This window comes from Paraliomyxa miuraensis (assembly GCF_026337845.1).
GTDB classification, from domain to species: Bacteria; Myxococcota_A; Polyangia; order Nannocystales; family Nannocystaceae; genus Paraliomyxa; species Paraliomyxa miuraensis.
In genome coordinates, this window is sequence record NZ_JAOVZF010000151.1 from 57,672 (window position 1) to 115,342 (window position 57,671).

Sequence of the window (57,671 nt, forward strand, 5' to 3'; positions counted from 1 at the left end):
GGACGCATGGGCCGATTCACGGTGCTCCACGAGATCGCCAGGGGCGGGATGGGCGTGGTGTTCGAGGCCCTCGACGAGCGGCTCGATCGCAAGGTCGCCATCAAGCTGCTGCACGGTCGCGCCGGCGAGACCGAGCACGCCCACGAGCGGATGATCCGCGAGGCCCGTGCGATGGCCAAGCTGTCGCATCCCAACGTGGTGCAGGTGCACGAGGTCGGGGACTACGCGGGCCGGATCTTCGTGGCCATGGAGTACGTGCAGGGCCGAACCCTGCGCCAGTGGCTCGAGGATGCTCCGCGCTCGTGGAAGGACGTGCTGGAGATCTTTCGCCTCGCCGGGCAGGGGCTGGCGGCCGCGCACCGGGCGGGAATCGTGCACCGCGACTTCAAGCCCGAGAACGTGATCGTCAGCAGCGACGGGCGGGTCAAGGTGCTCGACTTCGGCCTGGCGTGCTGGCAAGGCCAGGTCGCATCCGAGGACGCCGCCGTGTCTGCGGAGCGACCCGTGGTCCCCAGGTCTCCCGAGCGCAGCGGGCGTGGATCACAGGCCAGCCTGACCAAGACCGGGTCGATCATGGGGACGCCGGCCTACATGTCCCCGGAGCAGCACAAGGGGCACCCGGCCGATGCTCGCAGCGATCAGTTCAGCTTCTGCGTGGCGCTCTACGAGGCGCTCTACGGGACCCGGCCATTCGAGGGCGACAGCCACGGCGCGGTGGCCAAGGCGATCCTCGAGGGCGAGCCTCGATCGCCGCCCACCGACATCCAGGTCCCTCGCTGGCTGCACCGGATCCTCATGCGCGGCCTGTCGCGCGAGGCCTCCGAGCGCTTCCCCTCCATGGAGGCGCTGCTGGGCGGATTCCAGGACTTCGAGGCGCGCGTGGACACCCGCAACGTGGCGATGCTGCGACTCGAGACCGGGCTGGGCACTCCGCTCATGCTGGCATTCTGGCTGCTCGACTGGTTGTTCCTGCCCGAGTACGTGTTCGTGGCGCTGGTGCTGCGGCTGGTGATCTGCAGCTATGCGGTGACGATCTTCATGCTGTGCCGACGACGGCCGCGGTGGGTCGAGCGCCACGTCACCGCGCTGGCGTTCTCGGTCAACCTGGTCGCGGGGTGGGGACTGTCGGCGATCGTGTGGCTCGAGGGAGGGCTCGAGTCCGCCTACTACGCGGGGCTCAACCTCCTGGTGCTGTGCATCGGCATCATGTTCCTGTGGACGATTCGCCGGGCCCTGGTGCTCAACGGGCTGATCTATGCGTTCTACATGAGTCCGCTCTTGTTGGGCTTGCTCGACGCCCGCGACTCCGCGGTCATCCTCTCCAACCAGTTCTTCTTGCTGAGCACGATCATCATCACCGTGGCGGCTCAGCACCAGCGCTACTCGCTCGAGCGTCGCGAGTTCCAGGCCGAGCAGGAGCGCGTGCTGCTGCGCGAGGAGATCGACGCGATGATGCGCGGCGGGCAGCGTCCGGAGCTGTACAACCGCGCGCAGTTCCTGCTCTTGGCCGAGGACGAGCTCGCCCGGTGTCGCCGCTACCAGCGACCCCTGTCCTGCCTGGTGCTGGGCATCGACGGCGTGGTGGACATCGGTGCGCGCCACGGCGACTCGGTGGTCGACGAGATCCTGGTCCAGCTCGGGCAGCGCCTGGTCAAGGACGTGCGCCAGTTCGATCTGGTGGGCCGGTATCACGGGGACGAATTCGTCCTGCTGCTCCCGGAGACCGAGCCGGGTCGCGCCCGGGAGGTGGCGGACCGGCTGATCGGGACCTTGGCCCGCACCCCGGCGTTCACCCGGGCCGGGACCATCGAGCTGAAGCTGAGCGCCGGGATGGCCAGCCTCTCGTCCGAGACGCAGGAGCTGTCGGTCCTGCTGGCGAAGGCGATCGAGGCGCTCGAGCAGGCCAAGCACGAGGGGGGCATGCGCACCATCCGTCACGAAGAGCTGCTCTCCACCAAGCTGCACACGTCGGCCATCACGAGCTCCAGCTCGAGCCGGAGGAGCGACGCCGAGGAGTCGTGAGCCGCCCGCGGGGTCGGCTCGGTCATCCAGGGGCTCGTTACGGCGCGGGCCGGGCCACGTGCAGGAACATGCAGCGCTCGGTCCGGTCGAGCACGAGCCCGACGTCGGTGGGCTCGGGGTCGAGCCCTTCGGCGAGGGCGAGCATCTGCGGGGGTTCGCGGTAGATCAGGTGCCACGCGGTCGCGTGCTCCATCATCCAGCTGCTGGCCGGGTCTTCGCGCAGGTTGCCGAGGAACAGCTCGCCGCCGTCGCGCAGCCGTCCGTAGAGGCGCTGAACGAGGCGGCGGGCGACCGGGTGGGGGAGGTAGTCGAACAGCCCCGACGAGTAGATGAGATCCATGTCGCGCAGCATGTCGCGTGCCACCGCGACCTCGGCCTCGTCGCGGGGCCGCAGCAGCTGCATCACCGAGAAGTGCAGGGCGCTGAGCCTCACCTTGGCCAGCGCCTCCCTGCGGTCGGCGAGCACGTGGCGCACGGCCCGATGCGCGTGGGCCAGCGCGTCCTCGTCCTGGTCGAGCAGGTACAGATCGATCGGCTGTCGGATCTTGGTGACCTCGGCCAGCACGTGCTGGATCTCGAGGGCTGGCCCGCAGGCCAGCGAGAGGATGCGAAGGGGGCGCTCTTGCCGAATGCGCTCGCGCAGGATCTCCCGCAGCGTTCGCTCGCGGGAGACCACCGTGTGCGCGGTTGGATAGCGCTGCGCCGAGTAGTGCAGGAACCGGGCAAAGAGGGTGTCGCCCTCCATGACGGGGGTGAAGAACAGGCGCATCAGCTCGAAGTCGCCGGCATAGCCCTGGGGCTTGTCGTAGGCGCGGCGGTGGGCCGGGCCGATGTACACCAGCGGCAGCAGCAGGTGCGCCGCGTAGTCCAGCCCGGCGGTGCGAACCTCGGCCGGCAGCTCGATGGTCAGGGCGTGGAGCTCGCGAAGCATGGAGTGATACTCGGCACCCCAGGTCGGGAACAGCTCTTCGAACAGGTTGCGCTCGTAGTTGGTGGCCTGCGTTCCCGGGATCGCCGCTTCGATCTGGTCGAAGAAGTCAGCGGTGCGCTTGAGCAGCTGCGCCAGGTCGGCCACCGCCGCGCGCCACTGCGGAGGGAGCAGCTCGCGCTCGGTTCGCTGGGTCTCGAGCACGGTCTCGAGTGCGCTGGTCGAGGCCATGTCGCGCAGCTGCAACATGCGTAGGTCGAGCAATCCGGAGATCAGGCGCAGCCCCAGTCGTCGAGGAGGACCCTCGAGCAGGTTGACGACGATCGCACGCTCGCTGGCGACGGTCGCATCGTCCTGGATCAGACGGACCTCGTCGATGAGCGTGCCCGGGGTCAGCGCGGTGGCATCGTCGAGCTCGATCCCCAGCCCGGTGGGCGAGATGTCGAGGACGGTCATCGGCTCGGTCGTGTGGGCTGCGTGGACGAGCACGCAGGTCAGGGGCGAACCCAGGTCCTTGGCCTCGAGGCGCGAGGGACGATAGAGGAAGGTCTTCGATGCCCCTCGTAGGCCAACGTGCTCCGCGCCGCGATGCCCAACCCGGTGGGCGACCGTCTTGTCTTGCTTCACCACGATGATTGTCGCCTTCTTGCGCTCGAAGGATCGCCACCAGAGTGCACTCGTTTCATCCCAATGCGGGTCGGTATCCTAGGGCTTTCCACCAAGATGACGTCATCGTGGGGCGCTTCTGAACACTCGTTGCGCATCCTCGTCCCCTTCCACCTGGAGCCGGTCGCGAGAGGGTCGTGCGCAAGTGCCCGTGTCCTGCGCATCATCCGCTGGCGCTCGGATGAGAACCTCGCAGACGCTCATGCCTCGTCATCGACGATGCCTCCTGCTCCGGGGGTCGCGATCCGCGACGCGCGAGGCTGCGCTCGCGCAGCTCGATGCCTGGGGCGAAGCCACGGTGCTGTGGATCGGCGAGCCATCCGAGCAGGATCGCTTCGAGGTGGTCCGGCCTCGCCGGGTGTCGACGGTGCTCGGTCGCTCGTTCGATGCGGTCGTGCTCGATGCCCACGACGGCATCGATGCCGACGTGCTCGGCCAGAGCCAGGGCCTGGTCTGGGGCGGGGGAGGGCTGCTGCTTCGCATGGCGGAGCCAGGGGCCGGTCCCTCGCGTGCGGCTCGGGAGCGACTGGCCGCGATCCCCTACCGCCCAGGCGACGTGGGCACGCGATTCGACGCGCACGTGGAGCGAGCGCTGGCGCGAGCCGAGCGAGCGTCCGGGCTGAGCGCGGGACCTCCAGCCCATGTCGTGACCGGGCACGCCGAGCAGGCTCGGGTGATCGAGCGGTTGTTGCGGGCCTGGTCGGGCCCGGGCCCCACGCGGGTGGCGGTGTTGGCCGATCGCGGGCGCGGCAAGTCGAGCGCGCTGGGCTTGGCGCTCGGGAGGCTCCTGGCCCGTCGCGAGCCTCGTGTGGCCGTCAGCGCGGCGCATGCGGCAGCGGTGGCCGAGGTGCTTCGCTTCGCGGCGGGTGAGCGCAGCCCGACGTTCGTTCCGCTGCCCGAGCTCGTCTTCGGCGAGGCGGGATGCTGGGACGTGATCGTGATCGACGAGGCGGCGCAGCTGCCGGTGCCCATGCTGCGGCGGCTGGTGGAACGCCACCCCGAGGCGCACCTGGCGTTTGCCACCACCGCCCATGGCTACGAGGGCACGGGGCGTGGGTTCTCGCTGCGGTTCCTCGCGTGGCTCGAGCGTGGCCCGGTGCCGGTGCAGCGCCTGGGCCTTCGGCAGCCGATCCGCTGGGACGAGGGTGATCCGCTCGAGCGGATGGTCTTCGATGCACTGCTGCTCGATGCCGAGCCCGCACGGGTCGTTCCCGAGCCACCCGCTTGGCGCCGGGTGGAGACCGAGGAGCCGCTCGAAGCGGTACGCCTGGATCGCGACGCGCTGCTGGCCGACGAGATCCTGCTGCGCGAGCTGTTCGGCCTGCTCGTTCACGCCCACTATCGCACCACGCCCGGAGATCTGCATCGCTTGCTCGACGCGCCCAACCTCGAGCTGCACGCGCTGCGCCTGCATGGCCACGTGGTGGCCGCCACCGTCGTCGCCCACGAAGGCGCGCTGCCCGATGCGCTGGTCGACGACGTGCAGCACGGCCGCACCCGGCTGCGGGCGCACGCGCTGCCCGACGCCCTGGTCGCGCACCTGGGCAAGCGTGGGGCCGGTGCGCTGCGCATGGTTCGAAGCGTTCGCATCGCCACCCACCCCGAGCTGCGTCGTCGCGGGCTGGCCACGCGGCTGTGCGAGCACGTGCACCGCGAGCATGCGCCCGATCTGTTCGGCACCCTGTTCGGCGCGACGCCCGAGCTGCTCGCGTTTCGCCGCCGCATGGGCTACGAGGTCGTGCGCCTGAGCGCCTCGCGAGGGGCGAGGACGGGAGAGCCCGCGGTGATGATGCTGCGGGCCGAGTCGGAGGTGGCGCGGGCGTTGGTGACCGAGCTGCGGGCCGAGCTGGCCCGGGATCTACCGCGTCAGCTCGAGCTGTGGCGCGCCGACGAGGAGCTGCTGCTCGATCCCGAGCTGGTCGAGGCGCTCGTGCACGGGCTCCCGCCGCCGGCCGGGCTCACGGCCGCGCAGCGTGACCAGCTCTCGCGCTCGTATGCGTTCGGCCCCCGCACGGTCGAGTCGGTGGCCCTCGCCCTCATGCGGTTCGTGGACGCGCAACGCGAGCGGCTCGAGGTGCTCGCGCCATCGGAGCGCGCGCTGGTGGAGGGCCGCGTGCTCGAGGGGCACGGCTGGCGGCGCGTGGCGAAGGACGCGGGCCTGCCCGGCGTACCCGCGGCGATGCGCGGGCTACGACGCGCGGTGCGACGACTGATGGACGACCACCTGGGGCTGCCGTCCGGCGAGTCGGGCCCGAGGGTGGAGTGATACGCTGTCGCCCCCACGCCGCAAGGATCCACGCATGACCGCTCGACGCCGCGAGGCCCTCGTCTCGGCCCCTCTTGGTCTGTTGCTCTGCACCGCGCTCGCCGGCTGCTTCGCGCCTCCCGACGTTCCGCTCGAGACCGAGACGTTCTCCACGTTCTCTCCGCCGACGACCGAGGATGGCACGACCGCCGTCGACGGTACGATCTCCGTCGATGGTACGACCGTCGTCGGCGAGACCTCCGCCGACTCGACCAGCGGAAGCGAGCTGTGCGGCAACGGCGAGGTGGACGAGGGCGAGGAGTGCGATCTGGCCGCCAACAACTCCGACAACGCGGGCTGCACCAGCGACTGTCGCCTGGCCACCTGCGGCGACGGGCTGCTCTACGTGGGCCGCGAGGAGTGCGACGACGGCAACACCGACGACACCGACGAGTGCCCGTCCACCTGCGTCGAGGCCACCTGCGGCGACGGCTTCGTGTGGGCCGGCACCGAGCAGTGCGACGGGGACATCGCCAACGGAGCCTGCAACGCGTGCACGATCGCGTGCGACGAGGGCTTCGACGACTGTGATGGCGATGGCGCGAGCTGCGAGGTCGAGCTCTGCGGGGGCACGTGCGACCAGCCCGGCCCGCTCCCGGGACCGATCGAGTTCATGGTCTCGGGGGTGGTCGACACCTTCGTGGTGCCGCCGTGCGTCACCCTGGTGACCATCGAGGCCTGGGGCGCGCAGGGCGGAGACAACATCTCGCTCGTGGATCTCGGAGGACGCGGCGCTCGGATGCGAGGCGACTTCATGGTCGCGCCCGGCGACGAGCTGTCGATCGTCGTGGGGCAGCGGGGCACCAACGCGACCTCGGGCAATGCCGCCAACGGAGCCGGAGGCGGCGGCGGCGGCAGCTTCGTGTGGCGCACCGCGGGGCAGGAGCTGCTCATCGCCGCCGGCGGTGGCGGGGGCTCTTCGCTCACCAACAACGGCATGCCGCACTACCTGGGCAAGGACGGCGTGGTCGAGCAGAACGGCACGGGCAGCCGCAGCCACGACCAGTACGGCGACGCGCCCGGCGGGATGAACGGCGGCAACGGCAAGACCGTGTGCGGTGCCGGAGGCAACGGCTGGGCGAGCGTGCTGGCCAACCCCGCGGGGCAGACCGCGTGCAACTACGGCGGCAATGGAGGCTTCGGCGGAGGCGGCGGCAGCGGCTGCGCACCGAACATCTGCAACGACCTGCATACCGCCGGCGGTGGCGGCGGCTACTCGGGCGGGGGCGCCGGAGGGTCTTGCTACTACTACGGCGGTGGCGGTGGCGGCTCGTTCAACATGGGCGCCAACCCGGACAACAGCCCGGGGGTCCGCATGGGGGACGGGCTGGTCACGATCGCGTGGTGACGCCCGGTTGCCGCCCTTTCCCAGCCATACGACCGATCGGTAGACAAACTCCTCCCACCCGGTAGAATGCCGGCCATGGACCTCTCCTTCTCCGCCGAGGACCAGGCGTTCGCCCAGGAGGTGCGCGCCTTCCTCGCCGAGGCGTTGCCCTCCGACATTCGGGCCAAGGCCGAGATCGACGCTCCCTTCGATCCCGAGGAGACGATGCGCTGGCATCGGATCCTGTTCGACAAGGGCTGGGTCGCCCCGGGCTGGCCCGAGCGCTTCGGTGGCCCCGGTCTGTCGGCCACGCAGCGCTTCATCCTCACCGAGGAGCTCGAGCTGGCCGGCACGCCGCCGCTGTCGCCGTTCGGGCTCAAGATGGTGGGCCCGGCGATCATGCAGTTCGGCACTCCCGAGCAGCAGCAGCGCTTCCTGCCCAAGATCCTCAGCGGCGAGGAGGTGTGGTGCCAGGGCTACTCCGAGCCCGAGGCGGGCAGCGACCTCGCGTCGCTGCGCTGCCGGGCCGACGACGACGGCGACCACCTGGTGATCAACGGGCAGAAGACCTGGACCACCTATGCGCAGTACGCCGACTGGATCTTCTGCCTGGTGCGGACCAACGCCAACGTCAAGCAGCAGGCGGGCATCACCTTCCTGCTCATCGACATGAAGTCACCAGGGGTGGAGGCGCGGCCCATGCTCACCATCGGAGAGCAGCCCGCGTTCTGCGACACCTTCTTCGAGGACGTGCGGGTGCCCAAGGCCAACGTGGTGGGCCCGATCGACGGCGGCTGGACCGTGGCCAAGGCCTTGCTCGGTCACGAGCGCACGCTGCTGGCCATGGTGGGCTCCTCGCAGCGGCTCTTGCGACGGGTCAAGCGCATCGCGGCCGAGACGTTCGAGTCGGGCCGATCGTTGCTCGAGCATCCCGGCTGGCGCACCGAGATCGCGCGCATGGAGATCGAGCTCGAGGCGCTCCAGATGGCCAACTACCGCGCGCTGGCGGGCGCCCAGCTGGGCAAGGCCCCGGGGGCCGAGTCGTCGATCCTCAAGCTGCGCGGCACCGAGATCAACCAGCAGCTCTACGAGCTGGCCATGAAGGTCATGGGGCTCGATGCGCTCAGCTGGTACAACGAGGCCGGGGTCGTGCCCGACATGGAGCAGGGCGTTGCACCGCAGTTCTGCTACGCGCGAGCCACCTCGATCTTCGGCGGATCGAACGAGATCCAGCGGAACATCATTGCCAAGTGGATCCTGGGGCTGCCCAGCGGGAAGTGAGTGCACCATGGACTTTTCGTTGAGCCCCGAGCAGAAGATGCTGGCCGAGACGGTCAAGACGTTCGTCAAGCAGCGATCTCCCGTCGAGCGCTTCCGCAAGCTCCGCGCCGAGCAAAGGCCCTGGGACCCCGAGATGTGGGCCCACATGGGCGAGCTGGGCTGGCTCTCGGTCCCGTTCTCCGAGGACGCCGGAGGCTTCGGAGGCGGCATGATCGAGGTGGCGATCATCCTCGAAGGACTCGGCAAGGCGCTGGCCCCCGAGCCCTATCTGGCCTCGGTGGTGCTGGCCGGCTCGGCCGTGGCCTGGGCCGGCAACGCGGCCCAGCACGAGCGCTGGCTGGCTCCGATGATGGAGGGCACCCACGCGCTCGCGCTCGCGCAGGCCGAGCGAGCATCGAGATACGACGCGGCAAGGCCCTCGACCACCGCCGTACGCGACGGCAGCGGCTGGAGACTCTCGGGTGAGAAGATCTTCGTGCTCGGCGGGGCCCAGGCGCATGCCTTCGTGGTCTCGGCGAGCACCCCCGACGGCTTGGGGCTGTTCGTGGTCGATCCCGACGGGCCCGGCGTCAGCCGGCAGGTGCTGCGCACCATCGATGGCCACGGCGCGGCGCGGCTGCGGCTCGATGGCGCGAGCGTCGACGACGATCGCAGGCTGGGCGAGCCCGGCGAGCCGGCGGCCGCCGTGCTCGACCGCGTGCTCGATCGCGGGGCCGCGGGTGCGTGTGCCGAGGGCCTCGGGGTCGCGCAGGCGATGCTCGACATGACGGTCCAGCACCTCAAGGATCGCAAGCAATTCGGGGTCCCGATCGGCTCGTTCCAGGTGCTGCAGCACCGCGCGGTCGACATGTTCGTGGAGGTGCAGCTGCTGCGCTCGATGTCGGTGCTGGCCTCGATCCGCGCCGACGAGCCCGAGGTGGAGCTGCGCCAGCGCTCGGTGAGCGCCGCCAAGGCCAAGCTGGGCACGGCCGGGCGCTTAGTGTCGCAGCAGGCGATCCAGCTCCACGGCGGCATCGGAATCACCGACGAGCACGACATCGGGCTCTACTTCAAGCGCATGGTCGGCCTCGACACCGCGCTCGGCGACGAGACGTGGCACGTGCAGCGGCTGTCGAACCTGCCGGGCTTCGCGGGCGCCTGAGCACCGCGCCGCGCCGTGCCGTGCCGCGGGGCGATGGACGACCGCCCGCGGATCGTCGATCATCGGGGTCATGCTAGGCAACGCCTTCGCCCTGTTCGTGGCCGTCTCGCACCTCCTGTTCATGATCGTCGAGACGTTCCTGTGGACCACCCCGGGGGTTCGCAAGCGCTTCGGGCAGACGGCAGAGCAAGCCGAGGCCACCAAGGTGCTCGCGGCCAACCAGGGGATCTACAACGGCGCGCTGGCAGCCGCGCTCGCCTGGTCGGTGCTCGCGGGCGAGGCGTTCGCCACCACGGTGCTCCTGGCCTTCGTGGTGGTGGTGGGTGTCTACGGGGCCTACAGCGCCAAGCGCAGCATCCTGTTCGTGCAGGCCCTGCCCGCCGCGGTGGCGCTGACGCTGGTGAAGCTCGGGATGTAGCGCCTGGGCGGATCGGCGTGGTGGAATGGTGACCGGTGAAGGAAGCGCCCCTGATTCGAGCACGAGCACGAGCGTTCGGGCTCGCGCGCGCCGGATCACGGGGCTCGCCCTCCTGCTCGTGGTGCTGGCGCTGGCCTGGGCATCGCCCGGTCTGGTGAGCAGCAACGACGGCTCCCACCTCGCCCTGGCGCGGGCGCTGGTGCTGCGCGGCGAGACCACGCTGGGCGACGAGGTCGCGCTCACCTTGTGGGTCGATCGATCGCGCCGCGACGGTCACGACCATTCCGATCGCCCACCCGGTACCGCGCTGCTGGCCGCGCCCGCGGTGCGACTGGGCGCTTGGCTCGACCCCGCGCTGCTGCAGACGAGCCTGGACACCAAGGAGATCGTGGTGCAGCCCGCGGCCCCACGCTACGCCGAGACCTACGTCGCGCGGGTCCAGAGGCTGGGGCGGCGGGCCCCTCCCTTGCTTGCGCTCCAGGGCACCGCGCTGGCCCTCGCGCTGCACTGCGCCTCGGTGGCCGCACTGGGGCTCCTGGGGGTGCTCGTGCTGCTGCGACGCCGCGGTGCGAGCCCGGCGGCCCAGGCGTTCGCCGGCCTCGCGCTCGGCATCGGTTGCCTGTGGGGCCCGTACTCGACCGTGCTGTTCTCCCACGTCACCGCGGGGACCTGCGTGGTGTGGGCGGTGCTGGGGCTCGAGCTGGGGCTGGGACTTGGCCCGAGCGAACCGCACGCCGATCCGGTGCCGCGCCGACTCCCGCTGGTCCTCGCCGGCCTGGCCGCGGGTTGGGCAGCCTCCGCCGATTACCTGGTCGGGTTGCTCGTCTTCGGCGTGGGCCTGTCCGCGGTGCCCGTGCGGCGCTGGCTCGCAGCTCTGCCGTGGGTGCTCCTGGGCGCGCTGCCCATCGTGGGCGCGACCCTGGCCTACCACGACGCCGCCTTTGGCTCGCCGTGGAGCCTGGGCTACGACCACCACGCCAACTTCGAGTTCGCTCGCGAGCGCGCGAGCACCTTCGGCGGCAACCCGCTGCACGGCCTGTGGGTGCAGTGGGGCGCCGGAGCGGGCGCGGGGGTGTTGGTGCTCTCGCCCGTGATGCTGGTGGGGGCGGTGGGCCTGGCCGTCAGCCGCGAGCGTCGGTGGCTGCTCGGAGCCTTGCCGTGGATCCTCTTGCTCGCGGCCCACCGTACGCCCGCGGGCGGAGCGGCCGAGGATCACCGCTACCTCCTGCCGCTGATGCCGCTCCTGGCCGTCGGGCTGGGCCGGGCCTGGTCGCGCTGGGCCGAGGGCACGGGGCGGGCCCGGTTGGTGGCCGCGGGCCTCGTGCTCCTGGCCGCGAGCTCGGGCGCGTTCGCGTGGTCCCACGTGCTCGCGGTGTGGGGATAGGCCGCCGCCGAGGTGCTCGGCGAGTTTCTTGGTCTCGCCCCACCATCCGGCATGATGCCCCGGTGATGCCCCCGGCCTCGCCCCCGTCCGAGCCCCCCGCGCCCGACTCCGGTCGCGGCATCAAGGGCCCGTGGGGCTGGGTCACCACCACCTACTTCGCCGAAGGCTTCCCGTACACCATCGTCAACTCGGCCGCCGACGCCCTGTTCACGGTGATGGGCATGAAGCTGTCCACGCTGGGGCTCACCACCGTGCTGCACCTGCCATGGAACCTCAAGTTCCTGTGGGGACCGTTCGTCGACCAGTTCGAGACCAAGCGTCGCTGGCTCTTGGCCACCGAGCTCGTGCTGTGCGGGCTCCTGCTGGTGCTCACCCTCGTGGGCGGGGTCGAAGCGCCGCTATGGCTGCTGGCCGCGATCTTCATGCTGGTCGCGATCCTCTCGGCCACCCACGACATCGCCGTGGACGGCTTCTATCTCGAGGGGCTCGATGCCAAGGGGCAGTCGCGCTACGTGGGCTACCGGGCCGCCGCCTATCGCCTGGCCATGCTCGCCGTCAACGGCCCGCTCTTGGTGCTCGCCGATCTCCAGGGCTGGCGCGTCACGTGGGTGGTGTCGCTGGCGGTGATGATGGGGCTCACCGCCTATCACGCCTGGGTGCTGCCGCGTCCCGAGACCCGCCAGCGACCCGGAGGCGAGCTGCTGCGCATGGCCCTGCGCCCGCGGGTGATCGTGGGTGCCATCGCCATCGGGGCGCTCTGGCAGTGGGGACGCACGCACGGGTGGGGCGACGCGGTGGCCGAGGCGTTCGCCGCCATCCCCGGCCTCGGCACGATGTCGCTGCCCGGCTGGATCGGCCTGGGCCTGTTGCTCGCGGTGCTGCTGGTGCTCGCCCTTCTGCCCCAGGTGCGAGCATGGCTTTCCCGCCACGACTCCGACTACGCCCGCGCCTTCGTGGTCTTCCTCGAGCAGCCGCGCGTGGGGGGGCTGCTCGCCTTCGTGCTGCTGTTTCGCACCGGCGAGTCGTTCCTCCAGAAGATGCGCTTTCCGTTCCTGCACCGCGAGCTGGACCTGAGCCTCACCGCCTATGGCTTCGCCAACGGCACCGTGGGCCTGGCCGCGACCTTCGTGGGCACCTTGCTGGGCGGCTACCTCATCGCCCGGCACGGCTTGCGCCGCTGGCTGTGGCCGTTCTTGCTCGCCCAGAACGTGCTCAACCTGCTCTACGCCGGGCTTGCCCTGTGGCCCGAGCCCTCCGAGATCGGCCTGACCACCATCACCACGGTGGTCGCCGTCGAGCACTTCGGCGCCGGCCTGGGGACGGCGGTGTTCATGGTCTATCTCATGCGCTGCTGCGACCCTGCGCACAAGGCGGCGCACATGGCCCTGCTCACCGCGCTCGCCAGCGTGGGGTTCACGCTCGCGGGGGTGGCCAGCGGGGCCCTCACCGAGGCACTCGGCTACGGTCCCTACTTCGTGCTCACGTTCGTGGCCACCCTGCCCAGCATGGCGCTGGCGCTCGTCGTGCCCCACCTCGATCGCTGACCGGACGGGATTCGCGCCATGTGCGCCGGCCCGAAGGAGACGGTCGGGATCGTGCACCAGGGGCGTAAGGTCCCAGCTTGCCGGCCGTTGGGCGCTCACTCGGGACCAGTGGTCGCACGGCCATGGCCTCGGCTGGTGTACGCTCGACCCATTCCCAATCCGCTCGGCGGTTGATCGTGACTCCTCTCTTCGCTTCATTCCTGTTCGTGGCGGCGGCGCAGGCCGAGGCTCCCGAAGCCACGACCGAGCCCGAGTCGACGCCGGAGTCCACGCCCGAGACCACCGAGATGGTGGCCGCTCCGCTCGACGCGGCGCCCGACGGCGGCGACCAGCGCAACGAGGACATCGCCGCCAAGCCCGACGATGCCGACGAAGAGTACGGCCCGTTCTTCGAACCCGACGCTCCCTCGGACACCTCGTTTCCCACCACCGCTCGCAAGGGCAAGGCCCCGCTGCTGTCGGTCGCCAACGGGGCGCTCTGCTTCGTGGACGGATCGCACTGCAAGGTTTCGCTGCTCGCCGACGCCTCGGTGGCCGCGGGCCTGCGCGCGCCCGCCAGCAACAAGGGCCCCGACGTTCCCTACGCCCACTACGCGTTTCGTGGCGGGCTGGTGATGCGACCGCTGATGCTCGGAAAGAAGGACTGGCATCCGTGGGGGCTGGGCGTGGTCGGCAGCTGGTCGATGGGCACCGGGGTCGTGGTGGTCGAGTCCATGGACGGCGCCACCGACCAGGGCGAGACCGACAGCACTCCCGCGGTGCGGGTGGGCGTGGTCAACCAGCTATGGCTGTCGCAGCGACCCCACGCCATGCACATCGACTTCACCCTCGGCGCGGTCCGTAGCCCCGTGCTCGACTCGGGCATCCCGCTCGTCGGGACCCACGCCGAGGTGGCCTTTGGCTGGGGCGGCTGGGGAGCGGTCTACGCCTCGGGCGACTTCCTCGATCAGGACACCCGCATCGGCTTTGGCGTGCGAGCGCACGGCATCGCGGCGGCACCGCTCATCGCGCTGGCCGTCTTGGGCGCGGGCCTGGGAGGTGCGCTGTGATCGCCACGATCTCCAGTCTGGCCGTGGCACTGGCGCTGGCGCCCGAGCCCCCGATCCAGCGGCCCACCGCGCCCGTGAGTGCGCCCGATGCGAGCGCCCCCGCGACCGAGTCCGTGGCCGTCGAGGCCGAGGCGACGCCTCCCGAGGAGCCTCCCACGACCGACGTCGCCAGCGAGCCGACCGCGGAGGCCGACCCCGTAACAACGGAGGTCGAGGCGACCAGCGAGCCCGCGACCGAGGCCGCGCCGGCCCAGGGCGGCGAGCAGCTGCACGTGGCCACCGAGCGGCCCGGGCCGCCGTACTACACCGAGGAGGACCTCGCCGAGCTCCGGGCGCGCCACGAGGTCATCGTCGAGTCCCCGCCTCCCCGCGCGCCGGCGCGCTGGCGCTGCCTCATCGCCGATCCCACCTGTCGCCACACGTTCGAGCTGCAGGCCATGGGTGCCTACGCGCTACGGGTCCGCCAGGGCGACACGACCGGCGACTCCGTCGATCGCTGGAGCAGCGCCCGAGCCCAGTACGACTTCTGGATGAGCTTGCCCGCGCTGGCCGAGACCGAGGGCAAGAGCCGCTACACCCGGATCTCGCTCGGCCCCAAGGGCGGTGTGATCTTCAGCGACACCGGTGATCTGTGGGGCAACCTCGGCATCGCCATGCGCTACTGGCTGGGCCGCGGTCGCTGGGCACCCAGCATCGAGGTCACCTCGGCGCTGTCGTTCAAGCTCGGCACCAAGACTCCCCGGGGTGATGCCGATCTCGATCCCAAGTTCCGCATGGACCGCGGCCCCGTGGGCTTCACCGCCGACGTGGGCGTGGGCATCGGGGGCTTTGGCGCCATCGTGCTGGGCGGTCAATACGACAGTCCGCTCGCGCGCGAGGACATCCCCGAGGAGTATCGCGTGTACACCAGCGGGATGTTCTACGTGGGCTTCCGCGGCAACATCCTGTGGGGCGGGCCCGCGGCGGCGGCCGTGGCCGCACACGCCTCCACGCGCGGCGTGCAGCGGCCGTAGCCGGCCCGGCTCGGCTCGGCTCAAGGAATCATCGGGCAGTCGTTGGGCGTCGGGGGGTTCGCGACCTCCCAGCCCGGCCCGGCAATGGCGGTACGCCGGATCGATCGCTTGTCTCCCGAACCACTCACGTGGGGATCCTTCGGGATGCTGCCGTCGGCATCGAGCAAGTCGTTGTCGTTGTCGTTGCCGTAGATCACCGCATCCACGGGGATGGTGTCGGCCATGATGCTCGCCGCCGGGCCGAAGAACAGCGCGACCCCATTGCCTGGATCGGACGACTTGATCATGTTGGGATTGAAGTCCAATTCGAGGTCGAAGTTCGCGTTCTGGTTGTCTCCGTTGGAGATCGGCCCACCCACCACGAAGCAACCCCCGGCGCTGATCGTGTTGGGACCCATGACGCCGAGGTCCATCGTTCCGTGCGTGTAGTCGGCTCCCCCCCAGCCCAGACTGTAGTCACCGAGGTCGATGTCTCCCGCGCACGGGTTGTAGAGACGGACCCACTGCTCCATGTCCTCCCCGCTCTGGGGATCGTACTGCACCTCCGCCAGGACCGGCGTGCAATCCGGGATCCCACCCGTGGTCGTCTCCATGTCGCTCGTGGTCGTCTCGCTCGAGTCTCCCGACGAGGTCGAGGTCGTCGTTCCGCTGTCGTCCAGCGGTACCGTGGTCGCCGTGTCGTTCGTGGTGGTCGCGGTGCCGTCCGCCGAGGCCACCGTCGCGGATCCATCAGTGGCGGGCCCGGTGGTGGGCCCGGTGGTGGAGCTGGCCGTCCCCGTCTCCGTCTCGTCGGGATTCCCTCCGGTGGGGCTCACGACGCTCGGCGGTTCGGTACAGCCAACGACGAGCAGGAGCATCGTGCTCGGCCAGGCACGACGGTCGAAATCAGCGAGACGCACCCCGCGAATATCTCACAAACGTGGCTCGATGGTCATCGGAGCGGAGCTCGCGCTCGCATCCCGACCGGTCCTTTCGTTGGGTCGTCGCCCTGCGTGACGTTTCCTCCACGCCGCACGGCCCGAGCGGTGCGACCGCTCGTAGACGTCCAACGGGCCCTGCGGTATCTCCGAAGCGTGGATGGGACTCCTGCCGACAAGCCTGCCGTGCCTGCCCCATATCGTCCGCAGCACCACGTTCGCCTGGTGACGGCCGCCTCGCTGTTCGACGGTCACGACGCCGCCATCAACGTGATGCGACGAATCCTCCAGAGCTCGGGGGCCGAGGTCATCCATCTCGGCCACAACCGGTCCGTCAGCGAGATCGTCCGCTGCGCCATCGCCGAGGACGTCCAGGGGGTGGCCATCACCTCCTATCAGGGCGGGCACGTCGAGTTCTTCGAGTACATGCACGACCTGCTCGAGGAGGCCGGCGCCCAGACCAAGATCTTCGGCGGCGGCGGCGGGACCATCCTGCCCAGCGAGATCGAGCAGCTCCACGCCTACGGCATCGCCCGCATCTACTCCCCCGACGACGGCCGGGCCATGGGCCTGCAGGGCATGATCGACGACCTGCTGCGCCAGTGCGACTTCGCCACCACCGCGCCCACCCCCGAGCAGGTCGCCGGCCTGCGCTCGCGTGACCCGCAGGTCATCGGGCGCCTCATCTCCACCGCCGAGAAAGACCCCGAGCGCTACGCCGACCTGGCCAAGCACCTGCCCGCGGTGCAGGGCACGATTCCCGTGCTCGGCATCACCGGCACCGGCGGCTCGGGCAAGTCCTCGCTGGTCGACGAGCTCGTGCGCCGCTACCTCCACGACGACCATGGGGCCGGAGCCGATCGCACCGTGGCCATCATCTCGGTCGACCCCTCCAAGCGAAGGACCGGCGGCGCCCTGCTCGGCGATCGCATCCGCATGAACGCCATCGACGACCCGCGGGTCTACATGCGCTCGCTGGCCACCCGCCAGAGCAACCTGGCGCTGTCGCGCTACGTCCAGGAGTCGATCGCGGTGTGCAAGGCGGCCGGCTTCGATCTGATCATCGTCGAGACCTCGGGCATCGGTCAGAGCGACACCGAGATCACCGAGCACAGCGACGTGGCGCTCTACGTGATGACGGCCGAGTACGGCGCGGCCACCCAGCTCGAGAAGATCGACATGCTCGACTTCGCCGACGTCATCGCGATCAACAAGTTCGACAAGCGCGGCTCGCTCGACGCGCTGCGCGACGTTCGCAAGCAGGTCAAGCGCAACCGCCAGCGCTGGGACGTGGCCGACGCCGACATGCCGGTGTTCGGCACCATCGCCTCCCAGTTCGGCGACCCCGGCACCGACGCCCTCTACCGCTGCCTGATGCGCACCATCGCCGACCAGACCGGGGCCAGCCAGCTCGCGAGCGGGCGCGGGAGCGCGGCGAGCCAGGTCGGCGAGGTCGCCAAGCGCGCCATCATACCGCCCGAGCGCGTCCGCTACCTCGCCGAGATCGTCGAGAGCAGCGAGGCCTACGATGCCTTCGTCGACCGCCAGTGTGCGCTCGCCCGCACCCTCGATCAGCTCCGCGGCACCATCGAGCTGCTGCGCGCCAACATCGGCCGCGAGCGCATCGACCTCGTCGACACCGGCGACGACTCGGTGGTCCAGGCCGTCCGGCACGTCGAGGGCGAGCCCGAGTACCTCGCCGATCTCGTCCGCCGCTACCAGGAGCTCGAGGCCCAGCTCGACCACGGCTGCAAGCAGGCCCTCGAGGACTGGCCCGCCAAGCGCAAGCGCTACAAGGCCGACAAGTACCGCTTCGACGTGCGCGGCCGGGTGATCGAGCAAGACCTCTACACCGAGTCGCTCTCGCACACCAAGGTGCCCAAGGTCTGCCTGCCCAGGTACGAGGGCTGGGGCGACGTGCTGCGCTGGATCCTCACCGAGAACGTCCCCGGCGAGTTCCCGTTTGCCGCCGGCGTGTTCCCGCTCAAGCGCCAGGGCGAGGACCCCACCCGCATGTTCGCGGGCGAGGGCGGCCCCGAGCGCACCAATCTTCGCTTTCATTATGTGTCGAAGGGCCTTCCCGCCAAGCGGCTCTCCACCGCCTTCGACTCGGTCACCCTCTACGGCGAGGATCCCGACCACCGCCCGGACATCTACGGCAAGGTCGGCAACTCCGGGGTCTCGATCGCCAACGTCGACGATGCCAAGAAGCTCTACTCGGGCTTCGACCTCGCCGATCCCGCCACCTCGGTCTCCATGACCATCAACGGCCCCGCGCCCATGCTGCTGGCGTTCTTCATGAACGCCGCCATCGACCAGCAGTGCGAGAAGTACATCCGCGCCGAGGGCATGGTGGACGAGGTCGAGCGCAAGATCGCCGAGCTCTACGCCGCGAGGGGCGTGCCGCGCCCCAGCTATCAGCTCTACGGGTCTTCGGGGGGGTCTCCCGCCCTACCCGAGGGCAACGATGGCCTGGGCCTCTTGCTGCTCGGCGTCAGCGGCGACGAGGTGCTGGAGGCCGAGACCTACGCCCGCATCAAGGCCGACACGCTCACCAGGGTGCGCGGCACCGTGCAGGCCGACATCCTCAAGGAGGACCAGGCCCAGAACACCTGCATCTTCTCCACCGAGTTCGCCCTGCGCATGATGGGCGACATCCAGGAGTACTTCACCGCCCACCGGGTGCGGAACTTCTACTCGGTCTCGATCTCCGGCTATCACATCGCCGAGGCGGGGGCCAACCCCATCAGCCAGCTCGCCTTCACCCTGGCCAACGGCTTTACGTTCGTCGAGTACTACCTCTCGCGCGGCCTGCACATCGACGACTTCGCGCCCAACCTCTCGTTCTTCTTCAGCAACGGCATCGATCCCGAGTACTCCGTGATCGGCCGGGTCGCGCGGCGGATCTGGGCCAAGGCCATCAAGCGCAGGTACGGCGGCAACGAGCGCTCACAGAAGCTCAAGTACCACATCCAGACCTCGGGCCGCAGCCTGCACGCGCAGGAGATCTCGTTCAACGACATTCGCACCACCCTGCAGGCGCTCTACGCGATCTACGACAACTGCAACTCGCTGCACACCAACGCCTACGACGAGGCCATCACCACGCCCACCGAGGAGAGCGTGCGCCGGGCGATGGCGATCCAGCTCATCATCAACAAGGAGCTGGGCCTGGCCAACAACGAGAACCCCCTACAGGGCTCGTTCATCATCGAGGAGCTCACCGACCTGGTCGAGCAGGCCGTGCTCACCGAGTTCCGCCGCATCAGCGAGCGTGGCGGGGTGCTCGGCGCCATGGAGCGCATGTACCAGCGCACCAAGATCCAGGAGGAGTCGCTGTACTACGAGTCGCTCAAGCACAGCGGCGCCATGCCGATCATCGGGGTCAACACCTACCTCGATCCCAAGGGCAGCCCCACCATCATCCCGGCCGAGGTGATCCGCTCCACCCGCGAGGAAAAGGAGTACGCGATCGCCTCGCGCGACGCATTCAAGGCCCGCAACGCCGCCGTCGCTCCGGCCGCGCTCGAGCGGCTGCGAACGACCGCCCTCGAGCACGGCAACACCTTCGAGGCGCTGATGGACGCCGGCAAGGTCTGTACCCTGGGCCAGCTGTCGCGCGCGCTGTACGACGTGGGCGGGCAATACCGCCGTAACATGTGAGCCCCCCGATTTTGCCGGTCTGGGCGCTCCATCGCAGTTGAAATTCCTCCCCGGCCCGGGTGTGATCGGGCTCGGGAGGGGCAGCGGCGAATGAAGGGCTCGACGATCGTGGGACTGGCGACGAGCGGATGGCTCGGGTTGGCGGGCTGTGGTGGCAGCGATGGCGGTCGAGTCTCCGACAGCGGCTCGGGCATTGCCAGCGTCAGCGCGGGCACGGCCGACGGCAGCGGCACCGGCAGCGGCAGCGCCGACGGGCTCGACTCCCTCGACTCCCTCGACGACGGGGCCACCAACATGACCGGAGTCGACGACGGCATCACCCCCGACGATGGCTGCAAGAAGGTCGACTTCCTGTTCGTGATCGACAACTCCGTCTCGATGGAGGGCGAGCAGGCCGCACTCGTGGGGGCGTTCCCCGGCTTCATGGACACGATCCAGTCGACCCTGCCGCCCGACAGCGACTACCACGTCATGGTGGCCGACACCGACGCCTGGGGTCGCTGCAACACCGCCAACCCCTGGACCGGCCACAGCCCCGACCACAGCACCTGCAACGGGTACATCGAGCAGACCGTGTTCGACGAGTGCGACCAGGTCATGGGCGCCGGGGTGGTGCATCCCGCGGGCGAGTTCGCCAGCAACACCCCTTGCCAGCTCCAGGGGGGCCATCGCTACATCGAGGCGAGCGAGCCCGATCTGGGCGCTGCATTCTCCTGCATGGCCCAGGTGGGCACGGCGGGCCACCCGTCCGAGCGCCCGATGGACGCGATGGTGGCCGCCTTGGCTCCCGGCATCAACGGGCCCGGGGGATGCAACGAGGGCTTCTTGCGCGACGACGCGCTGCTGGTCGTCACCTTCATGAGCGACGATCCCAACTACGAGGACGCCGACGGACCCCAGCCTTGGTACGACGCGGTGGTGCAGTACAAGCTCGGCGATCCCACCGCCATCGTGGTGCTGGGCCTCACGCCCGCGTGGGAGGACTGCGGAAGCGGCGGCCCGCCCAAGGGCGAGCACTGGGCGGAGTTCATCGCGATGTTCGGCGACCACGGGATCCACGGCAACGTCTGCGGCACCGCCCAGGAGTACGTGGACTTCTTCCAGATGGCGGTCTCCACCATCGGTGATGCCTGCAACGAGTACGTGCCACCGGGGTAGCGGCCCAGCCGACCGAGAGTCGGCCGAGAGCCGACCGAAAGCCGACCGAGAGCCGACCGAGAGCCGACCGAAAGCCGACCGAGTACCGACCGAGCCCGTCGGGACGGGCGAGCCGGCCGCTCCTCGCCGCGCCGACCATGGAGGTTGCGCCGCCGTGGGCGATGCGTCATCGTTTCGAGCGGCATGTCGACGCGCCCCCCCCAGGATCGAAGCCGACGCGGGATGCCCCCCGTGGCGCTCTTGGGGGTGGCGGTGCTCGTCGCCCTGGTCATCGCCTATCTGTCGGACTGCATCCCGGGGCTCGGAGCCGGGGGCGATCCGGGGGTCCCGTCGTCGCCCGCGACTCCTGCCCCCGCGACTCCGCCCTCGCCCTCGCCCTCGAGCGCCGACGCGATGCCAGCCCGCATCGCGCTCACCGTGCAGGGCGACTCCTGCCGCCAGGGCTCGCAGCCCGCGGCCTCGTGCACCGAGGTGTGCGCCGCGCTCGACCGGACCCACGCCGCCGAGGTCGAGGTCGAGGTCGAGGCCACCGAGGGCCGTCACGGGACGGTCGAGCAGCTCCGCGAGTGTCTCCAGCAGGCCGGCTTCACCAAGGTCCGCGTCCACGCCGATTGAGCCGCCGAGATGATCCTGAAGACCCTGTTCGATCCCCTCGGCATCGTCGTGCTCGTCGTCGTGCTCGCGATGATCGTCGTCTCGCTGGCATGGTTCCGCGCCGCGCAGCAGCAGGCCGACGTGCTCCAGGGAGGTCTGCAGGTGCTGCGCCGGGTCGGGCGGCAGCTCGCCCCCGAGCACCCCATCCGGCGACGGCTCGAGTCGGCGCCCGTGGTCGACCTCGCATTCGAAGAGCTCGCCCGGCTGATGGCGGGCGACCGCGTGGCTCCGGCGGCCCAGGTGCTCGTGCGGCTCACGGGCAAGATCGCCTGGATCGAGCGCTTCGGTCAGTTCGCGATCCACCTAGGGATCCTCGGCACCGTGTTCGCCCTCGTGAGCTCCGACCCCACCGATCTCGAGGGCTTTCGGGCTCGGCTGCCCAGCGCGCTGGGAACCACCTTCTGGGGCCTCGTCGGCGCACTGGCGCTCTCGTCGATCGCCGGGGTCTGCGAGGGCCTGCTGGCACGCGCGCAGCTCCACGTGCGGCAGGCCCTGCTCGAGGGGCTCGAGCAGCTGCCGGGCGGCGGCGAGGCGGAGGGCTAGCGCACCCATGGCGCGCCATCGTCTCGATCTGCTGCCCTTGCTCGACGTCTTCATGGTGGTGTTGTTCGTGTTCGCGACGATCCAGGAGCAGCGCCTCGACGACACCACGCGCGATGCCCAACGCCTGGAGGAGCGCGTGGCCCAGGCCGAGCGTGCGCTGCAGGTGGCCCGGGCCGAGCAGATCGCCGAGTCCTCGAAGCACGTCAGCGCCATGGACGAAGCGCAGGCGCAGGCCCAGGACCTGCGTCGCGAGCTGCTCGACTTGCAGCACGCCCTCCACGCCCAGCGTGACGAAGCTCGTCGCACGCTGGCCCGCGCGGGGGTCTCCGAGCAAGCCGTCGAGCGCATCGAGCTGCTGTCGAAGGTGCTCGAGAAGTACGGCGTGGTCGAGATCGACCTGGTCGCCGACGGCGAGGAGGGCGAGCTCGGCACCCGCTGCTGCTATCGGTCCGATCCTCTCTCGGACGACTGGCGCTCCTGTGGCCGGGTTCCCGCGAGGCTCGAGGACCGTGCCGTCTGGCTCGATGGCGGTGCGGGCGGATTGGTCGACGCCCTGCGGCGGACCAAGGGAGGCAACGCCATGACCCTGGTGCGTCAGCACGAGCACGAGGCGGGGTACCGAATCGCGCAGCGCCTTGCCGAGCAGCTCCGCGAGCGCTTCACCGACCAGCACGTGGTTGCCGAAGTCGAGCCCGACCTGGTGCTCCGCTGCGCCGACTGAGCTCCGATGGTGGCCGAACGGCCACCCTGCTGCTTGGGCCTCACCGGCCGCCAAGCGGCCTGTGAGGAGTGTCCACGCCGAGCCGGCTTGAGAATCCGCGGCCGTTCCCGAACAATGGCTCGGTCGGTGGCCGAACTTCCCCACTCCGCGCGCGGCCGGTCCTCGCCGCCCATCGCGCTGAACTTCGATTCCTCGACATTGCTCGAGGATCTCGATGTCGGCGTGATCGTGCTGGGGCCGTCGGGCGAGGCGGTCTACGCCAACCGCTTGGCGTTGTCGCTGGTGGGAGTGCCGCGCGAACAGCTGCTCGGCGTCACCTCGTTCGATCCAACCTGGGACATGGTGCGCCCCGATGGCACTCCGTTTCCGCCGGACGAACGCCCCGATGCTCGCGTGCTCGCGACCGGCAAGCCCGTGCGCGACGTGGTGCTGGGTCTGCGGCGCGGTGATACCGAGCGCAGCTGGTTGCTGGTCAACGCCATCCCCCACATCTCCCACGACCGCGTGCCCTACGTGGTCGTCACGCTCAGCGACATCTCGTCCGAGCAGCGTCGCACCAGCCTGCTCCAGCAGATCAAGCTCGAGCTCGAGCGGGCCGTGGAGCATCGCACGACCGAGCTGGCCTCCAGCGTCGAGGACCTTCGGCGCACCACCGAGGAGCTCGAGCGCAGTCGTGCCACGCTCGAGCGCGTCACCGAGGCCGTACCCGGCACGCTCTTCCAGGCCTTGCGGCGCGCGGACGGCGAGGTACGGCTCCTGTTCGTCAGCGCTCACCTCCGTGACCTCTGTGGCGTGGAGCCGGCCGCCGCGATGGCCGAGCCCGGCCGGCTGCTGACGCTGGCCATCGGCGACGAGCTGCCCGGAGCCGTCAAGGCGCTCGAGGACGCCGAGCGCACCCAGACCACCTTCGAGCACGAGCTGCAGCTCCGCAGCACCGGAGGCCGTGTGCGCTGGGTTCGGGTCCGAGCCGTTCCCCGGACCGAGGCCAGGGGCGTGGTGTGGAGCGGCGTGGCGCTCGACGTCACCGAGCAGCGAAACATCGCCCAGCAGGTCCAGGTCACGCAGACCCGCGAGGCGATCGGCTCGATCACCGCCGGCATCGCCCACAACTTCAACAACGCGCTCGCCGTGCTGGTCCCCAACCTCGAGGAGAGCCTCGCGACCGCCCCCGAGCCGATGCGTGCGTCGCTGCAGGAGTCGCTGCAGGCGGCGTTCTCCACCGCTGCGCTCGTCAAGCAGCTCATGGTCGTCGCCCGCGGCGGCCTCACCGATCGCACCGAGCCCGTGGACATCGTCGCGATGATCCGCGACATCGCGGCGCTCTGCCGCCGCATCTTCCGCGGCCGCGTCACCGTGACCGAGACCGTCGAGGTCGGCTGCGCGCGCGTGATGGCCCACGGCGCGTCCTTGCGTCAGGTCTTGCTCAACCTGTGCATCAATGCCCGCGACGCGCTGCACGACGTCGACGACGGCCACATCGAGCTCGAGCTCCGCGTGGCGGGGCGTAGCCCGGGGAGCTCGGTCGTCCTGAAGGTGCGCGACGACGGCTGCGGCATGGATGCCGCCACCGTTGCGCGCATGGGCGAGCCATTCTTCACCACCAAGGACCCCGGAAGGAGCACCGGCCTCGGTGTGGCCTCGGCCTACGCGACGGTGCGCAACCTGGGCGGGGCCATCCTCTGCGAGTCCACGCCCGGCAAGGGAACCGCCTTCACGATCTCCTTGCCCTTGCTCGACTTCGGTGAAGAGCGAGCGCGGCAGCCCACCCCGCAGCGGGCTGCGCCCGATGCCGTCGCTCGTGGCCGCCTGCTCATCATCGACGACGAGAGCCTGGTCCGCAGCGCCCTTCGCAAGGTGCTCACCCGTCGGGGCTTCTCCGTCGACGAGGCCGCCAACGGGCTCGAGGGCCTGGCTCGCGTGGAGCAGGCCCCCGAGCCCTACCAGGGCGTGCTGCTCGATCTCTCCATGCCCGGGATCTCCGGTGAGCGCGTGCTCGAGCAGCTCCGCGTCACCCACCCCGATCTACCGGTCGTCATCCTGTCGGGCTTCGTCGAGGATCCCGCCAAGGTCGCTGCGGCCAACGCCGTGCTGCACAAGCCGCTCACGTCCAAGCTGCTCGTGGAGACGCTCGATCGCGTGCTGGTGTAGCCTGCCGCCGAGCGGCTCGATCATGCGGGGGCCAGCAGGCGATCGAGCAGGATGGCGAGGGCGCTGCGTACCGACAGGTGGTTGAAGCCGGTCCCGGCGTCGATCGGCTCGAGTCGAACGTCGGCCTGCTCGAGCACACGGGGGGCCAGGCCCCACGCCTTGCCCACGAGCAGCAGCATGGCCTCACCGTCGTGCAGGCGTCGTCGCACCGTGCCAAAGCCCAGGTCGCGACCGGACGCGCGGGCGCTCGTGGCCACCACCGTGGGCGCCACCCCCAGCTCGTCCTCGTGCTCGCCCACCACCGTCTCGAGGTCGGGCGCCCACGCCGTCTTCGAGAACGCCCCGCGGGCCTCGTCGCGATCCGCAGCCGCATTGCCGTGTGCAATGAGCCGCTCCACCAGCGCCCGCTGGGCCGGCACCGGGTTGACCACGTAGATCCGCCGCAGCGGATACGTCAGCGACAGCCGCGACGCATCCATCACGTCGAAGTGATCGACCGTGGACGCGATCTCGTCCCCGCGGCGATCGAGCACCGGGTGGTGCACCAGAGCAACCGTCAGCGTTGGCGCCACGCTGCCGCGGAGCATAGCCGGAGAGATCCGCGCGATTCACACACCATCGAATTACAACAAAACCAACCGTATAACGAATAATAATATTAATTCAATTTTTACTAACGTTAGTTATTGACGTTATGTGCGTTGGATGGGATGGTTCCTTCATCCGGCGGGAGGGCCTCGGATCACCGAGGACGCCGCCCGGAGGGCGCGGACGAAGGGACGACGAAGGCATGAGGACGAAGATCGTTTGGCCGGTACTGGTGGGCTTGGGCTTGGTGCTCGGTGCGTGTGGAACCGTCGATGGCGGGAACGACGACGGCGCGGGCGAGCCCTCTCAGGGCGAGAGCGGCGAGGGTTCCACGACCAACGAGCCCATCGATCCGAGCATCGGTGGCTCGGGACCCGCGGCGACGGGAGGCTCGGAGTCGGGTGGACAAGAGGAGGAGGACACCGGAACCGACACCGGCTGCACCTTCTTGTGCCCCCCGGAAGACACCGGAGGCGGGTTCCCGTGCGACATCTTCGTGCAGGACTGCATGGAGAACGAGAAGTGCATGCCCTGGGCGAACGACGGCGGCAACGTATGGAACGGCACGCGCTGCTCGCCCATCGCCGACAATCCCGGTCAAGCCGGCGACGAGTGCACGGTCGAGGGCTCGGGCACCAGCGGCATCGACAGCTGTGACATCGGCACGATGTGCTGGAACGTCGACCCCGAGACCAACACCGGCACTTGCGTTGCCATGTGCACCGGTGATGCGGCGAACCCCCTGTGTGAGGACCCGGGGACGACCTGCGTCAACGTCAACGACGGGGCGATCGTGCTGTGCCTGCCGCAGTGCGATCCGCTGCTGCAGGACTGTGCCGCAGGCGAGGCGTGCTACGGCATCAACGACGTCTTCACCTGCGTGCCGGATGCCTCGGGCGAGTCCGGCATCTACGGCGATCCCTGCGAGTTCATCAACGTCTGCGATCCGGGGCTGTTCTGTGCCAACGCCGAGACGGTCCCCGGATGCACGGGCTCGGTGGGCTGCTGCTCCGAATTCTGCGACCTCGAAGATCCCGCGGGCAACGACCAGTGCTCGGGTGTGGCCGGCGGTCAAGAGTGCGTGCCATGGACCCAAGACCCGGATCCCGGGCTCGAAGCGGTCGGCGCGTGTGTGATCCCGGCCTGATTACCCGCGCCGTTCGAACCGAGGCCCGCGCTGCCAGATGGTGGCGCGGGCCTTCGCTCGGGCTCACAGCCACGCGCGCAGGCCCAGCAGCGGGCCGCCCAGGGAGACGCGCTCGATCTGCGTGTGCTCGTATCCCGCGAACAGCTCGAAGCGCTCGCGTACCAGGCCCACCGTGGCGCGCCCTCGCCATACCGCCGTTTGGTACAGCGAGCCGCGATCGAGGCGGGCCGAGATCACGAACGGGCGCCCCGGGAACGCATCGAGGCTGGTGCTGAAGTTCCAGCCCATCGAGTACTCGCGCGGCCCGGCACCGGGGATCCGGGCGTCGAGCATGTAGCGGGTCCCCAGGCCCACGCGCCACACGATCTGGGGCAGGGCCACCGGCGCGAGGTTCAGGCTGGTGTCTCCGAGGTAGAGCGCGTCTCGACGAGGTGCGTCGAGATAGAACGAGAGCTGCGTGTCCACGTCGACGCGGGCCGATCCCACGCGGGCCGCCATGCCCGTGCGCCACAGGCCTCGATAGAGGTAGGCACCCTCCGCCTCGAGACGCCCGCCGATCCGCCGATGCTTCGAGGCGTCGCCGGTCCACGGATCGACCACCCAGCCCGGGCTACGGGCCTCGTATGGCCAGCGGTTCAGGGTGCGCTCGAAGGGTGGCCGTGGAGGAGGACCCTGCAGATCGAGCCGCTCGTCGTCGGAGCCCATGGACCTGGGTGGAGGCACCGCCGGGGCTGGCACTCTCACGCGACGCACCACGGTGTAGGTCGTGATCACCGTGCCGGGTGGCCCACCCACCGGGGCGCGGCCGTACGAAGCTGGCACTGGCCCCGGCGAGCGAGTCGGAGGTGGAGGCCGGCTCACCGAGGAAGGGGCTCGCGTGGCCGGGGGAGGAGCGGGGCGGACGGCCGCACGAGCCCCTTCGAGGCGCCCTCCCGCCCACGCCGTGCTGTTCGGTACCCACATCCCCAGCGCCGCTACCAAGAACCACCACGCGCGTTGCACTGGGTCAGCCTGACGGACCGGCTCGAGTCCCGCTAGAGGGCACCTACGATCGAAATCGACGGGGGATCACCCAGGCACCGCCCGTGAGTACCGGGCAATCCCGCGGGTGCGATGCGCCCCACTCGGATCGGCGGTCTATGCGCTGATCCCACCCCAAGGGGACTGCGAAATCGCCAAGAATGAAATCGAATCCTCACGTTGGGCGTTCGGGGGCCCGGTGATGGGGAGGCGGTCGTTGGTGGTGGGTGGGCTCGGGCTGGCGCTCGTAGCATGCGCAGCACAGTCCGAGACACCGGCCGAGCCCGAAGTCCCCGTCAGGGGGGCCGTCCCCACGCTGGATGCCGCGTCCGCAAGGGCGAAGCCCGAGAGTGCCGAGCCCGAGCGCTTGCCCAGGCCCGAGGCGCTCGCTGCCTTCGAGCCCGAGCCCGAGCCCGAGGAGCTCGCCACCCCCGAGCCCTTCGCGGGTCTCGAGAAGGTGACCTTGCGCGAGCTCGTGGCCGAGCTCGACCTCGTGGCCGACGAGCTCGCCGACGATCCCTCCGTACGATCCGACTACGAGGCGCTGGTCGCCTCCCACGGCTTGGCCGACAGCGATGCGCTCTATCGCGACTACGTTCGCGTGCGGCTGGCGTTCGAGAGCACCCGCGACGGTGGCCTGTGGCACCTGCGCTGGGCCATCACCAATGAGAAACCCAACTCCGAGCAGATCTGGCGGCAATGGAAGCGTGCGCCGGTTCCGGACGTAGCTGCGCTGCCGTCCGAGGTCTCGGTACCCACGGCCGAGGCCGAATGCGACGAACTCTCCGCCCTGTTCGCGTTCCTCGCGTACCAGCTCGGCGTTCGTCACGTGGGCCTCTACTGGCCAACGTGGAACCACGTCGTCGCCGTCTGGACCGTGCAATCGGGGGAAGGAGCGCCCGTCCGTATCGTGGTGCCCACCTCCCAGATCTTCTTGACCCTCGACGACAGCCTGGGCACCCGCGGCTTCGACCCCTGGAGCCAGAAGACCATCTACGAGTATCGGCGCCGCGACGTGAAGGGCTCCCATCCCATCGAGGCCGAGCTGGCCCGTTTCTTCGTGAGCCAAGCCCGCAAGTACGGGGGGCTGCCCCAGGCCGAACTCCAGCGCCTCCGCAACGAGCGAGATCTCTCGATGACCGCCGCCCTCGCCAAGGGCGACGCCAACTAGCCGAATTCACGGATCAATTGCGCGCTCGCCCCATTCAGCCCTCATTCGCGATCGCGTGGAACAAAACCCCGCTTCAGTCGTCTCTAGGACCCGCCATGCCCCGAGCCATGCGTACCGTTGCCTTCCTCGCCTGCTCCACCCTCGTCGCCGTGGCCGGCATGGCCGAGGCCCGCAGCAAGAGCGTCGCGTTCGACCATTTCGAGTTCCAAGGGGGCAACTTCGTTGCCCCCTTCACTTTGGAGGATGCGCCGGTCGGCGAGGGGCAGGCCCCGGCCGCCAGCCCGGCGGCGTCCTTCCTCCAGGGCAGCAAGATCGCAGCGATCCGTGGCGGCGCCGTGGTGGTCGATGCCGACAGCGGCAAGCTGGTCCGCACCGACGGCAACGGCGAGGTCACGGCCCAGCTCGACATCGCTCCGGGGGCGGCGCAGCTGGTGGTCGATGCCGCCCATGATCGCGTGTTCGTGACCGATCGCAGCGGCGACCGCATCGTGGTGGCCGATCTGTCCGATGGCGGACTCCGCCAGGTCGACAGCTTCGGCACCCGGGCCGAGCCCTTCGGCGTGGCGCTCACCCCCGATGGCAAGACGCTGCTGGTCACCACCGTCGCCGATCACTCGCTCACCGCGTTCGACGTGGGGACCGGCATGCCGCGGTGGAACCTCGAGCTCGGGCCCGAGCCGCGCGGGGTGGCGATCTCGCCGCAAGGGCACGAGGCGCTGGTCACCTTCCTCACCACCGGCGCCGTGGCTCGCATCGACATCCGCGGCGACCAGCCCAGGATGTCGTTCGTCTCCATCGATCCCGGGGTGCGGGCCAACCCGCAGTTCGGCAACCCCGGGGCCGCTCCCGTCGATCCCCTCAGCGACGAGGGCAAGAGCTTCGCCCGCAACGCGTTCGCGGCCGCCTACGTGGGCCACGGGGTCGCCGTCGTGCCGCACCAGCTCTCCACCCCGCACCTGGCCAGCGGAGACTTCGAGGTCGAGGCCTCGGGCTACGGGGGTGGCAACGGCTTCACCTCGCCCGTCAACCACCGCCTCGCGTTCCTCAGCACGCCCGACGCCGGCGAGGCGGGCTCGGTGCGCGTGGCGATGGCCACCACCAACCTGCACCAGCCCCGCGCGCTGGCCTACGACGGTCGCAGCGACACCCTGTACGTCGCCGGCTACGGCTCGGACGACGTGCTGGCTGTGGCCAACGTCTCGCAGGCCTCGGTGCACGCGACCTGGCAGCACCGCGTCAGCGACTCGTCGGGCGCCTGCGGCCCCGAGGGTCTGGCGGTCGATCCCGACGATGGCCACGTGCTCGTGTTCTGCTCCCTCACCCGCCGGGTGGTGCGGCTCTCGGGTGATCCGGCCAGCCCCAATGCGCCGACCGTGGTCGCCCACGGCAACGAGCTCGCCGCCAGCCGGCTCTCGCCGCAGGCCCAGGCCGGTCGCGCGCTGTTCCGCAAGGGCAATGCCGCCGAGATCTCCACCTTCGGCGCCATGGCGTGCGCGACCTGCCACGCCGAGTCCCGCGCCGATGGGCTGTCGTGGCGCTTGCAGGGCAAGAACCTGCAGACTCCGCTGCTGTCGGGGCGCATCCACGAGGAGGCCGCGCCGTTCAAGTGGGACGGCAAGGATGCCACCGTCGAGGCGAGCCTCATCAACACCGTGCAGCGCCTGGGGGGCACGGGCATCGACAGGCGTCAGGCCGGGGAGCTCGCGGCCTTCCTCGCGAGCGTCGAAGCACCCCGCAAGCCCACCGTGGAGGATCCCGCCGCCGTGGTACGCGGCAAGGAGCTGTTCGAGAGCGACATCACTGGCTGCGCCGCCTGCCACAACGGCACCCTCTACACCGACCAGCAGCAGTACGATCTCGACACCGATCTCGGCGAGGTCGATACCCCGTCGCTGGTGGGGCTGGCCCAGAGCGCGCCCTACTACCACGACGGCAGCGCTCGCACGCTCGAGGCCATGCTCAAGGGCAACGCCAGCATCCACGGGATGGGCAACATCGCCAAGCTGAGCGACGCGCAGATCGACGATCTGGTGCAATACCTCGAGACCCTGTAATAGAGGGTCGATGCATCGCCACCACGCGGCGCTCCCGGCCCACGGGCGCGCCACCACGCTGCTCGCCGGAGCAGTCGCGCTGGCCTTGGTGTTCGGCGCGGGCTGCCACGACCCGGGACCCGGGACCACCGATCCCTCGACCGGTACCCACGACGGCACCTCGACGGCGGCTGGCACGTCGACCACGGCCAAGCCCTGGACCCGTCCGGGGGCCGGTCATACCGCCAACATCGATCTGGTCGTGATCACGAGCGACGGCAAGGCCGCCGTGACCCGGGATCAGATCGGTGGCACGCGCCTGTGGCCCGCGCTCGACGGCAGCATCGAGCCGCTGGTGATTCCGGTGCAGGGACCCCAGCAGCTGAGCGTGGAGACCCGGCAAGGGGGAGGGTTCACGGTCGCTGCGGTCGATGCGGCCGGCGGCGCCAAGATCGTCGACGTGGATGCCAACGGCAAGGTGGTCGAGCGCGGGGCGCTCGCCCCGTTCCAGCCGCTGTTCGGGATCTACGTGCTGCCGGGTGGCGAGCGCTTGCTGGCGCTGTTCCGCGATCACAGCATCCGCTTGATCGATCGCGAGGCCGCCGAGCTCGCCAACCTCGAGGAGCGCCGCTTTCGGCCCACGTCGTTGCGGCTGTCGAGCGACGGCAAGCACTTCGTGGCGGTGCTCGGCGCAAGCGGCTCGAGCAACCGAGCCGAGGTCCAGGTGCTCGAGCTCGCGGGCAGCGAGGGCAAGCCCACGATTCGCCTGGTGGGCGACGTTCGGACGATCGAGGCCGCCAATCCACTCTCCGAGACCACCGCCGTGATGTCTCCCGACGCGCGGAGCTTCGCGGTGGTCGACAAGCCAGCGGGGACCCAGTGGGAGATCTTGGTGGTCGACCTCGACAAGGGCGAGAGCCGCAGGCTGTCGGTGCCGATGCCGTCGCACATCGTGCCCAACCTCGGCTACGTCTCCGCCCACGAGCTGCTGGTCAGCACCAACGACGGCTCGCTCTCGTGGCTGGTCGAGCTCGACGATGGCTCGCAGCGCGCACGCACCTCGGCGCCGCAGGACTTCATCAACCAGGGGCGCGCGCAAGCCATGGGCGGCGGCGTTCAGGTGGCAGGCCATGGAACGTGGCTGTTCGTGCACGACGTGGTCGATCGCTCGCACCGCTACCTCGGCTACCAGAGCTTCCAGACCCAGTCGGTGGCGGTGTCGCCGTCGGGCGAGTGGGTCGCATGGGCGTACGTGGGCGGCCCGGTGTTCGTGGAGTCGATCGATCCGGAGCACCACGAGCGCTTCGAGGTGCCGTCCGAGCCCAGCTTCGGCACCTTGAAGGTGCGGTTCTTCGACGACGAGCACCTGGTGAGCATCGACGGCGCGGGCGGCATCCACCTGCATCGCTGGCGCGACGGCGAGCTGGTGGACGAGGCCGGCATCCACGGGGCGATCCGAGCGCTGCACTTCGAGCCCCGTGAGAAGGGGCAGACCCTCATGCTGGTGGAGCGGCACAACAACGACGCGCACCTGTTCGAGGTGAGCACCAAGGGCTTTGCCGGTCCCTACATCGTGGCCGACCAGTCGTTTCGCTCGGGGCTCCTGACCCACGGATCACCCGGGCACGAGGACGCCGTCATGTGGACGCTCGACAGCGGCAACCGCCTGCGGCACTACACGCTCGCCGAGCTGCGTGGCGATCTCAGCCAGGATGCGGTCATGGCCAAGGGCGACCCGATCCCGCCGGGCAAGGTCGCTCCGCTGGCCATCGATCGCCTCGGGCACCACTACGGCGTGCGCTGGAACGGCTCCACCATGGAGATGTTCGTGGACTTCGGTGCGCACCTGAAGACCAAGATCTCGGCCTCGGGGGACGTCAGCGCCATCGAGCCCTCGCCGTCGGGGAAGCACTTCGTGGCCGTGCATCAGCGCGGGCAGAACACCTCGTTGTCGGTGCACGACACCGAGACCCTGGAGGAGCAGTGGAGCTTCTCCACCGGGGTCTTCAACAACGAGGTGGTGTGGTCGCCCGACGGGCGCTTCGTGGCCGTGGCCGCGAATACCGGCGCGGTGGTGCTCGACGCCAGGACCGGCAAGCCGGTCCAGCGCCGCTGCGGGATCGAATTCCAGGCGGTGGGGGCGGCGCCGTCCACCGCGTTCAACAGCCTGAACCTCCGCAGCATGTGCGAGGGCTGACGAAGACCACGATCGCTCGGCCTACCCCCGGGCGCGGCCGCGCCGGCTCGCCGATGCGCAGCGGCGGCCTGGGCGAGCTCGGTCACGCGCGTGGGGTTCACCGTCTCGTGACCCGGCCGTCACACGGCTCCGCGTTGCTGAGGTAAAACCCGGAACGGAGCCATTCATGGCCGAGCAGATCCTCATCGTGGAAGACGAGGCGGACCTCGCCAACATCGTTGCGTTCAACCTCGAGCAGGAGGGCTTTCGGCCCCGCGTGGTGGGTAACGGCGCCGAGGCGCTCGAGCAGATCCGGGGCGGCGTTCCGCCCGATCTGGTGGTGCTCGACCTGATGCTCCCGGACATGTCGGGGACGGAGGTGTGCCGGCAGCTGCGGCAGGGCACGGACACGCGTCGCATACCGGTGCTGATGCTCACCGCCAAGACCGATCCCATCGATCGCGTGGTGGGCTTCGAGGTGGGCGCCGATGACTACGTGACCAAGCCGTTCAGCGTGCGGGAGCTGGTGCTGCGGATCCGCGCGATCTTGCGGCGCACCGAGTCGAGCGCGCCCGCCGAGTCCGACTCGCTGCGCTTTGGCATCCTTCGCCTCGACTTCGAGGGCCATCGGGTGTGGGTCGAAGAGGAGGAGGTCGTGCTCACGGCCCTCGAGTTCCGCCTGCTCAAGACCCTGCTGCAGCGCCGCGGACGCGTGCAGACCCGCGAGGTGCTGCTCAACCACGTGTGGGAGATGAACGGTGACGTCACCACGCGCACCGTCGACACCCACGTGCGGCGGCTTCGGAAGAAGCTCGGCCCCGCCAGCGCATACATCGAGACGCTGCGCGGCGTGGGCTATCGCTTCCAGGCCGAGCCCAGCAAGACGGGCGAGTCGTGAGCCTCGGCTTTCGCAGGCGCTTGCTGCTGTCGTCCCTGGTGTTCGTCACCGTGGTCGACCTCGGGGTGGGGCTCTATCTCGAGGATCGGCTGCGCGACTCGCTGGACTCGCGCATTCGTGGCGAGCTGGGCCGGCAAGCCCGAGCGATGGGCGAGGTGCTGGAGGGCGTGGGGGTCGACCCGGCCCAGCCGGAACGGGCGCGGGCGACGATCGATCCCATCGCCGACCGCTTCGGGGCGGCCCTGGAGGCGCGCGTCTCGGTGATCGGCCCCGAGGGCGCGCTGCTGGGCGACTCGGAGCTGTCGCTGTCCGAGCTGGTCCAGGCCGAAGATCACAGCGATCGCGCCGAGGTCGTCGAGGCCCGGGCGGGAGCGCTTGGCGTGGCGCGGCGACGAAGCGCCACCCTGGGCAGCGAGATGCTCTACGTGGCCACGGCGGTGCCCGGGACCCCCGATCGAGTGGTGCGGGTGAGCGTGCCGCTGTCGCAGGTGGACGACGCCGTGTGGCAGCTGCGAGGGATCCTGGTGCTCAGTGGGCTCGCGGCGCTGGTGGCGGCCGGGGTGCTGGCGATGGTGGCCTCGCGGTTGCTGTCGCGCAGCCTGCAGGCGTTGGTGGCCACGGCGCAGCACGAGGCAGGCTCGCTGGCGGGGCCCGAGCTGGCCGATCCCCCCAGCTCGGTCAACGCGCTGGCCGACGATCTGCGGCGCACGGTGCGGCTGCTCGGCAACGAGCGCGAGCGCTTCGAGACGGTGCTCGAGACCATGGACCAGGCGGTGCTGGCGATCGACGCCGAGGGACGGGTGAGCACGGTCAACGGCGCCGGGCGACGGCTCCTGGGGCTGCCCGAGGCGGTGGAGGGGCGCCCGCTGCTGGACTTCGTGCGCTTGCCGGTGCTGCAGGGGCTCATCGACGAGGCGGCGAGCGGAAGGTCGGCCGGTGCGGAGCTCGACTATGGCGTGAGCCCGCGACGTCGCATCCAGGCCCACGCCACGGCGACCAAGCAGGGTGGGGGCACCGTGATCGTGATGCACGACGTCACCGAGCTGCGTCGGCTGGAGACGATCCGCAAGGACTTCATCGCCAACGTCTCGCACGAGCTTCGCACGCCCGTTGCAGTGATCCAGGCCAATGCCGAGACGCTGATGGCGGGCGCGATCCACGATCCCAAGCGCGCGCGAACGTTCCTCGACGCGCTGGCCCGTCACGCGGAGCGGCTGGGACGACTGGTGGCCGACCTACTCGACATCTCGCGCATCGAGGCCGGGCGCTACCCCCTGGAGATCGAGCCGGTCGACCTGGTGGAGCTGGTCGATCGCACGATCGCCGCGCTGGCGCTGCAGGCCAGCGAGAAGGGCACTGGGCTGGCTTCGCGGATGAAGGGCGAGCTGTGGGTTGCCGGCGATGACAAGGCGCTCGAGCAGGTGCTGTTCAACCTGGTGTCCAATGCGATCAAGTACACGCAGGGCGGCGGCCACATCGAGGTCGACGCGGTCGTGATCGAGCGCGAGGGCGGCGAGCCTTCGTGCTTGCGGGTGGAGGTGCGCGACGACGGCCCTGGCATCGATCCGCGCCACCACGGGCGGGTGTTCGAGCGCTTCTACCGGGTCGACTCGGGGCGAGCCCGGGACATGGGAGGGACGGGCCTGGGCCTGGCCATCGTCAAGCACCTGGTGGAGGCAATGGGTGGCCGGGTGGGGGTGGATGCCCGCCGTCCGCACGGATCGATCTTCTGGTTCACGGTGGTGACGGCTGCGAGCGCCCTGGGCGGCGATGACGAGGAAGATCCCGAGGACGACGAGGGCGACGCTGGCGACGGTGCCGCTGCGACGGAGGAGGCCGATGGGACCGGCGAGGATCGGCTCGACGCGGCGGTCGCCAATTCGAGTCATGCGCCCCCACGTGCGGGCTGATCATCGTTCGGCGCGGCTTCGATGCCGGGGGAGCGGTTGGGCCTCCCCGAGGTCGCGCTGTCACCCGATCGTCACTTCACCTGCATAGGATTGGGTATCGCCATGACCGAGCGTTTCCACGAACGAGCCCCACCTTCGGGTGCGGGCCCCGAGCCCTGGTGCTCGCGCCCCGCGGGCTCGGGAGATCGCATGGTGGGCTTGGCCTTGCGTGCATGTGCGGCGCTGCCGGTGATCCTCAGCCTGAGCTTGCTGGGGATCTTGGCCGAAGGCGCATGGGATGGGGCCGGGAAACTGGGGATTCCCGAAGGAGGGCTGTGGCCGCGAGTGCTCGGCACATTGCTGGTCTCGGGGGTGGCCCTGGCGGTGGCCGTGCCGCTGGGTCTGCTGGCGGCGCTGTTCCTGTCCGAGCTCGCGCGGCCCGCCGTACGCCGGTGGCTCAAGCCTGCGCTCGAGCTGCTGGCCGGCATCCCCACCGTGGTCTACGCGTTGCTCGCGGTGCTGGTGGCGGGTCCGGCGCTTGCGCGCGTGGTGCCCGGCCTCGAGGTGCCCAGTGCGCTGGTCGCCGGCTTGGTGCTCGCGTTGATGCTCGTGCCCACGATCAGCTCGCTGTCGGAGGATGCGCTGCGGGCCGTGCCCCGTGAGCTGCGGGAGGCGGCGCTGGCCCTGGGGGCGTCGCGCTTGCGGATGCTCTGGCTGGTGGTGGTGCCCGCGGCGCGACCGGGGATCGTGGCGGCGGTGATGCTGGCGGTCTCGCGGGCCGTGGGTGAGACGATGATCATGACCTACGCGGCCGGCCACGTGCCACGCACGGGGCTCGATCCCCGAGTGGCCGTGGAGACCCTCACCGGCTACATGGGCGGGGTGGCGCTGGGCCAGGAGCCGGGTACGAGCGCGTCCGTGTTCACCGTGGGGGCGGCGGTGCTGGGGCTCAACGTGCTCGCGCACGCAGTGGTGCTACGGCTGGGTCGGCGGTCCGGGAGGTGGTCGTGACGCGCGGCGAACGACTGCGACCGGTGAGCCTGGGTCCGCCGCCGCGCCACCAGCGACGCGGTCGATTGTTCGCGGCGGTGTGCATGGCGGTGACGCTGCTGCCGGTGCTCGTGGTCGCGGTGCTGCTTGGCGCCCTGGTCCAGTCGGGTGCGGGGCTCGACGAGCCGACAGTGGTGCTGCATCACCTCGCCGAGGGCGGGGCGCAGCAGCTGCTGCGCAGCGTCGTGGGAAGCCTGTGGCTGGTCTCGATGTGCGCGTGCGTGGCGGTACCGCTGGGGGTGGGGGCGGCCTTGCAGCTCGAGGGGCCGCGTCGGCCGGTTCGCTCGGCGCTGGCGCTCAACATCGCCAGCCTCGCTGGCGTGCCGTCGGTGTTGTTTGGCTTGGTGGGTCTCGAGCTGTTCGTGCGGGCGCTGCACCTGGGGCACAGCATGGTGACGGCGGCGCTCACCCTGGCGCTGGTGGTGCTGCCCATCGTGGCGGTGGCGGCTCGCTCGGCCCTGCGGGCCGTGCCCGACGAGCTGCGCGAGGCCGGCTATGCCCTCGGCGCCACGCCGTGGCAGGTGACCCGTCAGGTGGTGCTGCCGGCGGCGCTGCCCGGCATCCTCAGCGGGACGATCCTGGCCATTGCGCGGGCCTTTGGCGAGGCGGCGCCGTTGTTGCTGGTGGCCGGGATGACCATGTCGGGGTCGTCGACGGCGCTCGGCGACCCGCGAGGCGTGCTGCCGCTGCACGTGCTCGCGCTGCTGGTCGAGCCTCGCACCGCGGCTTCGGCCGAGGCGCTGGTGGGGGTGGTCGTGCTGTTGGGGACCTTGTTGGTGCTCAGCGGCTGGGCCATGCACCTGCGTCACCGCCATGAGCGGCGCCGCGATGGACCGTGGTTCGAGGACCCCCGATGAGCGCTACGCCCACTCCTGTCAAGCTCAGCATGCACGAGCTGTCGGCCTGGTACGGCGACCGCAAGGTCCTCGATCGGATCTCGTTCGACGTTCCTGCGACGCGGATCACCGCCATCATCGGGCCCTCGGGCTGCGGAAAGTCGACCTTCATTCGCTGCATCAATCGCATGCACGAGCTGATGGCCGAGGCTCGGGTGCAGGGGCGGGTGGAGCTCGATGGCCACGACGTCTACGGGCTCGAGGTCGCCCCCGAGCAGCTCCGCCGTCGCGTCGGCATGGTGTTCCAGAAGCCCAATCCGTTTCCCACGATGTCGATCCGCGACAATGTGCTGGCCGGGCTGCGGCTGACGGGAACCCCGGCTTCCGATGGCGACGACACGGTCGAGCAGGTGCTCCGGGCGGTTGCGCTCTGGGACGAGGTGCGCGACCGGCTTCGCAGCCGCGCCGACACGCTCTCGGCCGGCCAGCAGCAGCGGCTGTGCATCGCACGGGCCCTCGCCGTGCGCCCGGACGTGCTGCTGATGGACGAGCCGTGCGCCGCGCTCGATCCCATCGCCACCGCCCGAATCGAGGACTTGCTGGGAGATCTCCGCACGCGCTACACCATCGTGCTGGTCACCCACAACATGCAGCAGGCCGCCCGAGTCTCCGACCGCACGGGGTTCTTCCTCGGCGGCCAATTGGTCGAGATCGACGACACGGACATCATCTTCACCGGTCCCGGGGATCCCCGGACCGAGGACTACATCACCGGGAAATTCGGCTAGGATCGCGGGAGTGCCCGACCAGTCGCACACCGACCGTGCCTACGAGCACGAGCTGCACACCGTGCGGGTCTCGTTGCTGCGCATGGCCGGTCGCGTGGAGCACATGATCGGGCAGGCCGGACGGGCGCTGGTGGAGCGCGATGCGCAACTTGCGCAAAAGGTGATTGCGGAGGACCAGGAGGTCAATCGGGCGGAGGTGGAGATCGACGAGCTGTGCCTGCGGATCCTGGCCAAGCGCCAGCCGATGGCTTCCGATCTGCGGTTCGTGACGCTGGCGATGAAGATGGTGACCGACCTCGAGCGCATCGCCGATCTCGCGGTCAACATCTGCGAGCGTGCGGTGCAGCTGTGTGACACCAAGGTGGTCGTGCACGCGGAGATCCCCGAGATGTGCTCGGCGGTGGAGGGCATGGTGCGCGATTCCATCGATGCGTTCGTCAACCGCGACGTGGCCAAGGCCCGCGCGGTGATCGTGCGAGACGACGTGGTCGACCAGTACTACCATCGCATCTTCGAGGACCTGCTGCGGCGGATGCAGCACGAGCCCGCGCTGCTGCACGAGTGGATCCACGTGCAGTCGGTGGCCAAGTGGCTCGAGCGCATGGGCGACCACTCGACCAACCTGGCGGAGCTGGTCGTGTTCATGATCGAGGGGCGCGACATCCGGCACCCGCGGCTGCACGGCGACCGCAAGCACGGGTACTAGGCTTCCACGCGCAGGCCGTCGTCGGTGCTACCATCCGCGGGTGGCCAAGCGCTCCCCGTCGCGGAGTATCCGCCCCCTTCTTTCGGCTGCCGTGCTGGTGAGTTGCCTCGGGTGCAAGTCCACGCCCCCGCTGTTCACCGAGATCGGCGATGCGGTCGACCGCGGCGCCCAGAAGGTCGTTGGCGTGTTCGACGGTCGGTCGCTGCCGCCGCCGCAGGAGAGCGAGGAAGAGGCCGTCTCACGCGCGCGCGAGGCCTATGAGGCCGGCAAGCTGGCCTACCAGACGGCCCGGTACCTCGATGCGCTGGACCACTTCCTCGAGTCGTTCTCGGCGGCCGAGGAGATCGAAGACGCCGAGCTCAAGGCCCAGATCCAGTCCTCGCTCTACTACAACCTCGGCTCCACGCACCTGCGTGCCTTCGAGCTCGACGACGACCGGACTCACCTCGTGCAGGCCAAGGCGCTGCTCCAGAACTACCTCGGGTCCACCCCCGAGCCCACCGAGGAGGAGCGCGAGCAGGCCCTGGCCTTGATGGACACGGCGGATCAGAAGCTCGCCGAGACCGCGCCTCGAGCCGAGGGCGCGGTGGTGGAGTGAGGGCGTGTCACTTGCCCAGCTTCTTGCGAACCTCGGTCAGGCGGTTGCCCACGTTGACCCCCAGGCGCTGCGCTTCGATGTAGGCGGCCTCGGCTTCCTGGTAGTGGAACTCCTTGAACAGGGCGTCCCCCAGCGCCTTGTGGGCGCGACCGTTGCGGGGCGAGAGCTTGACCGCCTGCTCGGCGGACTTGCGGGCCTGGTGGTACGAGCTCTGATCGAAGTGCACCAGCGCCATGCCCAGGTGCGCATCGCCGTTGCCGGGGTTGGCCGCGATGGCCTGGCCATAGAGCGACTTTGCCTCGCCGCGTAGGCCCTGCTTGCGCTTGGCGTCGCCTTCCTTGACCAGCTCGTTGGAGCGGGCGGGATCGTTCTTGCCCTTCTTGCTCGAGAGTCCAAGGTCGACCTGCCGGCGTCGCTTCTTGCGGTTGTCGTCGGTGCCCGCGTCGTCGCCGGCGTCGCCGGCTTCGCCTCCGTCGTCGATGGGCTCGCCGTTCTCGTCGAGGATCAGCGCGTCGTCGCCCCCGTCGGCTGCGGCGGCGTCGGAGCCATCCGCAGTGGCGGTGCCACCGTCCCCGGCGGCGTCCCCAGCGGTGTCGGCGGCGGCGCCCGAGCCTCGCGTGGGCGCGGTGACCTCGACCCCGGTGGACTTGGCGTGCCGCTCGAGCTGCATGCGGGCGATCGGCGACATGGTCTCGGTCGCGGCCAGGCCCTGGGTGATCGCAACCTCGAGCTTGGCCTTCTGCTCGGGATCCTGCGCCGACTCGTAGGTCGTGAGCGCCGACACCAGCATCTCGGCGTCGTTGAATTCACCGGCCAGGGCGCGCTGCTTGGCCATCTCGAACGTCAACGGGTCGATGTTGGCGCGACCGAAGATCTCGTCGTTGCTCTCGAACATCAGCGACCAGGCGTAGTACTGCCGCGCGAAGTCGGGCGCACCTTCCCAGAGCTGGTTGCCGTTGGTGACCAACGTGGTCGCGAATTCGTGCCGCAGCTCCTCGGCGCGGTCGTCGGCCATGGAGTGGGCTCGACCCTCGAGCGCCTCGAGCTCGGCCACCTTGCGCAGTGCCGTGGGGTTGTCCTTGAGGTGGCTCGGGGGCACCACCCACGAGGCCTTCGAGGCGGCCTCGCGGGCCTCGTTGGTCAGCTGCTCGACGAGATCCTTCTCCTCGGCGGTGGGCTGACGCCCGAACACGAGGAAGGCGGCCAGGCCCGCGGCCGCGAGCGTGCTGGTGAAGGCGATCGCCGGCCACAGCCACATGCGGCGGGCGGGCATGAGCGGGCGGTGCGAGGGCATCCCCGCGATGATTCGCTGGCGGCGCTCCTCGTCGGGGAGCTGGGGGATCGGCAGATCGTCCCACGGGGTGACCAGGCCGGCGGCGATCTGGGCCTCGCACAGCGCGGCCTCGAGGTCGGCCATGTCGCGGTAGCGCTCGGCGGGGCTCTTGGCGAGGCAGCGCATGATCACGGCCTCGAGCTCGGCCGGGATCGGTAGATCGGGCCGCACCTGTCGCACGGGAGTCGGCGTCTCGTGGAGCTGGAGCTGCAGGACCTTCTCGATGTCCTCGTCGTCGAACGGCGGGCGACCCACGAGCAGCTCGTAGGCGGTGCAGCCCAGGGCGTAGACGTCGAGACGCCCGTCGAACTCCTCGCCGAGGATCTGCTCGGGCGCCATGTAGTGGGGCGTTCCGGCGATGCCCACGTTGCGCTGGCCCCCGGCCGCGAGCATGGCCGAGATCCCGAAGTCGACGATCTTGACGTGATCGGCGCGACCCTCGACGGTGGTGATGATGACGTTCTCGGGCTTGACGTCGCGGTGCACCACGCCCGCCTCGTGGGCACGCGCGAGGCCCTTGCACACCTGGCGCAGGATGCCCAGCAACCGGCCCGGCTCCATGCTGGTCTGCTCGTTGGCGGGGACGAGATCCTCGCCCTCGAGCAGCTCCATGGCGAAGAACAGGCGCCCGTCGGCGAGCTCGCCGAAGTCGTAGACCTCGACGATGTTGGGCGAGCCCAGCCGGCTGACGGCGCGGGCCTCGTCGCGGAACACCTGGGCCATTGCCGATTGCTGGCTCAGATCGAAGCGCAGGATCTTGAGCGCGGAGCGACGGTCGAGGTCGGTGTGGACGACCTCGTAGACCACGCCCATGCCGCCTTCGCCCAGCCAGCGGCGGATCTCGTAGCGCGTGCCGGGGATCACCTTGCCGGCGACGAGGCGGATCTTGGGAACCTCGGCAACGGGGGCCGAGTGTGCGTCGGTGCCCTGGGGGAGGGTGACGAGCTCGTCGCTGCGCTGGGGGACGGAGCGAACCCCGGTGCGGGGGCGGTTGGTGGATTTGTTGTCGGCGAGATCGACCTGGGTGTCGGCGGTGCCCATGCCGGGCTTGCCGGATCCGCCGTGCAGGTCGGGGTTGGGCAACGTGTCGCGCGTGCCCGAGTCGTACGCGGGATTGGGGCCCGAGGTACGCGAGGGCGCGGGATCGGTGCTGCTGCGCGCTCGAGAGGGCGCGGGCAGGGTGGCGTCGGCGCTGGCGCCGTGCAGGGCGGTGCGGAACTCCTGTTCGAAGTCGCTCTCCTCGTCCTCGAACAGGCTGTCGGAGAGCAGAGCGTCCATCTGCGAGTCGCTGGGATCGATCTGCGAGGCGATGCGCGACTCACTGGGATCGACGTCGATGTCGAGCTCGTCGTCGTCGCCGTGGATCGCATGGGTTCGCGTGTCCACGACGGTATCGGCTCCCTTGGCCGCGACGGGCGAGGGCGGGCGGGGCACCGGTGGTGCAGGCGCCGGGCCGATCACCGTCTCCTGATACGAGGGGAGCGAGGCGTCGGGGACGGGCGTGGCCGGTAGCTTGGGCGCGGAGCCGGGCTTGGGTACTGCGGGTCCCGTGGTCGGCAGCATCGTCTTGCCGGTGATGGCGGGGCCGGGGATCGGCGGGGCCCCCATGCTGATCTGCGTCTTGCGCAGGGCTGCCTTGGCCGCGTCGGCCCCGGCCTTGGCTTGCGCGGCCGCGTGCGCGGGTACGACGGGCGCACCCAGAGGAGCGGGAGGAGGCGGCAGGGGGCCCGGCCCCGAGGCGATGCGAGTCCGCCGGTCCGTCCGCGATGCTTCGGCTTCGTTTGCCAGGGGTGCTTTGGCCATCCAGGCTCCTCGAGGGAAAGGGATGCTCAGGCTAGGGAGCGTCGTCCCCCGAAGGGGGCGCCGCAAGGAGGTGCGCAAGCTCGCCGATTCTATCAGGCGATCTGCGACGTCCGGGATCCAACGTGTGACCCGACCCATTCGAGTCTCGCGCGCGGGCGCGATCTGCGGGCCTGCGTTTCCTCGATTCCCCGTCTTGGGGGCTAGCGACCGCTGGAACGCCGTCGCTGCGCACCCATGACGACCAGCAGGATCAGCCCGAACGCTGAACGGCTGTCTCCCGGAGCTGTTCTGCAGGCGCAGCTCGACGGCGGGTCGAAGCCGTCGTCGAGGCCATAACCTGGAGGCAAGGAGCCCTCGTCGGTCCCGTCGCCGCCTCCGTCATCGGCACTCGCACTGCCGGTCACGGGGTCGACACCCCCATCGTCGAGTCCGGTGTCGCCCCCGGTGCCGCCGGTACCCGGCCCGGTGTCGCCGCCGCTCGGCGGCAGATCGTCGCCCACGGAGATGGTGACGATGGCGCTCTGGGTCTCGTTGCCGGCGACGTCGGCCGCGATCACGTAGAGCTCGTAGGTGCCGGCCGGGATGTTGCTGACGTCCCAGCCGTAGGGCTCCGAGCCATCGCTGCTCTGCGCGTTGCCGTTGGAGTAGAGCGTGACCTGATCGATCGCCTGATCGTCGGAAGCGTCGACCGTGATGGTGAAGTCGGACCCGGTGGGGAAGGTCGCCCCGTTGCTCGGGTAGGTGATCTGCACGACCGGGCTCGACACGTCGGGGCTGGACGGGCCGAACAGGGTCAGCAGCTCCTGGTAGGAATTCTGCAGTCCCGACGAGCCGCACTCGGCCGCATGCTGCGAGCCGCAGGCGACGCCCTGCACGATCGTGATGCACTGGTCGGTGAACGACGCATCACCACCCGCGTTGTACGGGTTCATGATGTCGGACGGGGCATCGACGTGCTCGAGCCCGTAGGAGTGGGCGACCTCCTGGCCGATGGTCGTGGCCGTGACCGCGGCGGAGAAGCTGTCGTTGACGCTGTGGAACGCGTAGGTGATGTTGTTGTGGGTCTGCGAGTCGTCGCAGTCGAGCGGAGCGATGCCCAGCACCCCGCCCCCGAAGGGGTTGGTGGGGCCGGTCATGTTCATGGTGTAGTTGCCCGAGCCGGGCCGCGTGTCGGTGACGATCACGTCGAACGGGGCCCAGTCGGCGGCCACGGCCTGCATGACGGCGTCGCGCTTGGCCCCCGCGCCATAGGCCGCGAAGTTGCCTGCCAGCTCGTTGATCTGGGTGACGTCGTTGGTCGAGTCGTCCCAGCCGCTACTGAGGTTGGCGCCATCGAAATTGACGAAGATCCGCCCCTGCGAGGCCTGCTCGGGGGCCTGGCCGGGCACGCGCTCGTGGGGCGCCTGCGCCGGCACGGGAATGGGGGAGCCGCGATACTGCCCCAGGCCGAGCTGCTGGAGCTCCTCGACGCTCATGTCCCAGGTCTCGGGGCGCTCGGCCGTCGGCTCTTCGGCCCACGCCGAGGGCGTCACGGCCAGGATCGCCACGAGCAACCCGGGCTGGGCCCGGCGCCGGGACGGGCGGGAGAGTGGACGATCGACGGGCATCACGGCGCTCCTGGTTGGCAGGCGAGGGCGGCCGACCGCTCGATCGCCGGTCCCGACGAACCAACCGGTCGCCCACATTGGAGCCTAGCCAACCGCGTCGCAGGTTGACAAGCGAAAGCTGGCGCAGGAAGCGTGTCAGAGGCTACGTGGCTTCCGTCGGCGGTCGGCGGCGGCGGTCGTCGTCGGTCGTCGTCGGCGGTCGACCGCGCGCGCGGGCGAGCCGTACGCCGTATCCCCGTCGTTGGCCGTGCCGTACGTCGGCATCGGGGGGATCGGCATCGGGGAGGCGCGTCACTCTCGCAGGAGCGTGATCGCGGCCGCCAGCGGGGGATCGGCGCGTGGATCGAGCTGGTGGATCGGGGCGAGCTTGGCGGTCTGGTCGCTGGGGACGCGGATGTCGGGCTGTACGCCGAGCCCCTGGGTGGATTGCCCCGAAGCGGTGGCGAAGCGGCTGACCGAGAGCTTGACGGCCCAGCCCTCGGGGAGCTCGTGGACCGACTCGATGGTGTGCTTGCCAAACGTGGGCTCGCCGAGCAACACCGCGCCGTCGTGCTCGTGGATTGCATCCGCGACGATCTCGGCGCCCGAGGCCGTCTTGGGTCCGATGAGCACGACCAGGGGCCACGCCTGCGAAGGGTGCTCGCCCTCGCTTCGCCGCACGAGCGGCTCGCGCCCTCGCTCGTGGATGGTCAGCACCGGCCGATCCGGCGGCACGAAGCGGCCGAGGGTCTCCACCGCGGGATCGAGCAGACCCCCCGGGCAGTTGCGCAGATCGAGCACCAGGCGGCTGGTGCCCCGGTCGGCGAGCGACGCGAGCTGCTCGTCGAGCTCGGCCACGGTCTGCTTGGAGAACGAGGTGATCCGTAGATAGCCCAGGCCCTCGCTCAAGACGGTCGATTGCACGCTCGGCACCTCGACCAGGCCGCGGGTGATGGTCTCGTTCCACTCCTCGGTGTCGCGCTGGACGAACAGCTCCACCGTGGAGCCCTCGGGGCCGCGAATGCGATCGGCCACGGTCTCGAGGTCGAGCTCGCTGATGCGCTCGGCGTCGATCCCGAGGATGCGGTCGCCCGCACGCAGGCCGCTGCGCTCGGCGGGGCCGCCGGTGATGACCTCGCGCACCACGACCACGCCGGCGACGCGCTCGAGCATGATGCCCACGCCGACGAGGCGACCGGACGTGCCCACGAGCAGCTCGTGATGCTCGCGTGGGGACAAGAGCTCGTTGATGCGGTGCCCGGGCAGCTGCTCGAGCCGTGCGAGCACGCCCTCCATGGCGGCGGTGTAGAGCTCGTCCTCGGTCAGCGGTCCATCGACGTACTTGGTGGCGATGAGCGCGGCGAGCTCATCGAACGCGGGCTTGGCCCCGGGAAGCACGGCGCGCTCGCGACCGAGCAGGTCCTCGTGGTGCTTCTGCGGATCCTGCGGGTCGTGCCTGGGGGCGGCGGGGCTCGCTGCCGCCGCGGGGGCGTGCTCGGCCGCGGGCGAGTCGGCGGCGCGTGCGAGCGCGTCCTCGCCCACCTCGTCCTCGTGACCGGGGCCGAGATCGTCGTGATGATCGCAAGCGGCCGAGAGCAGCAGCGCGAGACCGAGCAAGGTGGGGGGGAGGTGGTGACGGAGCATCATCATGGCGAGGGTCCTCGTGGTGTCGGGGCAGGGGTGCTCACAGCACGTCGCGGTGGGCAGGGGGCAGCGAGATCGCGTCGTAGTGCGAGAGGGAGGCGGCCGGGGGCATGCCGAGGGGATCCGTGGTCGGTGGTGGACCGGAGTCTCGGGTGAGCGACGAAGCCACCCACAGGGCCAGGGGCAGCAGGCCCACGAGCACGGCCCCGTAGGCGGGGATCGGTCGCAGCAGCAGGTGCCACGAGCGAGTCCACCAGCGCGGGCGAACCTCGGCGGCCACCTGCCGACGCAGGCGGGTGTACACGCGGGCATGGGGCGCCTCTGCGTGCGCCTCCACGATGCCCGCGAGGTCGGCCCGTAGGCGGCAATACTCGAGCGCACAGACCGAGCAACCGGCGAGGTGTCGTGCGACCTCGGTGTGGATGGGATCGTCCGTCTGAGCGCAGGCGTGGTCGATGAGCAGGGGCTCGCAGTCGTGGCAATGCATGGCTAGCCGTGTCCAATCTCGGCCAGGCGGCGTCGGAACGCCTTGGTGGCCGCGTGCAGGCGTGACTTGATCGTGCCCTCGGGTACCCCGTGGATGTCGGCGAGCTCGCGGTAGGTCAGCTCGCCCACTTGCTTGAGCAGGAGCAGGTGGCGCTCGGCCTCGGAGAGCTCGGTCATGGCGGCGCGGACGGCCTGCAGACGGCCGACCGATTCCTCGAGGTCGGGGGACGGCGCCGCGGGGGAGGGCGGGGGCTTGGCCGCCTCGCGCACGGCGAGACGGCGGCGGTGCTCGAGGCAGCGGTTGCGCGCCACCGTGAACAGCCATGCGGCGAAGCGACCCTTGGTGGCGTCGTAGCTGCGGTCGCGGATCACGGTGAGCAGCACGTCCTGCAGCAGGTCCTCGGCGAGGTCGCGGTCCTCCACCATCCGGCGCAGGTAGCCGAACAAGCGCCGCTCGTAGCGGGCGTAGAGCTCGTCGAACGCCCGTAGGTCGCCGCTACGGATCGCCTCGAGCAGATCCTCGTCCGAGCGTCCCCGAGTCATGGTGGAAGCGTCGGGGTCAGGTATGCACGAGCGCGGTGGATCGTTCACGAGCGCCCGAGAAAATCTTCGACGGGGCTGCGCTCGAGGCGCAAGGACGCGGCGGCGGGCGGGAATTCCCGCACCGGTGGGGTCGACGAGGGGTACGCGGCGCTCGGCCGGCACGGCGGTCCCTGACCGGGGGCCGCGCCCCTTGCTATGGTGCGAGCGAGTCACGATGGATCTCACCCTCGTAGAGCTTTCCCGGGCTCAGTTCGCCCTCACGGTGATGTTCCACTACCTGTTCCCGCCGCTGTCGATCGGCCTGGGACTGCTGATGGTCGTCATGGAGGGCCTGTACCTGCGCACGGGCAATCCTCAGTACGAAGCGATGGCCCGGTTCTGGACGCGGATCTTCGCGGTCAACTTCGCGGTGGGGGTGGCCAGCGGCATCACCATGGAGTTCCAGTTCGGCACGAACTGGGCGACCTACTCGCGCTTCGTGGGCGACGTGTTCGGCTCGGCGCTGGCGGCCGAGGGCATCTTCGCGTTCTTCCTCGAGTCGGGGTTCCTGGCCGTGCTGGTGTTCGGCTGGAACCGCGTGGGTCCGCGCATGCACTTCCTGAGCACCGTGATGGTGTTCCTGGGCTCGTGCTTCTCGGCGGTGTGGATCGTGATCGCCAACTCGTGGCAGCACACGCCGGCCGGCTTCCGCCTGGTGGAGCACGAGGGGGCGCTGCGCGCCGAGATCACCGACTTCTGGGCGATGGTGTTCAACCCCTCGGCCATGCACCGGCTGGGGCACGTGCTGCTCGGCTCGTTCATCCTGGGGGCGTTCTTCGTGATGAGCATCAGCGCGTGGTACCTCTTGCGGCACCGCCACGAGGACTTCGCCCGCAAGAGCTTCGTCATCGCGCTGTGGGTGGGAGCGCTGGCCTCGTGGGGCGAGCTGGTCAGCGGGCACTCGCAGGCGCGGGCGGTCGCACACAACCAGCCCGCCAAGCTCGCGGCGTTCGAGGGGCACTTCGTCACCGCCGACCACGGGACCGAGATGTGGCTGATGGGCTGGCCCAACGTGGAGGAGCAGCGCGTCGAGTACGGCATCGCGATCCCCAAGATGCTGAGCTTGCTGGTCTACGACGACTTCGATCGGCCGGTGCAGGCGCTCGACCAGACCCCGCCGCAGGACCGGCCCCCGGTGGTGGTGCCGTTCGTCAGCTATCACGTGATGGTGGGGCTGGGCATGCTGTTCATCGGCATGACCTCGCTGGCGCTGGTGCTGTGGTGGCGGGGGCGGCTGTTCTCGCAGCGGTGGCTGCTGTGGGCGTTCGTGGTGGCGGTGATCGGCCCGTACGTCGCCAACCAAACCGGATGGGTCGCGGCCGAGGTGGGGCGCCAACCGTGGGTGGTGTACGGGCTGCTGCGCACGTCGGATGCGGTCTCGGCCCTGGTCCCGCGCGAGCAGGTGCTGGTGTCGATCATCGCGTTTGGGCTGGTGTACCTGGCGCTGCTTGCGGTGTGGCTGTACGTGGTCAACGAGAAGATCCGCCACGGGCCACCCGAGCCGCGGCCGCGCGACGGCTCGGCCAGCGAGAGCCTGGTGGTGGCGGCGGCGGCGGTCGGGATGGGGCGAGGCGGGCACTCCTACACCGAGACCAGCGCCGACGTGGCCGCCCGTAGCTCGGTGGCGCTCTCGCGATCCGCACGCGAGGACGAGCGCGAGGAGGAGTCGCGCTGATGGACTTGCACGTGCTGTGGTTCTGCCTGCTCGGCGTGCTCTTGATGGGCTACGCGATCCTCGATGGCTTCGACCTGGGCGTGGGCATTCTTCACCCGCTGGTGCGAGGCGACACCGAGCGCCGCCTGGTGCTCAACAGCATCGGGCCGCTCTGGGACGGCAACGAGGTCTGGCTGGTGACGTTTGGTGGGGCGTTGTTCGCGGCGTTCCCCGATGCCTATGCCACCGTGCTGTCGGGCTTCTATCTCCCCGTGATCCTGGTGCTGCTGTCGCTGATCGGGCGGGCGATCTCGATCGAGTTTCGCAGCAAGAGCACGTCGAGGTTCTGGCGAGCGTACTGGGACTTCTCGTTCTTCCTGTCGAGCCTGGTGGCGACGCTGGTGTTCGGGGTGGCGCTGGGCAACGTGGTCGGCGGCATCGAGCTGTCTGCCGAGGGCTACTACGTGGGAGGGCTGTCGGGACTGCTCCAGCCGTTCGCGCTGGCGGTGGGCCTGCTGGCGGTGGCGGGCGCGGCCATGCACGGGGCGCTCTACCTTCAGCTCAAGGTCGAGGGCGCGCTGCGTCTCGAGGTGCGGCGCTGGGCCTGGGTGGCGTTCTTCGTGTTCGTCGGTCTCAACCTGGTGGTGGCCGGGATGGCGCTGCGCGGCGTGCCCCACCTGCTGCTCAACTTCGAGCGCTGGCCGTTCGCATGGGCGATGCCGGTGCTGGTGGGGCTGGCGTTGGCCAACATTCCGCGAGGCCTGGTGCGCGACCGGCCGCTGCAGGCGTTCGCCTCGTCGTGTGCCTCGATCGCGGGGCTGACGTTCCTGGCCGCGGCCGCGCTCTATCCCAACCTCGTGGTCAGCAGCAGCAGCGCGCCGAGCCTCGACATCTGGCGCTCCGCCTCGTCGGAGGCCACGCTGCGGCTGATGGCGATCATCGCGATGATCGGCATGCCGCTGGTGGCCACCTATACCGCGACCGTCTACTGGGTGTTTCGCGGCAAGGTCGAGCTCGACGAGCACTCGTACTGATGACTGGGTACGACTTCGGATAGGATCGGAGGCATGGCCCGCCGAACTCCTCGCCGCTCCCACCGTCAACCCTCCCTTCGTTGGATCGTCGGGTCGATGCTCCCGATCTCGATGGCCCTCCTGCCCGCAGCCAGGGCCGACTGCGTGGATGGGCGTCCGATCTCGGTGGGGCACCGGGGCGCGGGGAACACCGCCGCGGGCAACCCGTACCCCGAGAATACGATCCCCTCGTTGGTCGCGGCGGGCGAGCAAGGGGCGACCATGGTGGAGTTCGACGTGCAGCTCTCGGCCGATGGAATCCCGGTGCTGATGCACGATGCTCTGGTGGATGCCACCACCGATGGGATGGGGTGCGTGTCCGAGCTGACGCTCGACGAGCTCCGACTGCTCGATGCCGGGGTGGGCTCTCCCATGGAGGGCATGGGGGTCCAGATCCCCACGCTCGAGGAGGTGCTCGAGGCGATCGAGCTCGATGTGAACGTCGAGCTCAAGGCGGGCGGCGACGGCTGCCCCGAGCCGACCCATGCACAATTCGCGACGGCGGTGCTCGACGTGCTGGCGGCCGACCCCACCCCGCGCTTGCAGACGATCAGCTCGTTCGAGCTGGGCCTGCTCGAGGAGGTTCGAGCCCAGGACGGGGGGATCTACATCGGCTTCCTGGTGGTCACGGCGTTCTCGTCGATGGCGGCCGCCGACGCGGGCTTCGATGCGCTCAACCTGACCGACGGAGGGGTGGACGAGGCGGCGGTCACCACGGTGCGCGAGGCGGGGCTGGAGCTCAACGTGTGGACCGTGAACGATCCGACTCGCATGGCCGAGCTGTTCGCGCTCGACGTGGACAGCATCATCACCAACGAGATCGCCATGCTGGAGATGGTTCGTGCCGAGCAGTGCCCCGGCGAGGGTGACACGGGGAGCACCGGTGAGGCCGGCTCGACCAGCGAGGTCGGTGACGAGACGGCGGCGCCCGGCGGGACGGGGGACGAGGGCAGCGCCAGCGGCAGCACGAGCAGCGAAGAGAGCTCCGGGACCACCGGGGCGCCGCTCGAAGGCCAGGAGGAGGAGGGCTGCGCATGCCGGGCGGGGTCCTCGTCGCGGTGGCGGACGAGTCCATGGTTCCTGGGGCTGCTGGCAGTGGGCTGGCGTCGGCGCCGGGGCTCGTGACCGGGCCTACTCGACCTCTTGCTTGGCCTCGATGAGCATGCGCAGCACGTGCTCGATCCGGTCGAGCGGCACCGGCTTGGGGAGGTGGGCGTCGAATCCAGAGAGGCGGCTGCTCTGGGCGTCCACGTCACGCGCATACCCGCTGAGCGCGATGAGCGGAATGTGCTTGGTCCGCGGATCGGCGCGCAGGGTCGCGGCGACGTCGAAGCCGGTGAGGTCTCCGGGCAGCCCGATGTCACAGAGCACCGCGTCGAGGGCGAGCGTGCGGGCCAGCTCGATCGCCGCGGTGCCATCCTGCGCCACGGTGACCTCGTGGCCGTGCAGCTCGAGCGCGGAGCGAAGCATCTCGGCCGCGTCCTCGTTGTCCTCCAGGAGGAGGATGCGCTGTGCGCTCGATGCCACGGTGGGGTCGTGGTGCGAGGCCGAGCGCGGCTTGGCGAGGGGGATTCGCACCGTGAATTCCGCCCCTTTGCCGAGACCTTCGCTATGCGCTCGCACCGTGCCTCCGTGCAGCTCGACGAGCCGCTTGACCAGCGCCAGCCCCAGGCCGAGACCGCCTCGCGCACGATCGAGGCTCTGGTTCGCCTGGCGGAACGGCTCGAACACGTGGGGCAGGAGCTCCGGGTCGATGCCCTCTCCGGAGTCGCGAACCACGAGCACCGCGTGGTGGCCCTCGCGCTCGAGCCCGATCTCGATCTGGCCCGGGGCCGGGGTGTACTTCACGGCGTTGGACAGCAGGTTGTCGAGGATCTGAATCCAGCGCACGGAGTCGACCTCGGCCCATAGCGGCTCGCTGGCCACGGTGCAGCGTAGCTCGCGCTCGCCCATGATCTGGCTGTCTCGAAAGTCGCCCAGCACGCCCTCGGTGGTGCTCCGAAGGTCGAGCAAGCGCCGCTCGACCTTGATCTTGCCGCGGGCGATGCGGGAGACGTCGAGCAAGCCGTCGAGCAGCTTGGCCATGTGGCGGGTCTGACGCTCGACGATGATCTGGATGCGGGTGATCCGCTCGGGGTCGAGCTGGGGCAGCCTGAGCAGCTCGGCCGCGCTGTTGACCGCGGCCAGGGGATTGCGCAGCTCGTGCCCCAGCATGGCGATGAACTCGTCCTTTTGGCGGTTGGCCTCGACCAGCTCCCGCTCGATGCGGCGCTGCTTGGTCACGTCGTTGGCGGAGACCAGCCTCAGGCGGCGACCGTCGGCGGCCTCCCCGAGGGGGACCGCCAGGAACGAGAGCGTCTTGCGGGCACCACCCTTGGTCCAGATCTCCTGCTCGTAGCCGTGCTCGTGCGGTGGTGAGTCCCATACCTCCCGCTGCATCGCCATGAGCTCGGCGGCTTGCTCGCGAAAGGCCGCGTGCACCCAGGCCTCGGTGGTCGGGATGTCGTCGAGCGAATAGCCGGTGAGCTCGGTCCAGGATCGGCTCAGGTCCACGACGTTGCCCGTGTCGTCGTGGACCATCAGGGGGACGGGGGAGCTCATGAGCACCCGGCGGAAGCGTGCTTCGGAGCGCCGGAGGTCGGCCTCGGCGAGCTTGCGCGAGACCAGCTCGCCCAGCGAGCGGCCGATGCCCTCGAGGCAGCGAAGGAGGACGTCGTCGGCATGGAGCTGCTCGCGGGACAGGCACACCACCACCCCGATGGAGTCGTTGCCGATCGTGATCGGGAACACCAGCCCCGAGCACAGGCCGAGCTGCCGGGCTTCCTCGACGCGACGGAAGTGACGACGGGGGAGCAGCGAGGTGACCCACTCCGCGTGGCGCAACAGGTGCACCCGGCAGGGCACGCTCATTCCATCGGTGAGCTCGAGTCGATCCGGGGGCAGGCGCCGGTCGATCTGATGCGGTGAGAGCGGGGGTGTGGCATGGATGGCGCTGCGCTCGAGCGCGTGGCCGTCCGCGCTCGGCAGCCACAGCTCCACCACGTCGAGGCCGAGGGCCTCGGACGTGCTGGCATGGAACCGGGCGATCGCATCCGCGAGGTCGTCGGCTTCGACCGAGGCCCTGGCCACGGCGATCTCCAGCACCTGGCGTGCATGGGTTTGGTGGTGCTGGATGGCGCTGCCGATCACTGCGGCAACGGCCTGCAGGAAGTGGGCGTCCTCGGGGGAGAAGCGGCGAGCGCTCCGGGCGTGCGTGGCCAGGACCCCGTAGGGTCCGCCGAGGCCCGGGATGACGCACGAGAGTCCGCTGCGTACGTCGTAGCCGACCAGGAAGGGGGGGCCCTTGAAGCGCCGCTCTTGCTGGAGATCCTCGACGAGCACCACGCCGGGGCTCTGGAGCGTGTAGCCGGCCTGCGAGTCGAGATCCGCCTCCACCGTGGCGCGGCCCACCAGGCCCTCGCGCCAGCCCACGCCCGCACGCAGGAGCAGGGTCCGGCCTCCTGGCTGTAGCTCGAGCACCTTGCACAGATCGGTGCCGAGGGTCAGCTGGACCTCGCGCACGGCGTGCTCGAGGAAGGTCTGGAGGTCGGGCTCTTCGAGGGCCCGCAAGCCCAGGCGCGCGATCACGGCGTGCTGCTGCTCGCGGACCGCCAGCTGCTCGGCCGTGGTCTTGAGGTCGGTGACGTCTGCGAACGTGACGACGACGCCCTCGATGCGTCGTGTCTCGGTGCGGTAGGGCAGCACGCGTCGAATGATCCACCGGCCGTCGGTGGTCTGGATCTCGTCGGCCCGAGCCTCGAGGTGGTCGAGCACCTGCTGGGCTTGCTGGACGAGATCGTTCTGGAGCAGCTCGCGGGCGATGTCGCCCACGAAGCGCCCTTGATCATGGGCATCGAGACGAACGAGCTCGTTGGCGGCGGGGGTCGAGCGCTTGATGCAGAGTCGCTCGTCCAGGAACAGGGTGGCGATCCGGGCGCTGGAGAAGAAGTTGGCGATGTCGTCATGGGCCGACTCGAGCTGCTCGACCTTCTCGCGGAGCTGGGCGTTGACCGTGCTCAGCTCCTCGTTGAGCGAGCGCAGCTCCTCGGTCGTGGCCTCGAGCTCCTCGTTGACCGACTGGAGCTCCTCGTTCATCGAGGTCGACTCCTCGTTGGCGCAGCGCAGCTCCTCGTTGGACGACTCGAGCTCGTCGACCGTGCTGCGGAGGTCCTCGCGCGTGGCCTCGAGCTCCTTCTCGAGCAGCTCGATGACGGCATCCTGCTGCGGGGTGTCGACGGGAGAGTGAGGCGAGGAGGGCCCGGCGAGCGGCTCGAAGGTCACGAGCACGACGCCGTCGCCGATCTCGAAGGCAGGCGTTGCGGTGACCCTGATGCGCTCCAGCCGGCTGGAGTCGGGGCTCGAGGTCGCCACCACCGTTTGCTCCTCGCGTCGGCACTTGTAGAGCGCCGCGCGCACGCGGGTTGCGAGCTCGGGGTCGACCAGGTCGGAGAGTTCGAAGCGAGGGTCGCCCTCGGGAAAGCGCAAGTACGGGCGTAGCTCACCATGCATGTAGAGGATCGCGCCGGACTCGTCCACGACGATGGTCGGCGGGACCCGAGCGCCGAGGATGGCCCGACGGACTCGATCGTCACCACCACCCCTCGAGCGCACCCGAGCCGAGCCTGGACGGTTCTGTGGGCCCATGGACGTGCTCGACTCCTCGCGGCGATTCGTGGTGGATGCTCCCCTCCGCGCGATGGACGAGAGTCGTGAAGCACCCACTCTACGAAAGATCTTCCACTTCTTGGAGACCGTAGCAAACGAGCCACGCCGTGGCCCGGTCGACTCCGATGAGCCCAGCAGCAGGTAGCCATCGGGCTGCAGGGCAAAGTGGAGCAGGTTGAGCACTTGCTCCTGGGTCGGCGGGCGCAAGTAGATGAGCACGTTGCGGCAGCTGACGAGACTCATTCGCGAGAATGGCGGGTCGTTGGCCAGGTCGTGTGTTGCGAACGAGACGGCATCCCGCACCTGCTTGGTGACCCGATGGCCCTTGCCCTCGATCGCATCGAAATATCGTTGCAGTCGAAACGGACCGACTTGGTCGGCAATGGTGGGGGGGTAGAGCCCGGCCCGGCCGACCGCGAGGGCCTCTTCGTCGACATCGGTCGCGAACACCTGGAGCGATGCGGGGTGGTCATGGTGCGCGAGCGCCTCGAGCACCACGATGGCAATCGAGTATGCCTCCTCCCCGGTGGCACACCCGGGAACCCAGACGCGAAAGGACTCCTGCGGCGACAAGCTCTCGATGATCGGATCGATGGCCAGTCGGCGCAGGGCGTCGAACGCCTCGGGGTCGCGGAACATCTCGGTGACCGAGATCAGCAGCTCCTGCGCGAGCGCTCGTCGCTCCTCTCGGTCCTCGTGAAGGCGCACGAGGTAGCTCTCGAAGTCGTCGACCCCGATCGAGGCCATGCGGCGATGGGCCCGGCGGGTGATCGTTCCCGGCTTGTAGACGCGCAGGTCGATGTCCTCGAGCGCCTCGGCGAGCCGCTCGAGCGACACATCGTCGATGTCGGCCGGCGGGGGGGGCTCTGGCGGCTCTTCACCGGGTGTTCGTGCCATGGCGGCGTTGGACCTCTTCCACAGAGCCATACCGCCATGGGCAGTCGACGGGCTAGTCGGGACTTCTCCGCCCGCCTGGACCGAGGTTTTCACGCCACCGACGACGATGCCGTGCGCCCGGGCGCCTCTGCCGCTTGCGCGTGGTCGGGGCTAGTGGACGCTCCTTGGGGAGGACCCACCCAAGAGCAGGAGCTCGGCAATCCTGCCATGCTCGACTCTGGCGATCGCGGCCACGTCGGGGCCATTGCCGGTGAGGATCGCGGCGGCATGGCTTCCTCCGATCGTGACGGCCTCGACCCGTCGCACTCCGCCCTCGCCGCGTAGGCCGGCCCATACCCAGGTTGGGTCGCGGGTGGGTTCGTGGCCGGGTCCCGACTGGTCGGGCAGACCAATGGCCTCGATGTTCACGTCGCGCATGGTTTGCAGCCACGCGTCACGCGGCGCCGCGGCGAGCTCGGCGAACAGGGACTGCGCTCGTTGGGGGGACAGGGCAGGCATCATCGCGCGCCCGAATGCGAGCGCGGCTCCGGGACCCAGGCCGGTCAGCAGCCGCCCTCCGTGGCGAACGAGCCCGAGCCAGCCGCGAAGGCCACGTTGCAGGTGCCAGATCACCGGGCCGCGCGGGTTCCAGAACGCGCGCATCGAGGTGATGATCGAGCCCCGCAGGCGGTACTCGAGGATCGCCTCGACTTCGAGCGGCTCGGCAGCCACGGGAGTGACGGTCTCGATGGTCACCTGCCGCACGACCACGGTGGGCGACACGAACTCGCGGCGAGGGCGGAACACGACGCTTCGCTGGGGCGCGATGAACACCCGCCAGAACGCGGCCATGCGCTGGGGCCCGGTGTAGCGGGCGGCTCCCACCGGATCCTCGATGAAGGCATCCGAGGAGAACAGGCCGACCCACCCCGACTGGTCCTTGCGGAGCACGGCGGCGGGCGATGCCTCCACGATCGCGAGGGGATCGAGGTCGGGGGGGGATGGCACGCCCTCACGTACCACGGTGGGCGGCGTTTCGCTATGCTCTGGGCCCTCGTGCTCTGGTATACCGACGACTCGTTCTTCGACACGGTGCTGGTGGTGGCGCTCTTGATGGTGCCCATGACCGCCGTGTCGATGCGCTTCATGAAGGCGCCCTACGGGCGCTTCGCCGCCAAGCGAGGCTGGCTCGCCGTCAACGCCCGGTTGGGGTGGATGCTCATGGAGCTGCCGGCCACGCTGGTGTTCTGGCCGTGCTTCCTCTCGGGGCCGCGCGCGTGCGAGACGGTGCCCATGATCCTCGCGGGGATCTGGGGCATCCACTACCTCAACCGCGGCTTCGTGTTCCCGTACCTCATCCGGGTGCCCAAGCGAGGCGGGGCGACCTTCGGGCTGCCGGTGTGGGGCACCGGGATCGTCGTGACGTCCATGCACGGCTATCTCAATGGCACGTTCTTCTCGCGCCTGGGCCAGCACTTCACGGAGGAGTGGCTCGCCGATCCACGATTCTTGTTCGGGGTGGCGCTCTACGCCGCGGGCCTGCTGCTCAACATCCACTCCGATGCGATCCTCCGCAACCTTCGCACGCGCGAGGAGGTGGAGCGCGGAGACAAGGTCTATCGCATCCCCCGCGGGGGCGGCTTCGCGTTCGTCAGCAATCCGCAGTACCTGGGCGAGCTGATGTGCTGGACCGGCTTCACGCTGTTCACGTGGTCGTTGCCCGGGGTGTTCATCCTGACGCTGTCGGCCGCCAACCTGGTGCCGCGCGCGGTGGAGACCCACCGCTGGTACCTCGAGCGCTTCCCCGACTACCCGCGCTCGCGGCGGGCCCTGGTGCCGTTCTTGTACTGACGGCAGCGGTGTGACTATCGTGGGGCCATGCAGCGCCAGCGCGTCCAATCGGGAGCCCCCTGGGAAGAGAAGGCTGGCTATTGCCGCGCGATTCGGGCCGGTGATCACGTCTACGTGACCGGCACGGTGGCGCTCGATCCCGGCGGGGTCGTGCATGCGCCCGGCGACGGCCATCGGCAGGCGCGACGCTGCCTCGAGATCATCGAGGAGGCGATCACCAAGCTCGGGGCGAGCCGCGAGCACATCGTGCGCACGCGCATGTACGTGACCGACATCTCCCGCTGGGAGGAGTTCGGA

General features: G+C 69.9%; 43 protein-coding genes (2 of these 43 cut by a window edge). 32 read left to right on the forward strand and 11 right to left on the reverse strand.

The window, feature by feature from the left end; translation table 11 throughout:
- Positions 1–2,022: the 3' portion of a protein kinase domain-containing protein gene (locus OEB96_RS18315; RefSeq protein WP_266217387.1), read on the forward strand. Its footprint begins 78 nt before the window's first position; 2,022 of the gene's 2,100 nt are visible here — the last part of the coding sequence; its start codon lies off the left edge, out of view; its stop codon occupies positions 2,020–2,022.
- A gap of 37 nt (positions 2,023–2,059) precedes the next feature.
- Here the strand turns inward: OEB96_RS18315 and OEB96_RS18320 are convergent, their stop codons facing one another.
- Positions 2,060–3,580: a class I SAM-dependent methyltransferase gene (locus tag OEB96_RS18320; RefSeq protein ID WP_266217388.1), complete on the reverse strand. Its 1,521-nt coding sequence runs from the start codon at positions 3,578–3,580 to the stop codon at positions 2,060–2,062.
- 238 nt (positions 3,581–3,818) lie between these two features.
- On the opposite strand from OEB96_RS18320, the gene OEB96_RS18325 reads away from it, so the two are divergent.
- The 9 genes from OEB96_RS18325 to OEB96_RS18365 all read left to right on the forward strand — a co-directional run bounded on the left by OEB96_RS18325 (position 3,819) and on the right by OEB96_RS18365 (position 15,078).
- Positions 3,819–5,882 carry a GNAT family N-acetyltransferase gene (locus OEB96_RS18325; RefSeq protein WP_266217389.1) on the forward strand — a complete coding sequence of 688 codons (2,064 nt, stop codon included), beginning with the start codon at positions 3,819–3,821 and terminating at the stop codon, positions 5,880–5,882.
- Between the two features lie 34 nt (positions 5,883–5,916).
- Positions 5,917–7,269 carry a glycine-rich protein gene (locus tag OEB96_RS18330; RefSeq protein WP_266217390.1) on the forward strand — a complete coding sequence of 451 codons (1,353 nt, stop codon included), beginning with the start codon at positions 5,917–5,919 and terminating at the stop codon, positions 7,267–7,269.
- Positions 7,270–7,344: 75 nt separating this feature from the next.
- Positions 7,345–8,529 carry an acyl-CoA dehydrogenase family protein gene (locus OEB96_RS18335; RefSeq protein WP_266217392.1) on the forward strand — a complete coding sequence of 395 codons (1,185 nt, stop codon included), beginning with the start codon at positions 7,345–7,347 and terminating at the stop codon, positions 8,527–8,529.
- Between the two features lie 7 nt (positions 8,530–8,536).
- Positions 8,537–9,670, forward strand: coding sequence for an acyl-CoA dehydrogenase family protein (locus tag OEB96_RS18340; protein ID WP_266217393.1), 1,134 nt, complete (start codon positions 8,537–8,539; stop codon positions 9,668–9,670).
- 70 nt (positions 9,671–9,740) lie between these two features.
- Entirely contained in the window at positions 9,741–10,088 is a 348-nt protein-coding gene (locus tag OEB96_RS18345) for a DUF1304 domain-containing protein (protein WP_266217395.1), read from the forward strand.
- A 118-nt stretch (positions 10,089–10,206) separates the two neighbouring features.
- Positions 10,207–11,472 (forward strand): hypothetical protein, encoded by a 1,266-nt coding sequence (locus OEB96_RS18350; protein ID WP_266217396.1) that lies wholly within the window; start codon positions 10,207–10,209, stop codon positions 11,470–11,472.
- A 65-nt stretch (positions 11,473–11,537) separates the two neighbouring features.
- Positions 11,538–13,016: an MFS transporter gene (locus OEB96_RS18355; protein WP_266217397.1), complete on the forward strand. Its 1,479-nt coding sequence runs from the start codon at positions 11,538–11,540 to the stop codon at positions 13,014–13,016.
- Positions 13,017–13,192: 176 nt separating this feature from the next.
- A complete protein-coding gene (locus tag OEB96_RS18360) occupies positions 13,193–14,065 on the forward strand; it encodes a hypothetical protein (RefSeq protein WP_266217399.1) in 873 nt (290 codons plus the stop codon).
- Positions 14,062–15,078 (forward strand): hypothetical protein, encoded by a 1,017-nt coding sequence (locus tag OEB96_RS18365; protein ID WP_266217400.1) that lies wholly within the window; start codon positions 14,062–14,064, stop codon positions 15,076–15,078. Before OEB96_RS18360 ends, OEB96_RS18365 begins: the two co-directional genes overlap by 4 nt.
- Before the next feature lie 20 nt (positions 15,079–15,098).
- Here OEB96_RS18365 and OEB96_RS18370 read toward each other — a convergent pair whose 3' ends face one another.
- Positions 15,099–15,893 (reverse strand): hypothetical protein, encoded by a 795-nt coding sequence (locus OEB96_RS18370; protein ID WP_266217402.1) that lies wholly within the window; start codon positions 15,891–15,893, stop codon positions 15,099–15,101.
- A 375-nt stretch (positions 15,894–16,268) separates the two neighbouring features.
- Between OEB96_RS18370 and OEB96_RS18375 the strand changes: the two genes are divergently transcribed.
- The 6 genes from OEB96_RS18375 to OEB96_RS18400 all read left to right on the forward strand — a co-directional run bounded on the left by OEB96_RS18375 (position 16,269) and on the right by OEB96_RS18400 (position 24,882).
- Positions 16,269–19,658 carry a methylmalonyl-CoA mutase family protein gene (locus OEB96_RS18375; RefSeq protein ID WP_407674647.1) on the forward strand — a complete coding sequence of 1,130 codons (3,390 nt, stop codon included), beginning with the start codon at positions 16,269–16,271 and terminating at the stop codon, positions 19,656–19,658.
- Between the two features lie 90 nt (positions 19,659–19,748).
- Positions 19,749–20,816, forward strand: coding sequence for a hypothetical protein (locus tag OEB96_RS18380; RefSeq protein ID WP_266217406.1), 1,068 nt, complete (start codon positions 19,749–19,751; stop codon positions 20,814–20,816).
- A gap of 183 nt (positions 20,817–20,999) precedes the next feature.
- On the forward strand, positions 21,000–21,431 hold the full coding sequence (locus OEB96_RS18385; RefSeq protein ID WP_266217407.1) for a hypothetical protein: 432 nt from the start codon (positions 21,000–21,002) through the stop codon (positions 21,429–21,431).
- A 9-nt stretch (positions 21,432–21,440) separates the two neighbouring features.
- A complete protein-coding gene (locus tag OEB96_RS18390) occupies positions 21,441–22,013 on the forward strand; it encodes a hypothetical protein (protein WP_266217409.1) in 573 nt (190 codons plus the stop codon).
- Between the two features lie 7 nt (positions 22,014–22,020).
- Positions 22,021–22,734, forward strand: a complete 714-nt coding sequence (locus OEB96_RS18395) for a hypothetical protein (RefSeq protein WP_266217411.1) — start codon at positions 22,021–22,023, stop codon at positions 22,732–22,734.
- Positions 22,735–22,860: 126 nt separating this feature from the next.
- Positions 22,861–24,882: a hybrid sensor histidine kinase/response regulator gene (locus tag OEB96_RS18400; RefSeq protein ID WP_266217412.1), complete on the forward strand. Its 2,022-nt coding sequence runs from the start codon at positions 22,861–22,863 to the stop codon at positions 24,880–24,882.
- A gap of 20 nt (positions 24,883–24,902) precedes the next feature.
- On the opposite strand, the gene OEB96_RS18405 is transcribed toward OEB96_RS18400, so the two are convergent.
- The gene (locus tag OEB96_RS18405) at positions 24,903–25,454 is read right to left on the reverse strand and encodes an RNA methyltransferase (protein ID WP_266217414.1); all 552 of its coding nucleotides are present in this window, start codon (positions 25,452–25,454) and stop codon (positions 24,903–24,905) included.
- Positions 25,455–25,672: 218 nt separating this feature from the next.
- Here OEB96_RS18405 and OEB96_RS18410 point away from each other — a divergent pair, with 218 nt between their 5' ends.
- Positions 25,673–26,617, forward strand: coding sequence for a ribulose phosphate epimerase (locus OEB96_RS18410; RefSeq protein WP_266217416.1), 945 nt, complete (start codon positions 25,673–25,675; stop codon positions 26,615–26,617).
- Positions 26,618–26,680: 63 nt separating this feature from the next.
- Here OEB96_RS18410 and OEB96_RS18415 read toward each other — a convergent pair whose 3' ends face one another.
- Complete coding sequence (locus OEB96_RS18415) at positions 26,681–27,412, reverse strand: hypothetical protein (RefSeq protein ID WP_266217417.1); 732 nt, start codon at positions 27,410–27,412, stop codon at positions 26,681–26,683.
- Positions 27,413–28,004: 592 nt separating this feature from the next.
- On the opposite strand from OEB96_RS18415, the gene OEB96_RS18420 reads away from it, so the two are divergent.
- The 10 genes from OEB96_RS18420 (at position 28,005) to OEB96_RS18465 (ending at position 39,782) form a co-directional block, all read left to right on the forward strand.
- The gene (locus OEB96_RS18420; RefSeq protein ID WP_266217418.1) at positions 28,005–28,808 is read left to right on the forward strand and encodes a hypothetical protein; all 804 of its coding nucleotides are present in this window, start codon (positions 28,005–28,007) and stop codon (positions 28,806–28,808) included.
- Positions 28,809–28,915: 107 nt separating this feature from the next.
- Entirely contained in the window at positions 28,916–30,862 is a 1,947-nt protein-coding gene (locus tag OEB96_RS18425; protein WP_266217420.1) for a c-type cytochrome, read from the forward strand.
- A gap of 10 nt (positions 30,863–30,872) precedes the next feature.
- On the forward strand, positions 30,873–33,038 hold the full coding sequence (locus tag OEB96_RS18430; RefSeq protein ID WP_266217421.1) for a lactonase family protein: 2,166 nt from the start codon (positions 30,873–30,875) through the stop codon (positions 33,036–33,038).
- 166 nt (positions 33,039–33,204) lie between these two features.
- On the forward strand, positions 33,205–33,915 hold the full coding sequence (locus tag OEB96_RS18435; protein ID WP_266217423.1) for a response regulator: 711 nt from the start codon (positions 33,205–33,207) through the stop codon (positions 33,913–33,915).
- The gene (locus OEB96_RS18440; RefSeq protein WP_266217425.1) at positions 33,912–35,825 is read left to right on the forward strand and encodes a sensor histidine kinase; all 1,914 of its coding nucleotides are present in this window, start codon (positions 33,912–33,914) and stop codon (positions 35,823–35,825) included. Before OEB96_RS18435 ends, OEB96_RS18440 begins: the two co-directional genes overlap by 4 nt.
- Positions 35,826–35,927: 102 nt before the next feature.
- Positions 35,928–36,815 (forward strand): PstC family ABC transporter permease, encoded by an 888-nt coding sequence (locus OEB96_RS18445; RefSeq protein WP_266217427.1) that lies wholly within the window; start codon positions 35,928–35,930, stop codon positions 36,813–36,815.
- Complete coding sequence (locus tag OEB96_RS18450; RefSeq protein ID WP_266217428.1) at positions 36,812–37,711, forward strand: PstA family ABC transporter permease; 900 nt, start codon at positions 36,812–36,814, stop codon at positions 37,709–37,711. Before OEB96_RS18445 ends, OEB96_RS18450 begins: the two co-directional genes overlap by 4 nt.
- Positions 37,708–38,478, forward strand: coding sequence for a phosphate ABC transporter ATP-binding protein PstB (gene pstB, locus OEB96_RS18455; RefSeq protein WP_266217429.1), 771 nt, complete (start codon positions 37,708–37,710; stop codon positions 38,476–38,478). The genes OEB96_RS18450 and pstB overlap by 4 nt, the downstream gene beginning before the upstream one ends.
- 10 nt (positions 38,479–38,488) lie before the next feature.
- The gene (phoU, locus tag OEB96_RS18460) at positions 38,489–39,184 is read left to right on the forward strand and encodes a phosphate signaling complex protein PhoU (RefSeq protein WP_266217431.1); all 696 of its coding nucleotides are present in this window, start codon (positions 38,489–38,491) and stop codon (positions 39,182–39,184) included.
- Between the two features lie 91 nt (positions 39,185–39,275).
- Positions 39,276–39,782, forward strand: a complete 507-nt coding sequence (locus OEB96_RS18465) for a hypothetical protein (RefSeq protein ID WP_266217432.1) — start codon at positions 39,276–39,278, stop codon at positions 39,780–39,782.
- Between the two features lie 7 nt (positions 39,783–39,789).
- Here OEB96_RS18465 and OEB96_RS18470 read toward each other — a convergent pair whose 3' ends face one another.
- From OEB96_RS18470 to OEB96_RS18490, 5 genes are all read right to left on the reverse strand, one after another.
- Positions 39,790–42,918: a protein kinase domain-containing protein gene (locus tag OEB96_RS18470; RefSeq protein WP_266217433.1), complete on the reverse strand. Its 3,129-nt coding sequence runs from the start codon at positions 42,916–42,918 to the stop codon at positions 39,790–39,792.
- A gap of 200 nt (positions 42,919–43,118) precedes the next feature.
- Positions 43,119–44,525: an Ig-like domain-containing protein gene (locus OEB96_RS18475; RefSeq protein WP_266217434.1), complete on the reverse strand. Its 1,407-nt coding sequence runs from the start codon at positions 44,523–44,525 to the stop codon at positions 43,119–43,121.
- Positions 44,526–44,816: 291 nt separating this feature from the next.
- The gene (locus tag OEB96_RS18480) at positions 44,817–46,154 is read right to left on the reverse strand and encodes a S41 family peptidase (protein ID WP_266217436.1); all 1,338 of its coding nucleotides are present in this window, start codon (positions 46,152–46,154) and stop codon (positions 44,817–44,819) included.
- Positions 46,155–46,188: 34 nt separating this feature from the next.
- Positions 46,189–46,635: an anti-sigma factor family protein gene (locus OEB96_RS18485; protein WP_266217437.1), complete on the reverse strand. Its 447-nt coding sequence runs from the start codon at positions 46,633–46,635 to the stop codon at positions 46,189–46,191.
- Positions 46,636–46,637: 2 nt separating this feature from the next.
- A complete protein-coding gene (locus OEB96_RS18490; RefSeq protein ID WP_266217439.1) occupies positions 46,638–47,177 on the reverse strand; it encodes an RNA polymerase sigma factor in 540 nt (179 codons plus the stop codon).
- A gap of 214 nt (positions 47,178–47,391) precedes the next feature.
- On the opposite strand from OEB96_RS18490, the gene OEB96_RS18495 reads away from it, so the two are divergent.
- From OEB96_RS18495 to OEB96_RS18505, 3 genes are all read left to right on the forward strand, one after another.
- Positions 47,392–48,891, forward strand: coding sequence for a cytochrome ubiquinol oxidase subunit I (locus OEB96_RS18495; protein WP_266217441.1), 1,500 nt, complete (start codon positions 47,392–47,394; stop codon positions 48,889–48,891).
- Complete coding sequence (gene cydB / locus OEB96_RS18500; RefSeq protein WP_266217443.1) at positions 48,891–49,904, forward strand: cytochrome d ubiquinol oxidase subunit II; 1,014 nt, start codon at positions 48,891–48,893, stop codon at positions 49,902–49,904. The genes OEB96_RS18495 and cydB overlap by 1 nt, the downstream gene beginning before the upstream one ends.
- 96 nt (positions 49,905–50,000) lie before the next feature.
- On the forward strand, positions 50,001–51,068 hold the full coding sequence (locus tag OEB96_RS18505; RefSeq protein WP_266217444.1) for a glycerophosphodiester phosphodiesterase: 1,068 nt from the start codon (positions 50,001–50,003) through the stop codon (positions 51,066–51,068).
- Between the two features lie 6 nt (positions 51,069–51,074).
- On the opposite strand, the gene OEB96_RS18510 is transcribed toward OEB96_RS18505, so the two are convergent.
- Both OEB96_RS18510 and OEB96_RS18515 read right to left on the reverse strand, forming a co-directional pair.
- Positions 51,075–55,544 (reverse strand): CheR family methyltransferase, encoded by a 4,470-nt coding sequence (locus OEB96_RS18510; protein WP_266217446.1) that lies wholly within the window; start codon positions 55,542–55,544, stop codon positions 51,075–51,077.
- A 150-nt stretch (positions 55,545–55,694) separates the two neighbouring features.
- Positions 55,695–56,531: a nuclear transport factor 2 family protein gene (locus OEB96_RS18515; RefSeq protein WP_266217448.1), complete on the reverse strand. Its 837-nt coding sequence runs from the start codon at positions 56,529–56,531 to the stop codon at positions 55,695–55,697.
- A gap of 48 nt (positions 56,532–56,579) precedes the next feature.
- Between OEB96_RS18515 and OEB96_RS18520 the strand changes: the two genes are divergently transcribed.
- Both OEB96_RS18520 and OEB96_RS18525 read left to right on the forward strand, forming a co-directional pair.
- Positions 56,580–57,374, forward strand: coding sequence for a methyltransferase (locus OEB96_RS18520; protein WP_266217449.1), 795 nt, complete (start codon positions 56,580–56,582; stop codon positions 57,372–57,374).
- A gap of 27 nt (positions 57,375–57,401) precedes the next feature.
- Positions 57,402–57,671, forward strand: partial view of a RidA family protein gene (locus OEB96_RS18525; RefSeq protein ID WP_266217450.1) — the 5' portion only. It continues 114 nt past the right edge of the window; the window shows 270 of its 384 coding nt (coding positions 1–270); it begins with the start codon at positions 57,402–57,404; its stop codon lies off the right edge, out of view.

Excerpts from the sequence above, each read along its gene's own strand:
- OEB96_RS18335 (WP_266217392.1), top strand. The coding sequence starts at position 7,345 with ATGGACCTCTCCTTCTCCGCCGAGGACCAGGCGTTCGCCCAGGAGGTG.
- OEB96_RS18330 (WP_266217390.1), top strand. The coding sequence starts at position 5,917 with ATGACCGCTCGACGCCGCGAGGCCCTCGTCTCGGCCCCTCTTGGTCTG.
- OEB96_RS18430 (WP_266217421.1), top strand. The coding sequence starts at position 30,873 with ATGCATCGCCACCACGCGGCGCTCCCGGCCCACGGGCGCGCCACCACG.
- OEB96_RS18485 (WP_266217437.1), bottom strand. The coding sequence starts at position 46,635 with ATGCATTGCCACGACTGCGAGCCCCTGCTCATCGACCACGCCTGCGCT.
- pstB (WP_266217429.1), top strand. The coding sequence starts at position 37,708 with ATGAGCGCTACGCCCACTCCTGTCAAGCTCAGCATGCACGAGCTGTCG.
- OEB96_RS18385 (WP_266217407.1), top strand. The coding sequence starts at position 21,000 with ATGTCGACGCGCCCCCCCCAGGATCGAAGCCGACGCGGGATGCCCCCC.
- OEB96_RS18490 (WP_266217439.1), bottom strand. The coding sequence starts at position 47,177 with ATGACTCGGGGACGCTCGGACGAGGATCTGCTCGAGGCGATCCGTAGC.
- OEB96_RS18510 (WP_266217446.1), bottom strand. The coding sequence starts at position 55,544 with ATGGCACGAACACCCGGTGAAGAGCCGCCAGAGCCCCCCCCGCCGGCC.
- OEB96_RS18345 (WP_266217395.1), top strand. The coding sequence starts at position 9,741 with ATGCTAGGCAACGCCTTCGCCCTGTTCGTGGCCGTCTCGCACCTCCTG.
- OEB96_RS18355 (WP_266217397.1), top strand. The coding sequence starts at position 11,538 with ATGCCCCCGGCCTCGCCCCCGTCCGAGCCCCCCGCGCCCGACTCCGGT.
- OEB96_RS18395 (WP_266217411.1), top strand. The coding sequence starts at position 22,021 with ATGGCGCGCCATCGTCTCGATCTGCTGCCCTTGCTCGACGTCTTCATG.
- OEB96_RS18425 (WP_266217420.1), top strand. The coding sequence starts at position 28,916 with ATGCGTACCGTTGCCTTCCTCGCCTGCTCCACCCTCGTCGCCGTGGCC.
- OEB96_RS18390 (WP_266217409.1), top strand. The coding sequence starts at position 21,441 with ATGATCCTGAAGACCCTGTTCGATCCCCTCGGCATCGTCGTGCTCGTC.
- OEB96_RS18340 (WP_266217393.1), top strand. The coding sequence starts at position 8,537 with ATGGACTTTTCGTTGAGCCCCGAGCAGAAGATGCTGGCCGAGACGGTC.
- OEB96_RS18375 (WP_407674647.1), top strand. The coding sequence starts at position 16,269 with ATGCGACGAATCCTCCAGAGCTCGGGGGCCGAGGTCATCCATCTCGGC.
- OEB96_RS18505 (WP_266217444.1), top strand. The coding sequence starts at position 50,001 with ATGCTCCCGATCTCGATGGCCCTCCTGCCCGCAGCCAGGGCCGACTGC.
- OEB96_RS18445 (WP_266217427.1), top strand. The coding sequence starts at position 35,928 with ATGACCGAGCGTTTCCACGAACGAGCCCCACCTTCGGGTGCGGGCCCC.
- OEB96_RS18325 (WP_266217389.1), top strand. The coding sequence starts at position 3,819 with ATGCCTCGTCATCGACGATGCCTCCTGCTCCGGGGGTCGCGATCCGCG.
- OEB96_RS18470 (WP_266217433.1), bottom strand. The coding sequence starts at position 42,918 with ATGGCCAAAGCACCCCTGGCAAACGAAGCCGAAGCATCGCGGACGGAC.
- OEB96_RS18435 (WP_266217423.1), top strand. The coding sequence starts at position 33,205 with ATGGCCGAGCAGATCCTCATCGTGGAAGACGAGGCGGACCTCGCCAAC.
- OEB96_RS18475 (WP_266217434.1), bottom strand. The coding sequence starts at position 44,525 with ATGCCCGTCGATCGTCCACTCTCCCGCCCGTCCCGGCGCCGGGCCCAG.
- OEB96_RS18495 (WP_266217441.1), top strand. The coding sequence starts at position 47,392 with ATGGATCTCACCCTCGTAGAGCTTTCCCGGGCTCAGTTCGCCCTCACG.
- OEB96_RS18410 (WP_266217416.1), top strand. The coding sequence starts at position 25,673 with ATGAGGACGAAGATCGTTTGGCCGGTACTGGTGGGCTTGGGCTTGGTG.
- OEB96_RS18480 (WP_266217436.1), bottom strand. The coding sequence starts at position 46,154 with ATGATGATGCTCCGTCACCACCTCCCCCCCACCTTGCTCGGTCTCGCG.
- cydB (WP_266217443.1), top strand. The coding sequence starts at position 48,891 with ATGGACTTGCACGTGCTGTGGTTCTGCCTGCTCGGCGTGCTCTTGATG.
- OEB96_RS18380 (WP_266217406.1), top strand. The coding sequence starts at position 19,749 with ATGAAGGGCTCGACGATCGTGGGACTGGCGACGAGCGGATGGCTCGGG.